This window comes from Methanoregula sp. (assembly GCF_028679125.1).
GTDB lineage: Archaea > Halobacteriota > Methanomicrobia > Methanomicrobiales > Methanospirillaceae > Methanoregula.
Window position 1 is genome coordinate 1 of record NZ_JAJRCG010000010.1, and the last position, 54,968, is coordinate 54,968.

Annotated in this window: 59 protein-coding genes, 3 tRNA genes and 1 pseudogene (1 of these 63 running past the window's edge); 28 read left to right on the forward strand and 35 right to left on the reverse strand. The window is 56.4% G+C overall.

Annotated elements, in window-relative coordinates:
• Nucleotides 1-1,083: pseudogene (locus LUQ43_RS08160) on the forward strand (elongation factor EF-2); the annotation flags it as partial.
• Nucleotides 1,084-1,204: 121 nt separating this feature from the next.
• The gene (locus tag LUQ43_RS08165) at nt 1,205-1,714 is read left to right on the forward strand and encodes a GTP-binding protein (protein WP_299966133.1); all 510 of its coding nucleotides are present in this window, start codon (nt 1,205-1,207) and stop codon (nt 1,712-1,714) included.
• Between the two features lie 49 nt (nt 1,715-1,763).
• Here the strand turns inward: LUQ43_RS08165 and LUQ43_RS08170 are convergent, their stop codons facing one another.
• The 6 genes from LUQ43_RS08170 to LUQ43_RS08195 form a co-directional block, all read right to left on the reverse strand.
• Entirely contained in the window at nt 1,764-2,432 is a 669-nt protein-coding gene (locus LUQ43_RS08170) for a flavodoxin family protein (RefSeq protein ID WP_299966135.1), read from the reverse strand.
• Between the two features lie 121 nt (nt 2,433-2,553).
• Nucleotides 2,554-2,835 carry a hypothetical protein gene (locus LUQ43_RS08175; RefSeq protein WP_299966137.1) on the reverse strand — a complete coding sequence of 94 codons (282 nt, stop codon included), beginning with the start codon at nt 2,833-2,835 and terminating at the stop codon, nt 2,554-2,556.
• 123 nt (nt 2,836-2,958) lie between these two features.
• On the reverse strand, nt 2,959-3,684 hold the full coding sequence (locus LUQ43_RS08180) for a hypothetical protein (RefSeq protein WP_299966139.1): 726 nt from the start codon (nt 3,682-3,684) through the stop codon (nt 2,959-2,961).
• A 375-nt stretch (nt 3,685-4,059) separates the two neighbouring features.
• Nucleotides 4,060-4,392 carry an AN1-type zinc finger protein gene (locus LUQ43_RS08185; protein ID WP_299966141.1) on the reverse strand — a complete coding sequence of 111 codons (333 nt, stop codon included), beginning with the start codon at nt 4,390-4,392 and terminating at the stop codon, nt 4,060-4,062.
• 438 nt (nt 4,393-4,830) lie between these two features.
• Nucleotides 4,831-6,114, reverse strand: coding sequence for a hypothetical protein (locus LUQ43_RS08190; RefSeq protein ID WP_299966143.1), 1,284 nt, complete (start codon nt 6,112-6,114; stop codon nt 4,831-4,833).
• Between the two features lie 58 nt (nt 6,115-6,172).
• Entirely contained in the window at nt 6,173-6,796 is a 624-nt protein-coding gene (locus LUQ43_RS08195; protein WP_299966146.1) for a hypothetical protein, read from the reverse strand.
• A 145-nt stretch (nt 6,797-6,941) separates the two neighbouring features.
• Between LUQ43_RS08195 and LUQ43_RS08200 the strand changes: the two genes are divergently transcribed.
• Nucleotides 6,942-7,790, forward strand: coding sequence for an ArsR family transcriptional regulator (locus LUQ43_RS08200; RefSeq protein ID WP_299966147.1), 849 nt, complete (start codon nt 6,942-6,944; stop codon nt 7,788-7,790).
• On the opposite strand, the gene LUQ43_RS08205 is transcribed toward LUQ43_RS08200, so the two are convergent.
• The 3 genes from LUQ43_RS08205 to LUQ43_RS08215 all read right to left on the reverse strand — a co-directional run bounded on the left by LUQ43_RS08205 (nt 7,755) and on the right by LUQ43_RS08215 (nt 11,376).
• Nucleotides 7,755-8,693: a hypothetical protein gene (locus LUQ43_RS08205; protein ID WP_299966148.1), complete on the reverse strand. Its 939-nt coding sequence runs from the start codon at nt 8,691-8,693 to the stop codon at nt 7,755-7,757. The genes LUQ43_RS08200 and LUQ43_RS08205 overlap by 36 nt on opposite strands.
• Before the next feature lie 285 nt (nt 8,694-8,978).
• Complete coding sequence (locus LUQ43_RS08210) at nt 8,979-10,211, reverse strand: YcdB/YcdC domain-containing protein (protein ID WP_299966150.1); 1,233 nt, start codon at nt 10,209-10,211, stop codon at nt 8,979-8,981.
• An 838-nt stretch (nt 10,212-11,049) separates the two neighbouring features.
• Entirely contained in the window at nt 11,050-11,376 is a 327-nt protein-coding gene (locus LUQ43_RS08215) for an AN1-type zinc finger protein (protein WP_299966153.1), read from the reverse strand.
• Nucleotides 11,377-11,845: 469 nt separating this feature from the next.
• On the opposite strand from LUQ43_RS08215, the gene LUQ43_RS08220 reads away from it, so the two are divergent.
• Both LUQ43_RS08220 and LUQ43_RS08225 read left to right on the forward strand, forming a co-directional pair.
• The gene (locus LUQ43_RS08220; RefSeq protein WP_299966155.1) at nt 11,846-12,145 is read left to right on the forward strand and encodes a type II toxin-antitoxin system PemK/MazF family toxin; all 300 of its coding nucleotides are present in this window, start codon (nt 11,846-11,848) and stop codon (nt 12,143-12,145) included.
• Nucleotides 12,146-12,244: 99 nt separating this feature from the next.
• Nucleotides 12,245-13,780 carry a beta-ribofuranosylaminobenzene 5'-phosphate synthase gene (locus LUQ43_RS08225; RefSeq protein WP_299966157.1) on the forward strand — a complete coding sequence of 512 codons (1,536 nt, stop codon included), beginning with the start codon at nt 12,245-12,247 and terminating at the stop codon, nt 13,778-13,780.
• A gap of 41 nt (nt 13,781-13,821) precedes the next feature.
• On the opposite strand, the gene LUQ43_RS08230 is transcribed toward LUQ43_RS08225, so the two are convergent.
• The 4 genes from LUQ43_RS08230 to LUQ43_RS08245 all read right to left on the reverse strand — a co-directional run bounded on the left by LUQ43_RS08230 (nt 13,822) and on the right by LUQ43_RS08245 (nt 16,928).
• The gene (locus LUQ43_RS08230; protein ID WP_299966160.1) at nt 13,822-14,964 is read right to left on the reverse strand and encodes an ATP-binding protein; all 1,143 of its coding nucleotides are present in this window, start codon (nt 14,962-14,964) and stop codon (nt 13,822-13,824) included.
• Nucleotides 14,961-15,563, reverse strand: a complete 603-nt coding sequence (locus LUQ43_RS08235; RefSeq protein ID WP_299966162.1) for a chemotaxis protein CheC — start codon at nt 15,561-15,563, stop codon at nt 14,961-14,963. Before LUQ43_RS08235 ends, LUQ43_RS08230 begins: the two co-directional genes overlap by 4 nt.
• Nucleotides 15,563-15,931, reverse strand: a complete 369-nt coding sequence (locus tag LUQ43_RS08240; protein WP_299966164.1) for a response regulator — start codon at nt 15,929-15,931, stop codon at nt 15,563-15,565. The genes LUQ43_RS08235 and LUQ43_RS08240 overlap by 1 nt, the downstream gene beginning before the upstream one ends.
• 106 nt (nt 15,932-16,037) lie before the next feature.
• Complete coding sequence (locus LUQ43_RS08245) at nt 16,038-16,928, reverse strand: ABC transporter ATP-binding protein (RefSeq protein ID WP_299966167.1); 891 nt, start codon at nt 16,926-16,928, stop codon at nt 16,038-16,040.
• Between the two features lie 175 nt (nt 16,929-17,103).
• On the opposite strand from LUQ43_RS08245, the gene LUQ43_RS08250 reads away from it, so the two are divergent.
• Nucleotides 17,104-18,918: an ABC transporter permease gene (locus tag LUQ43_RS08250; protein ID WP_363318507.1), complete on the forward strand. Its 1,815-nt coding sequence runs from the start codon at nt 17,104-17,106 to the stop codon at nt 18,916-18,918.
• Complete coding sequence (locus LUQ43_RS08255; RefSeq protein WP_299966169.1) at nt 18,915-19,994, forward strand: ABC transporter permease; 1,080 nt, start codon at nt 18,915-18,917, stop codon at nt 19,992-19,994. Before LUQ43_RS08250 ends, LUQ43_RS08255 begins: the two co-directional genes overlap by 4 nt.
• Before the next feature lie 34 nt (nt 19,995-20,028).
• Here the strand turns inward: LUQ43_RS08255 and LUQ43_RS08260 are convergent, their stop codons facing one another.
• Nucleotides 20,029-20,514 (reverse strand): hypothetical protein, encoded by a 486-nt coding sequence (locus LUQ43_RS08260; RefSeq protein WP_299966172.1) that lies wholly within the window; start codon nt 20,512-20,514, stop codon nt 20,029-20,031.
• Between the two features lie 189 nt (nt 20,515-20,703).
• Between LUQ43_RS08260 and LUQ43_RS08265 the strand changes: the two genes are divergently transcribed.
• A complete protein-coding gene (locus LUQ43_RS08265) occupies nt 20,704-21,312 on the forward strand; it encodes an RDD family protein (protein WP_299966175.1) in 609 nt (202 codons plus the stop codon).
• Nucleotides 21,313-21,404: 92 nt separating this feature from the next.
• On the opposite strand, the gene LUQ43_RS08270 is transcribed toward LUQ43_RS08265, so the two are convergent.
• The 4 genes from LUQ43_RS08270 to LUQ43_RS08285 all read right to left on the reverse strand — a co-directional run bounded on the left by LUQ43_RS08270 (nt 21,405) and on the right by LUQ43_RS08285 (nt 23,271).
• Nucleotides 21,405-21,659 (reverse strand): SemiSWEET transporter, encoded by a 255-nt coding sequence (locus tag LUQ43_RS08270; protein WP_299966177.1) that lies wholly within the window; start codon nt 21,657-21,659, stop codon nt 21,405-21,407.
• A 60-nt stretch (nt 21,660-21,719) separates the two neighbouring features.
• Nucleotides 21,720-22,127 carry a nuclear transport factor 2 family protein gene (locus LUQ43_RS08275; protein WP_299966179.1) on the reverse strand — a complete coding sequence of 136 codons (408 nt, stop codon included), beginning with the start codon at nt 22,125-22,127 and terminating at the stop codon, nt 21,720-21,722.
• Nucleotides 22,128-22,238: 111 nt separating this feature from the next.
• Nucleotides 22,239-23,045 carry a methyltransferase domain-containing protein gene (locus LUQ43_RS08280; protein ID WP_299966182.1) on the reverse strand — a complete coding sequence of 269 codons (807 nt, stop codon included), beginning with the start codon at nt 23,043-23,045 and terminating at the stop codon, nt 22,239-22,241.
• A 152-nt stretch (nt 23,046-23,197) separates the two neighbouring features.
• Nucleotides 23,198-23,271 (reverse strand) — tRNA-His (locus LUQ43_RS08285).
• 266 nt (nt 23,272-23,537) lie between these two features.
• Between LUQ43_RS08285 and infB the strand changes: the two genes are divergently transcribed.
• Entirely contained in the window at nt 23,538-25,316 is a 1,779-nt protein-coding gene (gene infB, locus LUQ43_RS08290) for a translation initiation factor IF-2 (protein ID WP_299966184.1), read from the forward strand.
• A gap of 153 nt (nt 25,317-25,469) precedes the next feature.
• A complete protein-coding gene (locus tag LUQ43_RS08295) occupies nt 25,470-25,910 on the forward strand; it encodes a 30S ribosomal protein S6e (RefSeq protein WP_299966186.1) in 441 nt (146 codons plus the stop codon).
• Between the two features lie 172 nt (nt 25,911-26,082).
• Here LUQ43_RS08295 and LUQ43_RS08300 read toward each other — a convergent pair whose 3' ends face one another.
• The 5 genes from LUQ43_RS08300 to hypB form a co-directional block, all read right to left on the reverse strand.
• Nucleotides 26,083-26,586: a hypothetical protein gene (locus tag LUQ43_RS08300; protein ID WP_299966189.1), complete on the reverse strand. Its 504-nt coding sequence runs from the start codon at nt 26,584-26,586 to the stop codon at nt 26,083-26,085.
• A 106-nt stretch (nt 26,587-26,692) separates the two neighbouring features.
• A complete protein-coding gene (locus tag LUQ43_RS08305) occupies nt 26,693-27,154 on the reverse strand; it encodes a DUF2240 family protein (RefSeq protein ID WP_299966191.1) in 462 nt (153 codons plus the stop codon).
• Nucleotides 27,151-27,573 (reverse strand): hypothetical protein, encoded by a 423-nt coding sequence (locus LUQ43_RS08310; protein WP_299966194.1) that lies wholly within the window; start codon nt 27,571-27,573, stop codon nt 27,151-27,153. Before LUQ43_RS08310 ends, LUQ43_RS08305 begins: the two co-directional genes overlap by 4 nt.
• Before the next feature lie 94 nt (nt 27,574-27,667).
• Nucleotides 27,668-28,045, reverse strand: a complete 378-nt coding sequence (locus LUQ43_RS08315) for a 30S ribosomal protein S8e (RefSeq protein ID WP_299966196.1) — start codon at nt 28,043-28,045, stop codon at nt 27,668-27,670.
• 118 nt (nt 28,046-28,163) lie between these two features.
• Nucleotides 28,164-28,811 carry a hydrogenase nickel incorporation protein HypB gene (gene hypB, locus LUQ43_RS08320; RefSeq protein WP_299966198.1) on the reverse strand — a complete coding sequence of 216 codons (648 nt, stop codon included), beginning with the start codon at nt 28,809-28,811 and terminating at the stop codon, nt 28,164-28,166.
• A gap of 54 nt (nt 28,812-28,865) precedes the next feature.
• Between hypB and LUQ43_RS08325 the strand changes: the two genes are divergently transcribed.
• The 5 genes from LUQ43_RS08325 to LUQ43_RS08345 all read left to right on the forward strand — a co-directional run bounded on the left by LUQ43_RS08325 (nt 28,866) and on the right by LUQ43_RS08345 (nt 31,330).
• Nucleotides 28,866-29,141: a signal recognition particle subunit SRP19/SEC65 family protein gene (locus tag LUQ43_RS08325; RefSeq protein ID WP_299966200.1), complete on the forward strand. Its 276-nt coding sequence runs from the start codon at nt 28,866-28,868 to the stop codon at nt 29,139-29,141.
• Nucleotides 29,138-29,791 (forward strand): histidinol phosphate phosphatase domain-containing protein, encoded by a 654-nt coding sequence (locus LUQ43_RS08330; RefSeq protein ID WP_299966201.1) that lies wholly within the window; start codon nt 29,138-29,140, stop codon nt 29,789-29,791. Before LUQ43_RS08325 ends, LUQ43_RS08330 begins: the two co-directional genes overlap by 4 nt.
• A 101-nt stretch (nt 29,792-29,892) precedes the next feature.
• Nucleotides 29,893-30,117, forward strand: a complete 225-nt coding sequence (locus tag LUQ43_RS08335) for a Gar1/Naf1 family protein (protein ID WP_299966202.1) — start codon at nt 29,893-29,895, stop codon at nt 30,115-30,117.
• Nucleotides 30,118-30,181: 64 nt separating this feature from the next.
• Nucleotides 30,182-31,186: a transcription initiation factor IIB gene (locus LUQ43_RS08340; RefSeq protein ID WP_299966204.1), complete on the forward strand. Its 1,005-nt coding sequence runs from the start codon at nt 30,182-30,184 to the stop codon at nt 31,184-31,186.
• 72 nt (nt 31,187-31,258) lie between these two features.
• Nucleotides 31,259-31,330 (forward strand) — tRNA-Ala (locus LUQ43_RS08345).
• 31 nt (nt 31,331-31,361) lie between these two features.
• On the opposite strand, the gene LUQ43_RS08350 is transcribed toward LUQ43_RS08345, so the two are convergent.
• Nucleotides 31,362-31,547 (reverse strand): hypothetical protein, encoded by a 186-nt coding sequence (locus LUQ43_RS08350; protein WP_299966206.1) that lies wholly within the window; start codon nt 31,545-31,547, stop codon nt 31,362-31,364.
• A 198-nt stretch (nt 31,548-31,745) separates the two neighbouring features.
• Here LUQ43_RS08350 and LUQ43_RS08355 point away from each other — a divergent pair.
• Nucleotides 31,746-31,817, forward strand: a tRNA-Ala gene (locus LUQ43_RS08355).
• Nucleotides 31,818-32,218: 401 nt separating this feature from the next.
• Nucleotides 32,219-32,524: a hypothetical protein gene (locus LUQ43_RS08360; protein WP_299966209.1), complete on the forward strand. Its 306-nt coding sequence runs from the start codon at nt 32,219-32,221 to the stop codon at nt 32,522-32,524.
• Nucleotides 32,525-32,630: 106 nt separating this feature from the next.
• Here LUQ43_RS08360 and LUQ43_RS08365 read toward each other — a convergent pair whose 3' ends face one another.
• The 4 genes from LUQ43_RS08365 to LUQ43_RS08380 form a co-directional block, all read right to left on the reverse strand.
• Nucleotides 32,631-33,074 carry a hypothetical protein gene (locus LUQ43_RS08365; protein WP_299966211.1) on the reverse strand — a complete coding sequence of 148 codons (444 nt, stop codon included), beginning with the start codon at nt 33,072-33,074 and terminating at the stop codon, nt 32,631-32,633.
• 80 nt (nt 33,075-33,154) lie between these two features.
• Entirely contained in the window at nt 33,155-34,018 is an 864-nt protein-coding gene (gene thiL / locus LUQ43_RS08370) for a thiamine-phosphate kinase (RefSeq protein ID WP_299966214.1), read from the reverse strand.
• Complete coding sequence (locus LUQ43_RS08375; protein ID WP_299966216.1) at nt 34,011-35,975, reverse strand: DUF460 domain-containing protein; 1,965 nt, start codon at nt 35,973-35,975, stop codon at nt 34,011-34,013. The genes thiL and LUQ43_RS08375 overlap by 8 nt, the downstream gene beginning before the upstream one ends.
• The gene (locus LUQ43_RS08380) at nt 35,960-36,814 is read right to left on the reverse strand and encodes an RIO1 family regulatory kinase/ATPase (RefSeq protein ID WP_299966219.1); all 855 of its coding nucleotides are present in this window, start codon (nt 36,812-36,814) and stop codon (nt 35,960-35,962) included. Before LUQ43_RS08380 ends, LUQ43_RS08375 begins: the two co-directional genes overlap by 16 nt.
• Before the next feature lie 99 nt (nt 36,815-36,913).
• On the opposite strand from LUQ43_RS08380, the gene LUQ43_RS08385 reads away from it, so the two are divergent.
• The gene (locus LUQ43_RS08385) at nt 36,914-37,561 is read left to right on the forward strand and encodes a hypothetical protein (RefSeq protein WP_299966222.1); all 648 of its coding nucleotides are present in this window, start codon (nt 36,914-36,916) and stop codon (nt 37,559-37,561) included.
• Nucleotides 37,562-37,648: 87 nt separating this feature from the next.
• The gene (locus LUQ43_RS08390; RefSeq protein WP_299966225.1) at nt 37,649-38,407 is read left to right on the forward strand and encodes an NAD+ synthase; all 759 of its coding nucleotides are present in this window, start codon (nt 37,649-37,651) and stop codon (nt 38,405-38,407) included.
• On the opposite strand, the gene LUQ43_RS08395 is transcribed toward LUQ43_RS08390, so the two are convergent.
• Nucleotides 38,379-39,086, reverse strand: a complete 708-nt coding sequence (locus tag LUQ43_RS08395; RefSeq protein ID WP_299966227.1) for a glucose-6-phosphate isomerase family protein — start codon at nt 39,084-39,086, stop codon at nt 38,379-38,381. The two genes, LUQ43_RS08390 and LUQ43_RS08395, sit on opposite strands and share 29 nt — an antisense overlap.
• A gap of 171 nt (nt 39,087-39,257) precedes the next feature.
• A complete protein-coding gene (locus tag LUQ43_RS08400) occupies nt 39,258-40,004 on the reverse strand; it encodes a DUF128 domain-containing protein (protein WP_299966320.1) in 747 nt (248 codons plus the stop codon).
• A gap of 59 nt (nt 40,005-40,063) precedes the next feature.
• Here LUQ43_RS08400 and LUQ43_RS08405 point away from each other — a divergent pair, with 59 nt between their 5' ends.
• From LUQ43_RS08405 to lysS, 3 genes are all read left to right on the forward strand, one after another.
• A complete protein-coding gene (locus tag LUQ43_RS08405) occupies nt 40,064-41,017 on the forward strand; it encodes a hypothetical protein (RefSeq protein WP_299966230.1) in 954 nt (317 codons plus the stop codon).
• A gap of 127 nt (nt 41,018-41,144) precedes the next feature.
• Nucleotides 41,145-42,479, forward strand: a complete 1,335-nt coding sequence (locus LUQ43_RS08410; protein ID WP_299966233.1) for an NAD(P)/FAD-dependent oxidoreductase — start codon at nt 41,145-41,147, stop codon at nt 42,477-42,479.
• A 97-nt stretch (nt 42,480-42,576) separates the two neighbouring features.
• Nucleotides 42,577-44,118: a lysine--tRNA ligase gene (gene lysS, locus LUQ43_RS08415; protein WP_299966236.1), complete on the forward strand. Its 1,542-nt coding sequence runs from the start codon at nt 42,577-42,579 to the stop codon at nt 44,116-44,118.
• Between the two features lie 120 nt (nt 44,119-44,238).
• Here the strand turns inward: lysS and LUQ43_RS08420 are convergent, their stop codons facing one another.
• The 5 genes from LUQ43_RS08420 to LUQ43_RS08440 all read right to left on the reverse strand — a co-directional run bounded on the left by LUQ43_RS08420 (nt 44,239) and on the right by LUQ43_RS08440 (nt 49,080).
• The gene (locus tag LUQ43_RS08420; protein ID WP_299966239.1) at nt 44,239-44,712 is read right to left on the reverse strand and encodes a peptidylprolyl isomerase; all 474 of its coding nucleotides are present in this window, start codon (nt 44,710-44,712) and stop codon (nt 44,239-44,241) included.
• Between the two features lie 61 nt (nt 44,713-44,773).
• A complete protein-coding gene (locus LUQ43_RS08425) occupies nt 44,774-45,421 on the reverse strand; it encodes a peptidylprolyl isomerase (protein ID WP_363318508.1) in 648 nt (215 codons plus the stop codon).
• A 64-nt stretch (nt 45,422-45,485) separates the two neighbouring features.
• Nucleotides 45,486-46,166 carry a hypothetical protein gene (locus tag LUQ43_RS08430; protein WP_299966241.1) on the reverse strand — a complete coding sequence of 227 codons (681 nt, stop codon included), beginning with the start codon at nt 46,164-46,166 and terminating at the stop codon, nt 45,486-45,488.
• Nucleotide 46,167: 1 nt separating this feature from the next.
• On the reverse strand, nt 46,168-47,832 hold the full coding sequence (locus tag LUQ43_RS08435; RefSeq protein WP_299966243.1) for a PEGA domain-containing protein: 1,665 nt from the start codon (nt 47,830-47,832) through the stop codon (nt 46,168-46,170).
• A 69-nt stretch (nt 47,833-47,901) separates the two neighbouring features.
• Nucleotides 47,902-49,080, reverse strand: a complete 1,179-nt coding sequence (locus LUQ43_RS08440) for a PLP-dependent aminotransferase family protein (protein ID WP_299966324.1) — start codon at nt 49,078-49,080, stop codon at nt 47,902-47,904.
• Between the two features lie 117 nt (nt 49,081-49,197).
• Here LUQ43_RS08440 and LUQ43_RS08445 point away from each other — a divergent pair, with 117 nt between their 5' ends.
• From LUQ43_RS08445 to LUQ43_RS08470, 6 genes are all read left to right on the forward strand, one after another.
• Nucleotides 49,198-49,638 (forward strand): C-GCAxxG-C-C family protein, encoded by a 441-nt coding sequence (locus LUQ43_RS08445; protein ID WP_299966246.1) that lies wholly within the window; start codon nt 49,198-49,200, stop codon nt 49,636-49,638.
• A gap of 424 nt (nt 49,639-50,062) precedes the next feature.
• A complete protein-coding gene (locus tag LUQ43_RS08450; protein WP_299966249.1) occupies nt 50,063-51,304 on the forward strand; it encodes an aldo/keto reductase in 1,242 nt (413 codons plus the stop codon).
• Nucleotides 51,297-51,872, forward strand: a complete 576-nt coding sequence (locus LUQ43_RS08455; protein WP_299966252.1) for a TetR/AcrR family transcriptional regulator — start codon at nt 51,297-51,299, stop codon at nt 51,870-51,872. The genes LUQ43_RS08450 and LUQ43_RS08455 overlap by 8 nt, the downstream gene beginning before the upstream one ends.
• A complete protein-coding gene (locus tag LUQ43_RS08460; protein ID WP_299966255.1) occupies nt 51,869-52,594 on the forward strand; it encodes an ABC transporter ATP-binding protein in 726 nt (241 codons plus the stop codon). Before LUQ43_RS08455 ends, LUQ43_RS08460 begins: the two co-directional genes overlap by 4 nt.
• On the forward strand, nt 52,587-53,993 hold the full coding sequence (locus tag LUQ43_RS08465; protein ID WP_299966257.1) for a hypothetical protein: 1,407 nt from the start codon (nt 52,587-52,589) through the stop codon (nt 53,991-53,993). Before LUQ43_RS08460 ends, LUQ43_RS08465 begins: the two co-directional genes overlap by 8 nt.
• Before the next feature lie 414 nt (nt 53,994-54,407).
• Nucleotides 54,408-54,968 carry the 5' portion of a class I SAM-dependent methyltransferase gene (locus LUQ43_RS08470; RefSeq protein ID WP_299966260.1) on the forward strand. The gene runs 186 nt beyond the window's last position, so 561 of the gene's 747 nt are visible here — the first part of the coding sequence; the start codon lies at nt 54,408-54,410; its stop codon lies off the right edge, out of view.

The window sequence follows — 54,968 nt, forward strand, 5'->3', positions numbered from 1 at the left end:
ACCGTCACCTCGCTCCTGGAGATGGAAGGGTTCGAGTCACTCAAGCACTACTCTGAACCGGTCATGACCGTTGCGGTCGAAGCCAAGAACATGAAGGACCTGCCCAAGCTCGTTGAAGTGCTCCGGCAGGTGGCAAAGGAAGACCCGACGCTGATCATCACCATCAACGAGGAGACCGGCGAGCACCTCATCTCCGGTATGGGAGAACTGCACCTCGAGATCGTCACCGGCCGTATCAAGCGCGACAAGGGTGTCGAGATCGTCACCTCCGAACCGATCGTGGTATACCGTGAGACCGTCACCGGCAGAGTGGAAAATGTTGAAGGAAAGTCCCCGAACCGGCACAACCGCTTCTACTTTACCCTCGAACCCCTGCCTGATGCCATCGTCGATTTGATCAAGAAGGGCGATGTCTCGATGAACCAGCAGCAGATCGAGCGCCGTGATGTCCTGGTCGCGGCAGGCATGGACAAGGACGATGCCAAGAGTGTCAAGGACATCAAGGGCACCTGTATGCTCTTCGACCGGACGAAGGGTATCCAGTACCTCAACGAGACCATGGAACTGATCATCGAAGGTATCCACGAGGCACTCGCGGGCGGTCCGCTCGCGGACGAGCCGGTCCAGAACCTCAAGATGACCCTCACCGATGTCAAGCTCCACGAGGATGCAATCCACCGTGGTCCCGCACAGGTCATCCCCGCAGTCCGTGGCGCCATCAAGGGTGGCATGCTGATTGCAGGCGACTCGCTCCTGGAGCCGGTCCAGAAGATCCAGATCACGGTCCCGATGGACCAGATGGGGGCCGCAACCTCCCAGATCCAGGGCCGGCGCGGCCAGGTCTTCGACATGGCAAGCGAGGGAGATACCATCACCGTTGTCGGCAAGGCACCGGTTGCAGAACTCTTCGGGTTTGCCGGAGACATCCGCTCGGCAACGGAAGGCCGTGCCATGTGGAACACCGAGTTCGCCGGGTTCGAGCTTGTGCCGAACAACATGGTCAAGGAAGTTGTCGTTGCCATCCGCAAGCGCAAGGGCTTAAAAGAACAGATGCCCACCCCGGCCGATTATCTCTCGGTATAATTACCCCAACACCCCATTACCCAGTCCCTTTTTTTATACATTTTTCCTACGGACCCGGTTGGTTTTCTGGTTCATCCCCGGACCGAAACGGTAAACTCCCTATCGTTCCAGATTATAGCCAATGGCAGATGATACCAAGCTGAAAATTGTTGTATTTGGTGCATTCGGGGCGGGAAAGACCACGATGATCCAGACCCTGGATCCCGGATCAAAACACATCGAGGCGAACTGTGCCGGGGGAACCACGACCGTGGCACTCGATTTCGGGCGGATCCAGAATAATGGCTGTAACATCCACATCTATGGAACGCCCGGGCAGGAACGTTTCGAGTTTGCCCGGGAGATCATTGCCCGGGGAATGGACGGGGCGGTTCTTCTGGTAGACGTCACGGCTCCTCCCGATGAGTTCACCAGTCACCTCTCCGACAGTCTCCATGCGGCACAGGTACCGTTCGTGGTATTCCTGAACCGGTGCGATGGAACCGGAGCGGATCCCGATGCATTTGTCGGTCGGTTTGGGGCCTCGGAAACCTGGAGCGTCTCCGCAAAAGACCGGAAGCAGTGCATGGATGCCTTCCTGAAGTTTGCCGGTACGCTGTCGCCCCGACCGTGCGGGCATACTTCCCCGTGATCACGTACTCCCGATATACTCCCGGGTCGTCATCTGCATCCCTCTGTTCCTATGGTATCCAGCCCATCCGCACCCACCGCTCGTAATCTTCGGTGCGGAAATCCTTATTCTCGATGACAAGATCCCGGAAAAATTCCCGGTTGCTGGTAATTTCCTCTTCCTGTTTCGGGTCAGAGAACCCGCCTTTAATTGCATCCGCGAGTTTTTTCCCGAGCGCCCGGGCATCCGCCTCGCGGGCATCAACGGCTCCTGAGTCCCCTCCCGTTGCAACGCTGATCCCGCCCACCGCAATCACGCCAAGGTAGTTGAGCACATGGTTCTGGTACGCGACAATCCCGTCGCCTCCGGAGGTGTGGGTGCTCGCAACCGAGCAGCCGTATTTCCCGGAGAGAACCTGGTAGTGGATTATGTCCGCGAGCCGGTCGAAGAAGATCTTCATCTGGCCGGAGACATTGTCGATGTACACGGGCGAGGCGAAGATGATCCCGTCAGCATCCTTCATCCGCTGCACAAGGGTCGGGACATCGTCATCGTACACGCAGACTCCGTTGAACGAACAGCCCTCGCACGCGGTGCAGGGAGTGACCCGGAGATCGCAGAGATCGATCAGGTCCGTATCAGCGCCGGCTTCTGCGGCCCCGGCCAGCACCGATTGGGTGAGTTGTCGCGTTGTGCTCCGGATCGTCCGAGGGCTCCCGTGGATAGCAAGGATCTTCATGGTATAATCTTCCTGATCAGATAGTAGGCGGCGGGGAATATTATAATGAAGGGAGGAGGAAGGTTTTCCGGGCACTCCCATGAAAAATGCAGGCGGGGTTATCCCGCGCAATCCGGTTCAATTATTTTTTCAGGAGGGTTTCGAGTTTGTCACCGATGAACGCACCGACAATGAAGATGAGCACATAGAGGATGATCATAACGATAATACTGAATACTCCAAAGAGACCGGCAACGGTGCTGACAGTTGCGGGAAGCAGGAACATCGACACGAGGGTGAAGGCAATGCTCGCGACAATGCCGATGATGGCGCTGTTCTTGAGGAGCCCCCGGTAATCTTCCTGGCCCTTATGAAAAAATCCGAATGCGATACCGATAATCAGATCAAGCAGTTCGAGTAACATACGAATATCCCAACGATACCAATCTATCGTACGTGGACCGAGAAATACGTTCCTGACCGGTGATGGATACCGCCTCCCACCCGGGTGGATACAGGAAAAATGGATTGCCTGCCGGGGGCGCTCTCACGCTGTGTTTTTCGGGACACAGACCCCGAGCAGCCCGAGAACGATCAGGGAAAAACCGATGACGACAAAGGTTCCGATAACCGGGAGGATCGTGTTCGTGATCAGGAACAGTTCGCGAAGGGGATAGATCATGAACGTGAGCGCGAAGATCGCCACGCCCCAAAGGACCATCGGGGCCTCTTTTGGCACGTAGTTCAGCGCGGTGGTAAGCAGGACCCCGGAAGCGGCAAAGTAGATGAGGGTGACGAGCGTTGCGGGGCTCAGGCCGGCGATACCGATGACCGTTACGGCGATGATGATCGCGGCTGCAATGATGCAGAGGGAGAGATACCGCGCCACCGGTTTCGTGGCAAATCCCCTGCGGAGCGCGAACACCAGGATGAGGATCGAAGCGATGATCCCCGCATCGATGATGCTGGGGAAGACCACATCTCTCATCCCCAGGAGGATCATGACGTACCATCCGATGTTTGCGATCCCCCAGAGTAAAAGCCCGGCACCGGCCCAGAGATGGACCTGCCGATCACCGGACCGATGCCAGAGACCGATCAGGACAAGAGCGCCGGCAAGTGCGGTGATGATCTGGAGATAGTTGCTGATTGCAAGGAAGACCGTGCCGGGAAGGACAATGATGGCGAGGGCGAGAACGACTGCCACCAGGAGGATTGCGGAGAAAATACCGGCAATCCATGTTCTGGCAGGTATATCCGGAGTATCTGTCATAAAGAAATTTTTTTTACAAACCTGAAAAGGATTGTGCAGTTCTTACGATTTTATTCTCATATTCCCTGGGTCAGGAAGTGAGATGACCCGAATGGACCAATGCGACACGGAGATTTGGATCCGGCCTGCTGAAAAAAAATAAAAAAAATTAACCTTGTTGTTTCCGGTCCAGAAACCAATAGCCGGTGTGAGTGAAACAGCTCATGGCAGGTCTGCCCGGAAAAGCCGGCAATCTTCGTCATGGCCAGAACGGCGGGTTTTACCTGAGGATGTGTAGCAAAAATTTTTGAAGTCTCCGAAAAAAATGGCGGGGAGTATGCGGTGCCTGTTTTTCGTTCCCCTCTGACAAGGCTCACACGTTACAATGGGACCCACTCATCCTATCCGGAACCCGGCAAGCATGAGTCCCGCAAGTCCAAGCAGGATCAGGATAATGACAGCGATCATGATCTTCAGGTACGGGATCCCGTCGGCCGCTTTCTTTGCCGGCCCGCGTCGGGTATCCGTTGCAATCCCACCGGTTGCGCTCACGCCGCCGCCCCGACTGTAACTCATACCTACGGACGGCCGGGGTTTGCTGTTCCAGCTCACAATGCCCGTGCAGTTGTGATTGGGCGGGAGCCGACAGTCGGCGCAGAACTTTCCCCCGCAGTGCTGGCAGGTGAACGGGAGCGTGGTCTCGCTGCCACAGTTGTCACAACGCGTCATCGATCTTCACGTTGTCTTTTTTGTATTAAGAACTCTTCCCGCTGGGGGATTTACCGTCGTAAACCCGTGACCCCCCCTCCAAAACGGTCATAGCGGCCGCCGGAGGGCGGTTATTTTTACGCGTTCCAAAGTCTGTGTAAATTCAGGGGCTGCCGGACGCCCGCTATTTTGCAGGTTGAACTGGGGTTAAAATCGCTTTGTTTTCAAAATAAACCCCATTTCGTCCGATTTTCCATGGGCGTGGACACTGCATCCACTCCGGCCGGAAGTGACCAGGCTCCGTTTGGCAATTCGGGCATTTTACGGGGTTTTTGGAGAGACTCTCTCCCCAGCCCCCAGCGGAGGGGGCTGGCCGGGGGTTGATCCGGAAAAGGAGGTCAGGGTCCGGGGGGCCGGAGCCGATCATCCCTATGCGGTTCAAGGATCGCGCCAGATGGATCATCCTCGTCTGTATTGGCACCACATTCCGGTGAACAACAGGAGAGAGCCAACAGCGAGCGGGACTGCAGGCCCGGGTGAGGAGTGCGTGGGTGTCGGGGATGCAGTTTTTTCTGGTGTAAGGGTATGATTTCTGAATCCATCTGACTGAGGCGTGAGCTCTGGAACGGGATCCAGATTCGGAGTGTTAATTACAAACAAATGGATGTAGCCATCTTTTTTGAGTTTGTCCTTAGGATCCTCTCCATAGGAGGCCCAGAGGATCCGGTTCCCATCTATATCGAACAGTCGGGGAAACTCTGTGCTGATGGGTAGAACTTCGCGGGCACCAGAGGAAATAGAATAGACAATAATTGAACCCGACGGCTCATCGCGCGTGTCAAAGATAGAATTTTCCTTCCACGCAATCAGATCTCCGGATATCTGTTGTGCATATGCATTGAAAAAGTCCCTGCTGATCCGGTACTCTGTCCCTGAAGTCAGATTATAGAGATACGTTGCAGGATTTCCGTCACGGAAATCTCGCCAGACAACATAGTCTCCCGAGATTTCAGGACAATACTGGGAATGCCGCGCTGTGCTAAGGGGGATCTCCTCATTTAGATCCAAATCGAACAGATAAATATCACCGCTGCCCGGTTCGTTGCGATCATCAGACCAGACAATCCGGGAACCGTCCATGGAAAGGGTACTGATTTTCCCGGGCCCGGTGTGAATAACCCGGCGGGCTTGGCTTGTCAGGTTAAAGAGGGCAATTTCGTACATCGTGATCGGGTAAATCTGAACCCGTATCCAAGCGACATGGTCACCAGAAATGACCGGATACTGGTTATCGCGCATGAGGCTGGGATCCTCAACACTTATTTCATCGGGGGTGAGGGCAGATGTTTCCCCGGTTGCCTGGTTGTACAGGAAAATCGTGGAATTCTCACTCCACACGACATGCTCGCCCGCCAGACCAAAGGGGGTGTCGACCCTATACGAGTGATCGGGAGAATGTGTGGTGGCAAGGATTCGCGTCTCCCCATCGGACATGTTCATCATCCAGATGGTACTGGAAATATACTTTGTAGGTGATGGTGTCAGTCGGGCCGTCTGCCAGACAATCCGGTCGCGGTCAAGGTTAAAAGGCTCCGAATAGGTTAAATATGGGTTGCCGGATTCATCTTCTGTGATATGGGGGGAATAGAAGGGGATGTCTGTACCGGAGAGGAGCGCGGCCACGGGAGTAGTCACCAGGAGAATGAAGAGGAAAATTCCACACATCTGTAATAGAGGTTTCATGAAACTCAATTCCAAGGTCTGTGAATCATCGTGACTAAGCAGTAAAAAGAGAAAAAGATTATGGGATTGTTATTGAATCCGATTCGCCGGACGCCTCACGATAGGGATGGCTAATGTATCCGAAGGTATGAACATCGTAGTTTCCAGCCTCTGGCCACATATACAACTTGTCTTGAGTACTAATCGTATATATCCCATCGGTGGATGAGGCAGAGGTTGAATCTACTTGTGTAGCTTCATCCATCATTAAAAAAGCCTCAATATAAATATAGCCGGGGGGGTCGCTCATACCCGTTACAGTTGATGTTCCCCCATATCGGATTCGGGTACTACTGACTTTAGTTATCCACCCACTTACGTGCATGGTTATCGTTCTTGACAGCTCAGAAAATCTATCCTGGTTATTTCCGTCGGGCCAGATCATCTTATGCTCGTGCAGATCCTTTTTCACCTCATCCGAAACGCCCACAAGGTGCTCAGGATGGACTTTCTCCATGTACTCTCCGACAGTAATGTCAGAACCCCAGAGTTTGTTGATTAACACGATCTGCTCCGGGCTTGCAGAAGATGTCCGAACTGAACCCCCATTTGCATCTGCCGCGCTTACAGCCGGCAGGGCGCCGATACAGAGTATGCTTATAACGATAAGCAATGCTAGTTGCCGATATAGTCCTTTTACCATTTTTTCACCTGAACGCACGCTTTTTTACGCTTCACTGCAAGTGAATCGTGCATCCAATCTGGTGATACGATAAAAATTGCCTTAAAATTTCTGTGACAAAATTTTACCAAATGTATTAAATATTATGTTTTAAAAAGATGGGATAATGGTGCAGGTCAGAAGAATATTCAGGATCCTGCGGCAGGCTGCATGGTACGGGATCCTCCTTCTCATTGCTATCATCTGTATCTACGCGTCCCTGAATACTATCACCCTCTTCCTGTGGGGAGATCCATCGATCCATGGCCAGCCCCGTATGTTCCACCCCCCGGAGATCATGGTGCTCCATTACGTGGGGATGATCTCTCCCGAACTGGCCCGGATTGTTGTGGGTGTTCTCTTTGGGAGTTTGGGTTTCTTTCTCTGGTTCAGGTTCCGCGGGACAAGTAGGAAGACATTGCTCGATCATCCCCTGCGGGAACGGATAGCGGAATTTATCCGCTCCCATCCCGGGTGCCATTTCAGTTCCCTTGCACGAGAACTTGGAATAAACCGCGGCACGCTCTCCTATCACCTCGGCCAGCTCACCTTCTTCAACATTGTGCAGGAAACAAAAGAGGGGGGTCTGACCCGGTACTATATGCATAAGGCCGGGATTACAGAACTCGAACAGAAGATCATGGCACACCGGGACAACCCCCAGCGCAGCCAAATCCTCTCAATGCTGGAGAATGGAGATGCCACGCAGAGAATAGAACTCAAAAAGAACCTGAACATTTCAGGACCCGCGCTCTGGTATCACATGCATATCCTGATGGAAGACGGGATCGTACTTGCCGAACAGAACTGCGAGAAGACCGGCAGGCCTGTGCAGTACTCACTCACCGGAGAGGCCAGTAAAATTATTAAAAATAGTACTGGGGATGTCTCTGCCGTGGCAGGTTTCCCGGTACCTTCAGTGCAGGATTGGGGGACCGGCTCACAGTCCGGAAAAGATTCCGTGTTTCAGAAGTGAGAACTGGTTTGGCCCGGCTGTGAGCCTGGCTGTTGTCTCCGCATCCGGGACAACAAAGAGTGCCGAATCGGTACCGCACCATGGTTCCCTATCCCAGCCGACCGTAATGACATATTCTCCGGGCATAAGCCGTGCCGTATCCAGACTGTAATACCATGTGTTCCAGTTGGTATGCCCTCCCGGTTCTGTCCCGCCAGCGGGTGTGATAGTTGGAAGGGTATCTCGGAGGATCTCTTTTCCTGATGTGGCATTGTAAATCCGAGCGCTCAGGCAATCCTTCGGCGCCATGTTGGTGATCCCGGAAAACACTATACTGTGAGGATTGTTGCGGTCCAGAATCAACTGGCCGGTCATCGGATCGCTTTTCTGGTTGAACCGGAGTGCGGGCAACTCGACAAAGAAATACTCTGCCTGAATGATATCATCGACACCCTTTCGTTCCGATATCGCAAAGAGGGCTGCAACCTCCGGCTGGACGCTAGCACGGAGATCAGATACGGAACCCAGATCTGCTCCTGTAATGCCACGATCAGTGACCGTGATGTTCCCGGATCCGGAGATACGGGTGTTGATCTCGTACTGCTTATTTGCGCCCGGATCCAGTATCACGAACGCATACTGACCGGCAGAAAAATTCCGGGTCACTTCCGGTCCAAGGGTAAGAGAGAAGTTCCCCCGGGTATCAGGGGATGCTTTGAGAGTATGGAAATAGTGCCGGCCAAGTACCATGAGAGTAATAGATCCGTTTGTTGCACCGGTCCCGTGGACCGTGAACGCATCCCCTTCCGCAATCGTCTTCGGACAGCTGGATTCAAATGTCAGGTCGGCCGCAGCCGGTGCGGCCATGAAAATAGTGAGCACGAGGATATTCACAGCAAGAATTATTCCAGAATTTGTCATCATTAACTCCCGATTGTTTCTGAACCAGTATCAGAACAGGTAGTTAAGTGATTTCTGTGTCATTTTTTTACGTATCCTGTAAGGACTTCAGGAGTAGTGCAGACATCTTAAGGATCTGTCGATCCCCGGATATCCCGGTACTTGAGAATCCGTTAAATTCGCAGCGGAAGAAACCGCTTGTCTTTCAGGTTGGAACCAGTGACAATGTTAACGGAGGAGCGCACCCGTCTCCTGAAAATAACATCCCTGATGCCCTTCGGCATCCGGTTATGAAAAAAAGGGATTTGATCAGTGCTCGTGCCGGTAATAGATATCCAGCAGGCTCCCGTTCCTTGCATCCACCCACCCGGTTGCCGGGATCGGATATTGCCAGCCCCTGATTGACTCGTCATCGAACTCAACCCTCCAGGCAAGCGGAACGCTACCCGCAGCGGGCACAACCTTGTCCGGGTTGTGGAAATCCTTCCACCGAAGATCCGTGGAGACAATATGGAAGCTGGCAGCGGAAGCCGGGTAGATCTTCTCTGCTTCCTTCTGCACGGTTGCTATCGCCGTGTCCTTTGATACAGAAGGTTCTGCTGGCAACGCGACGGCATTCTCCGGAAGACTCCACGATTTGCGGTATTCGACAACATTTCCTTTAACGGAATCGACCGTGATGGTGAAACCGTCGCTGTCGCAGGGAACGCCGCGGATGATCCGGTTGTAAACAAAGACATATTGCCCGGCAATCTTCTCACCGGGCATCCCAAGCGGGTCCAGCCGGGCATCGACCAAGACGATCGATATATCGCCGTTGCGTTCCCGGATCTCCCGATCCGCCGTCTGTTGTGCAGCATCCATCGTGACAGATGGCGTCTCGGGCCGGTCCAGACGCGTGATGCCAATGAAGTACGAGCTCAGTTCGCCCGTGTCTGCATCAAGACCGCCCTCGACAAGTTTCTCCTCACCCTTCATCAGCTCGAAAGCCCAGCTCCGCATGTACTGCGATCCGTCATTAAACCGGATCCTGACCCGGTCAGTTGAAAGTTCCGGGAATGCACCGCGGGCCTTTGCCTTTGCCTGTTCGATTGTGATCCCTGCCTTATCCTGGAGGGGATTGTAGGGATCGCCGGTCTCCGCATCGATGAAGAGTGTTGCATTCGTCTCGCGGATGGAGGTGTTATCCGGTACTAAGGAGAATTCGTACAGGATTTTCCCGGGATACCGGTCGGTCAGGGAGACACCGGCAACGAAATAGCCATGGATTACCCCTTCATCCATTTCCCATTCATCCAGAAGGGCCTGTGCCTGCTGCCGCGAGATCGTTACATCCGGTGTTTTTGTCATTGTGCCGGTGGCAACCGCCGTTGTTGAAACGGAAATTGCTGTAACGGGGAGCGCCGGGATACTGGTGCCGTCAGTGCCAGGAGTCTCCCGGGAAGACTCCGCAACCGAAAACTGCTCTGCAAGAATTATCGAGATGCCGATCATCACGATGATGACGGCAAGAACAAGAACTACATTTTTTCTCTGTTTCATACTACACCTCCGGCTGCTGAGCCGGATCGATCCGTTCAGGTGCCAGACTGAATGAGGTGTACTCGCATGCCCGGACTTAAACGAATTCTGTGATAAAATTTTACCAATTGCGGCCTGAAAAAAGGGATTCCTTTCACGCAGCCTTTTTTGGTCCACAACACGGAACCAATCCCAAAACGATGAGCGAGAAGCCGGCACCAGTACTTCACTAAATTTGAGCCCGAACAAAAGGTGTCTCTTTCATGAAATTTTCTGGCCCGGGTTCTCCGTGGTCTCAAGAACGATTTACGAAGATTTGTTTCAGTTCTTTGAAGATACTGGGGGATGGGATGGGATACGAGTTGCTGACTATCCACGATTCACGGAGGAAACTTCAGAGACGTAGTGGATTCATACAATTTGTCTGGATTAAGGTATTCTCCAGAGCATTTTTTTCAAGCAGACTCTGCTGAAAAATTTTCAACCGAGATCATGAGGTGTCAGTTGATGAGGCGATAATCGGATAATTATCCGGCAATATGTATGTACATGCTACAAAAATTTTGATTTGCCGACGTGAGATGGTTTCCCAATCAACCAGACCCTGCATGAAAAAATTTGAGCAGGGGGTGAGGGGGTGGTTGAAATTTTTTTGCCGGAGATCGATTGTGATGCTCATAATGGTGGAACTATTCACAGGTTTTTGGCAGGTAGTGTACACTTCCAGGATTCGCGGAGGAATAATTCGTGAAGTACTGGGCACAGACAAACGGATCGGATGCCGGGACGGCCACCGGATTCCCACGGGGATTCCGGGCGGGTTGAGGTTTTCAATTCGCCTGATGGAGATCTCCCGTCTTCAAAGGCGGAACCCTGCAAGCATGAGTCCCGCAAGCCCGAGAATGACCAGGCCGATGATCGCAAGCATGATCCAGAGATAGGGAATCGCGGTCTCTTTCTTCCGGGATTTCTGCCGCAATTCCCCGGCCGCACCGCCTGTCACTGAAACTCCGCCGCCCCGGCTGTAACTCATGCCGACCGCGGGCCGGGGTTTCTGGTTCCAGCTCACAATGCCCGTGCAGTTGTGATTGGGCGGGAGCCGGCAGTCGGCGCAGAACATTCCCCCGCAGTGCTGGCAGGTGAACGGGAGCGTGGTCTCGCTGCCGCAGTTGTCGCAACGCGTCATCGATCTTCACGTTGTCTTTTTTGTATTAAGAATCCTTCCCGCAGCGGGGTTTACCGTCGTAAATCCGTGACCCCCTCTAAAACGGTCATAGCGGCCGCCGGAGGGCGGATATTTTTACGCGTCCCAAAGTCTGTGGAAAAACAGGGGCTGCCGGACGCCCGCTATTTTGCAGGTTGAAGTGGGGTTAAAATCGCTTTGTTTTCAAAATAAACCCCATTTCGTCCGATTTTCCATGGGCGTGGACACTGCATCCACTCCAGCCGGAAATGCGAATCGTCTATTTGGCAAACGGAGCCCGTTACGGGCTTATTTGAGTACTGGTCCCCGGAAGGATCGGTCCGGGGCGATCCAATCCCTTATGCCGTTTTGCGCCGGATACTACCGGCATGGGGCAGTATGTGGCAGGCGATGTCCTGCTGGCCACGGTGGCGCTCGATGACCGGACGGCCGCGAAGACCCGCCGGTGGTCGTGATCCGTACGGAAGAGCCGGGCACGATCCGGGTCTGCCCGGTGAGCAGCAAGGCGCCGAACGATGCACCGTGCCTGCCGCTCACGATCGATGATTTTGAAACCGGCGGTCTCGATCTCTTCAGCGAAAGTTACGTGATGACGGGCCGTGTTCTCGCACTCCGGCCCGCGGATGTGATAGGGAAGAAGGGCCGGCTGACCGGAGAATCGCTTGCGGAGATTACCGGACACGTGCCGGCCGGTGGGCCGAAAGGAAACGAACCGGCAAAATATTCCGGCCGCTCGCGGACCCGCCGCTGATCGTCCGGATTTTTTTAAATTTTATTTTTTAATTTTTTAATTCTTTCCGGACGCGGTGCATCAGCATCCTTATCTTATCCTTGAGATAACGATGGTAGGATGGACATCGCAGAGGCAATCCGGGAGATGGAGGCGCAGGTTGGCCGGATCTCGCCGGTCCAGAAATTCCTGCTGGGCACGGACGGGTCGGTTACGCAGATCCTCGAATCGATCACCGGGAAAAAAGTTGTCATCAGGACGCTCGTACAGGAGATCGTACCTGCTGACCGTACCGCGGCCGGTAACCTGAGTATTGCCGAAGGAGACCCGGTCAACTTCCGCATCGTGGAGATCAAGACCGAGGGCAGCGGCGAGGTGCTGATCTACGCGGTCTCGCACACACCCGTCAACAGACTCTCCCCGGAATTCAGAGACGATCTGTTGCGGGCTGATATCCCCATCGGGAAGATCATCAAACAGCACCACATCGAGGCCCGGCGGGAGATCCTGAACGCCCGTGTCCTTCCGGCAACAGAAGAGGCCGGCAGATTATTTTCCATCTGCAAGAACGAGCCGCTCCTCGCCCGGCAGTACCAGATCATCCATGGTGGCAAACCGCTCATCTTCATCGAGGAGCAGTTCCCTTACAACCGCTTCCTCGACACCCGGCGTGTCATCGTGGACACGCCCTCGCGGCTCCATGTCTCCCTGATCGATATGCACGGCGGGTCGGGCCGGGTGGACGGCGGCATCGGCATCACGCTGGACGAGCCCGGCATCCTGATAGAGGCCGAACTATCCCCGGTCCTTGCCGTGCACGGCTGCGACCCGGCAACGCAGCAACGGATCGTGCAGGTGGCAACAAGCGTGCTGAAGGATCTTGGTCTTGGCGGAAGCGTTGCGATCACGGTAAGGAAATCCTTCCCGTCCCACATCGGTCTCGGAAGCGGGTCGCAGATTGCGCTTGCGGTGGCAAAAGCAATCGCGGAGCTCCACGACCGGCACATGCCCGCACGCGAGCTTGCCCGGCTCGTGGGCCGGGGCGGGACGTCCGGTATCGGCACTGCGGCGTTCGATAACGGCGGGTTCATCATCGACGGGGGCCACCGGTTCGGTGCGGGCGGGGAGAAGGCGGACTTCCGCCCGTCATCCGCATCACGGGGTGTCAGCCCCGCACCGGTGATTGTCCGGCACGAGTTCCCGCAGGACTGGAAAATTCTGCTCGCGGTCCCGGACCTTCCGGCCGGGGCGAACGGCAGCCATGAAGCGGATATCTTCCGGACCCGGTGCCCGGTGCCGCTCGATGAGGTACGGGCGCTGAGTCATGAGGTGCTGATGCGGATGCTGCCGGGTCTTGTGGAGCGCGATCTCGATCTCTTCGGCTCCGCGATCAATACTGTGCAGAGCCTCGGGTTCAAGAAAGTCGAGCTCAGTCTCCAGCCACCGGTTGTTCACGGGCTCTTGTCCACGCTCCGGAACGCCGGCGCAGCCGGGGCGGGCATGAGTTCGTTCGGTCCGGCCGTCTTTGCGCTGGGAGACACCAATGTACCGGATCTTGAGCGGGCTGCCCGGTCCTTCATGCAGGAACATGCCTGTGGCGGGACGACCCTCATCACCATGGCCCGGAACCGCGGGGCAGCGGTCAGGATAGTATAACGATTTACCGTGTCCGGTGAATGCCCGAAAACGTCGCAGGTCTACCGGGCACGAACCCGGAACATGGCCTGGGGGATCAGGATCTCGAACCGGGCGCCAGTCCCCGGTGTGCCCGTCTCCCGGATCTCAAGGCCGGTTATAGAGAGGATCTCCTGCGACAGGTAGAGCCCGAGTCCGGTCCGGGAACCAACTCCTTTCAAAAAGATCCGTGTCTTCTCGGACGCCGGAATGCCGACCCCATTATCCTCAAGCGTGAGGATGCCCTGGTCCTTATCGCTGGAGAACCCGACCCGGATGGTGGTCACCGTTTTCCCATGGTATTTCGCGTTCTCGAAAATATTGAAGATCACCTTCCCGAACATCGGGTCGGCGTACACTTCGAGCGCCGGTAACGCGTTCTCGATCCCGATACTGCCGGCGAACACGTCCTGTGCTGAATGCTCCACGATCGATCGCACATCACACCAGTCCGGCGCGGATATCCCCAGTTGTTCGTATTCCCGGGTAATTTCCAGCAGGTGGGTGATCACCTCGACCTGGTGGGAGATCTTCTGCACATATTCGTTCTGTTGCGACCCGGGTTCAAGACCGTTCTCCAGCAGGTAGAGGTAACTGGTGATCCCCGTCACCTGGTTGAGGATATCGTGCCGGGTAAGACTGGAGAGCAGGTTCAGCTTCGCGTTTGCCGCGTGCAGTGCCTCCTGTGCCTTTTTCCGCTCCTCAATCTCAAGGTTCGCGAGCTGTCGCGTTGCCCGGTACATCCTGACCTGGCTGACCAGATCGTTGATGTCTTCGATTACGATCATTCCCAGGCGCATTCCATTATGGTCGAACGGGATGACCGAGGCATGCTCGGCCAGCAGATCGCCGTTCTGGAGCAGTGCCGGGATGAAATGGGGGTGGAACTGCGAGGAGAATACTGCTGCAGGACCCCCTTCGAAGACCTGGTCGATCCGTGACGTATAGACCCGGCTTGCAAGATGCGCAAACTGCGTGCGGAGATCGCAGCCCACCATCGCGTCCCGGGAAATACCGGTCCACCGGGCAATGCACTGGTTCCAGAAGAGGACCGTATAATCCCGGTCGATGAGAATGATCCCGACCGGCAGGGGATCGAACATCTCCCAGTTCCGGTCTGTCACCACCCGGCCCGGACCATGCAGGGGTTCCGTGCCGACCTTCATGGACTCATTTCCTGGATGGCGTTAAGCAATGATTCAAGGGATCCCACTTCGAGGATCAACAGGATGCTGCCCTCGATCTCCCGGTCTTCGATGGTAAAATGTGTGTCGGCAAGGATCACGCGTTCATCAGGACTCCGGGGATTGGCAGTGCGTGCAAGCGTGAGAACATTGATCTCCAGGTATCGTGGCAGCGAGTAGGAGAGGTGCTGTTCAAGGATGTTGGCGATCGATCCCATGACGCTGTTGAGGATGATGTTGCCGACCTCTTTCAGGGTCTCGATACGGAGTGCATCGAGTTCCGGGCTCTCTGCCGGTTCACCCGAGAGCAGCATGACCAGCGCGGCCGCGCTCCCGGGGGGGAAGGCAAGGGCAGACAGGCCGCAGAACGGGCCCTCGAACGTGAGGGTGACCGTGGCAAGGGTATCTCCGGCATGGATTCCTTCTGCCCCGGCAAGTTCGTCAATAGTCACAATCCGGACAGTCGGGACGCGGAGACGAATCGTGCAACCGGTCATCTCGTTGAGCATGCCGGCCGCCCGGCCAACACCGATATTGATCAGCTCCCTTATTGCGTCGAGAGCCTCGTCATCGATCTCCATTAAGCCTTCCCGCTATCCAGTGCCTGTCTGACCGTTTCTGCAAGCCCTTCTTTTTTGACCGGCTTGTGCATGACCCTGGTAGCGCCAAGGGCAAGGCACCGGTCCCGCGTGGCAGTCTGGATATCTGAAGTTACGATAATGATCGGCATGCAGAGGCCCGCTTCTTTGGCTTTTTTAAGGAACGCAAGACCATCGAGGTCGGGCATGAGCAGGTCTGTTATGATCAGGTCGGGTCTCTCCCGCAGGGCCGCATCCAGACCCTCGTTGCCGTTGGCAGCCACAAGAATTGTATACCCCATCTCTTCGAGCAGGGAGGAGAGGATCCTGCGCTGAAATGATGAATCATCGATGATGAGGATGCGTACCATACCTGGTTCCTGAAAGGTACCGTTGACCCGGTCCTTTCTGTGTGCTTGTACACTTCGGGAGACCGGCCAATAAAAGTTGTGATTTATCGATCTGCCGATCCCGGACCTATTTCCCGATCTTCAGGAGCATCTCTTCCAGTGACGGGTACCGCGACTCGATCTTCTCGACGCGGCCACCGGCTTCCGTGATAGCGGCCGTGCACTCGTTGAGATCCGTCATCTCCTCTGCATCACAGACAAAGAATCCCTCCTCCTGCCGGTAGGTCTTCGAATGCCCGAGGAGTTTTGCCGGATCATCGATGGAGAAGAAGATCGTGTAGGTGAGCGAACCGAACTGTTCGCGGAGCTCCTTCATGGAACCGAACGCTACCACCTTTCCCCTCCGGAGGATCATCACCCTGTCACAGATCGCCTCGACCTGGTACAGGTTATGGGCAGAGAGGACGATGGTCTTGCCCTCCTGCCGGAGCCGGCGCAGGTAATCGGCAATGAACCGCGAGGTCATCGGGTCGAGGCCGCTCGTGGGCTCATCGTATACGAGGAAGCCCGGGTCGTGGATCAGCGAGCGGGCAATCGCGGCCTTGCGTTTCATCCCCTTGGAGAATTCCCCGATCTTCTTGCCGTCCGGCTCAAGCGAGAGTGCGGCGAAGAGCTGGTTCGTCCGGATCCGGATCTCCTGCGGAGAGATCCCATAGATCTCTCCGAAGAACGCGAGGTAGTTCTCCGCGGTCATAGTCTCGTAGAGCCGTGACTCCTCGGGAAGGTACCCGAGATTCTCCTTGAGGGCCATCGGGTTCCTGATCACATCGATATCATTGATGCAGAGTTCGCCGGAAGTGGGGGCGATGAGGCCGGACATGATCTTCAGGAGCGTGGTCTTGCCCGCCCCGTTGTGGCCGATGATCCCGAAGATCTCGCCATCCTCAAAACTGAAACTGACGTCATCGAGTGCCAGGAAGCCGTCGAAATCTTTTCGGAGGTTGCGGGCGGTGATCATGGTGGTTGCCTTATCGATCAGACTTGTGTTGTGTTCCAGATATAGGTTCGGATGCGGGATCCGTCCCGTACTCTGCAGAGAACGATGGGTATTTGACAGATACCCGGTATTATTCTGTACTCATGACTGACCCTGCTGTGGCAGGGCCGGTTGGAATCCGGAGAAAGGAGCGGACATGCACATGGGAGCACTTGCCGATATTGTCACCATCGCGAAGTGGGAGGTAAAAAAATCTCTCACCATGATGAGCCGTGACATGCTGCCGCTCGCCATCATCCTCTTTGTCCTCTTAGTGGCCGTGACCGGTTTCTCCGCCCAGAGCGGTCTCCACCTCCAGGACGGGATGTACAATGTCGCGACCAACGACCAGGCCATCGCCTCGCTCCTTGCCTCCGACAACCGTTTCTCGGTCACCCTGCTCGACAACAATCCCCTCTGGGCCACCCGGGGATCATACGACCTGATCGTGATGGGCGGGCAGGTGATCCCGAGCGACACCGACAAGGGCCGGTCTGCGGTAAAGACCCTTGAGCGCGACTATGCCAAGTACATCAACAGCGTCTATACGAGGCAGGACGATCTCTTTGCCGCTTACCCGCTCTGGATCGATACGCAGAGCATCACGAGCGAACTCAGTTTCACGGCAACGCAGAGCGGCCAGCGCATCAGTGCCGCCCCGCCCCGGGGTCCCCCGGTGCCGGAGGGCACGATCGAGGAGATCGCGACCCCGTCCCCGACCCTCTCCATAACAGAAGAGGAACTCCGCGGACAGCTGGTCAAGTCCACGTCAAAAGACACCCAGATCTCGCGGTACACCGACGCCCTCTCGTCCGGCAGTTCCACGATGGGCACCTTCAAGACCCCGTCCCAGCTCTCCCCGCCCCTGCCGTTCGACTCGATCATCCTGGTCTTCGTCTTCATCTTCCCCCTCTACTTCACGAGCCAGTTCTTCATGATGAGCATCATGAACGAGCGGATCGAGCGAAAGGGCGAGATCCTGCTCTCGACACCGGTTGCGGCCTCGTCCATCATCATCGGCAAGATGCTCCCGTACTTCCTCGGGATGCTCGCGATCTGTACCGCCCTCACGCTCTGGATCAAAGCGCCATGGCTGATCCTCCTCCCCCTGATCCCGGTGATCTTCTTCTTCCTTGCAAACGCGCTCATCATCGGGATGCTCGCCCGGAGCTTCAAGGAGCTCTCGTTTGTCTCGATCTTCTTCTCGACCGTTGCCACCTCGTACCTTTTCTTCCCGAGCATCTTTGCCAACGTCCACGTGATAAGTCTCATCTCGCCCCTGACCCTGATCGTCCTTACCATGCAGGGCTCCGCGTGGACGGCCGCCGATTACCTGTACTCAACCTCGCTCTTCTGGCTCACCGGGGCCGTGCTCTTCTACATCGCGGCGCGGAACTTCAAGGAGGAACGGCTCTTCTCTGAAAAGGGCCTCGTCACCCGCATGCGGGAGTTCCTCTCCGAGATCCTCTCGCGGAAGCACCCGTTCATCGCACTCTTCCTGATCTCGGGATTCACCATCCCGTTCGTCTTCATGGTGCAGATGATGTGCCTCGTGCTCTTCTTCAACCTGCCCATGCCGCTCTCGCTCGTCTGCCTTCTCCTCTTTGCGGCGCTGGTGGAGGAGATTGCAAAAGGCATCGGGATCTACACGCTCTATGCACGGGACCCGGGATTCTTCACGGCAAAGAACATCCTCATTGCCTGCGGGGCGACCGCGCTCGGCTTCCTTATTGGCGAGAAGCTCCTGCTCTTTGTCACGCTCGCGGAGATCTCGGACTCGGTCTTTGGCAGCATCCTCTTCCTTTCGCTGGGCTCGCTCTGGCTCCCGCTCCTCCTCCACTTTGTCTGTGTGCTGATCGTGGCCTGCTGCTTAAAGAAGTGGGGGGCACGCGGATTTGCTCCCGGTCTCGGCATCGCCATGGTCGTGCACTGTTGCTATAACCTCTACTTCATCCTGGGGTGGCTTGGATGAAATCGCGGCATCTCTCGATCATTGCAAAGAAGGAGTTCCGGGGGCTCCTCTCCGAGCGGACGATCCTGCTCGCGGTCCTGCTCCAGCTCTTTGTTGCGCTCTTCTCATCCTTCCTGATGGTAGGCCTGACCTCGATGTACGACCTGGCATCGCTCTCGAAGTACTCCCATTTCAGGTACAATGTCGGGTACGCGGGGAACGATTCCCAGGTACTCTCTTACCTGTACGCAAGCCCGGACTTCCGGGTATACCGGATGGATCTCTCCACCGGTGTTGCAGCATTGAAGGAGCGGAAACTCGCAGCGATGATATGGGTGCCGGATACCAGTCCCGATGCGCAGGAACCGGTCAAGATCACGTTGTATACGCTCCAGAACGATCTCCAGAGCGCGATCGTGGATGTGAAGCTCAAGGACATATTCCTGAGGTACGAGAAAGACCTCCGGCAGGTTCGTGCAGATCGGCTCAGCGAGCAGCCGATGCCGCTTGAGATTCCCCCTTCGCGCGGTGCAGGTGAGTTCTTCGAGTTCGTGTACGGCCTCCTGATCCCGCTGCTCGTCTTCATGCCGGCGATCATCGCCTCGGCCCTGATCATCGACCTGATCACGGAGGAATACCAGCACGACACGCTGGAGACGCTCGTCTCGACCCCGGTCACGTTCTCCGAGATGGTCTGGGGTAAGATCCTGGCCTGCGAGGTGCTCGTGCCCGTGCAGGCGGGGATCTGGCTGTTACTTCTTATGGTGAACGGTATCGCGATCCAGAACGCCGGGCTGATCCTCCTGCATGTCACGGTGAGTTCGATGGTGCTGATCCTGCTGGGGGCGCTCACCGCGCTCCATTACCGCGAGCGGACAGCGGCACAGTTCATCTTCTCAACCGCGCTCGTGGTCGTGATCCTCTTCTCGCTCGCGCTGCCGTCCAACCCGATGAACCTCCTGACCCGTCTTTCAGTGGGCATGGCCGGCACGGAACAATGGCTCGTGCTCGCAGTTGTTGCCGGTGTGGTGGTCCTCCTCGCGTATGCAACCCAGCGTTATGCGGAACGGATCAGCAGGATCAATCACACGGGATAAACCGGAATTAAAAAGGGAACGGGATTATGCCGGTTCAGTACGTGAGGGTAAGGAGTGGCTGGTCGAGCGTCTTGTAGGTCCTGCCCGCGCTCGTTACGAAGACTTCAACCCGGTCGCTGCCGCTGCCCCGCGTTCCCTGGACGATGAGTTCATCCCCGCGTCGGGGTCTCCTCTCGTTGTCGTTCAGGTATTTTTCGATGACCTCCCCGTTGGCAAGGGTCACTTTCAACAGGATATTCTGGACAAACGCCTCCCCCTTGCCACCATTGTAGAGAAGATGAATGGTAAAGTCGGGACGCTCCTTGCTCACCTGGAGGTCCACGTACTGCTCGGCCGGCAGCGTCTCTACCTGGACCGGGGTTGCGACAACTGCTGAAATAGTTGCGGTGGAAGAGACGGTGGTCTGGGGCAGGGAGGTTTCTACGGGATTGATCTCTGCCTGTGTCGGGCTCGTGCAGCCGGCAGCAAGCGCACAGAGCACGAGTCCTGCCAGGACTGCAGGAATCAGGGCATAGTTCATGCAGATTCCTTGCATGTACTCGTATTACAGATTTGTGCTCCACTGCGTACGCATATCTCCGCGCCGATATCTCTCCCTGAAACCCATAATAAAAACGATGCCTGAAGGAAAAACGCGTAAAATATCAGGAAAGAACAGTTAAATTAAAAAGGACACCCGGTTTAACTTTACGTATCAGGAGTACATTGAATGTTCTGTCCTAAATGTGGAAAAGAGACTGATGCCTCCGGCAAATTCTGCCAGTGGTGCGGGGCCGACATAGAGTCTGTCCAGTCGAGACCCGTGGCCGTTCCGGAAGAAGACGAGGGGCCTGAGGTCGGGGTTTATGCAGGTCTGGGCAGGAGGCTTATTGCATTCATTGTTGATATCATCCTCATTGTGCTGTTCGATCTGGTGCTTGCAGGAACCCTCGGTCTCTTCCGGGGATTCCAGAACCTGTATTTCTACGCGTTCCAGCATGTGCCGGCCTCTGAACTGACAACCGAGGGAACAACGGCTGCACTGATGAGTTCGATTGTTGCAGCGTATGGCCTCACACTCATCGTTGTCCCGTGGGTTTACTACGCGGGCTTTGAATCTTCCCGCAGCCAGGCAACTCCCGGCAAGGTTCTCATGAAACTCGTAGTCACGGATCTCGAAGGGAATAAAGCAACCTTTGCCCGGACCTCTCTCCGCTTTTTCTGGAAATACGTATCAACCCTGATCATCTTCATCGGCTTCATCATGATCGGGTTCACGAAGAAGCACCAGGGGCTTCACGACAAGCTCTCGGGATGCTATGTACTCCTTCAGGACTGAATAATCCAATCTTTTTTTCCGCTCGTCTTCCTTCAACTCTCTCCTGCAGATTACCTGCTCTGTCGCTGCACTTCGCTGTTATTCCCTCCTCATTACTTGTACCGGAACTTCAGGAACAGGAGGACGAGGATCAGGAGAAACGTGATCATGTTGGCGGCGATAACGGGCAGGGAGCTGACCCAGAATCCATAGACTGTCCAGAGCAGGACACCCACAGCAAAGAGCACGAGCATGGCAAGCGAGAGGTCCCGGGTCTCTTTCATCTTCCATGCCCTGGCCACCTGCGGTATGAACGAAATGGTGGTGAGGGTACCTGCGATATAGCCGACAATGAGGATGGTATCCATGATTGCTCTCCTTACCGGTTCTCTTTACGACCCATTATACTGGTTGCATCTCTCTCGTGTTCATACCGGAAACGGCTCGGGCGAGAACTGGTCTGCTGCAACAAGCCATTTCCGCCCTTCCTTCACCAGGAAGAACATATCCCTGCCGTGCATCACCTGTTTTTCAGCGCCCATGGCAAACGTGATCGAGAAGAGGTACGTAACCACGGCACATTTTCCGCCGGCATAGATCTGCACCGTGTGATCGGTCTCCTTCCATTCGTGGATAACGGTTGCTTCTGCAAAACTCCTCCAGCCGGCAACGTACGCCTCCCGTCCAAGAAGCCGGCCGGGGGTTGTCGGCACGATTGCCACCACATCCGGATGCAGATACGTCCGGAACTGTTCTTCATGCCACCCTGAGGTCCAGCACGCGTTCATCTCACGGATCATGGTCTCGATTTCGTGTTTCTTTACTGTATCGTCCATCATACTCTCCGGATCAACAGACACGGTGCGCAGGTAAAAAAGGACCGGGGCGCACAGTGCGAAAGTGTGAATAAAAAAAGGGAGCAGAACATCACGCAGGATGTTTCACGCTCACTTCCGGGCGGTTGCCTTGAAGAAGGTGTAACAGAAGACGCCGTCATCTCCGGCAGTGCGGTTGAGTGCGGCAATTCCCCGCTCCCATGCATCCCGGCTCATCAGTCCCTGCTCCAGAACTGCCGGCCCCACGCCTTCGACCATGGCCGTGAACGTCATTTTCGTAAACCCTTCTACCAGCGTCGGCCGGGATGCGTCCACGTACACCATCCGGGGCGATACACGGACATCCAGGTACCCGGCACTGCACAACAGCGGGTAGAGTTCGCGGCCGATGAGGGCATTGCCGCCCATCTTTTGCTGGAGTGTCACGAGGCATTGCACCGCCCGGCGTGCGTCTTCGTTCTCCGGGTGGAAGAATGCTGAACCGTGATCTCCCTCGATTACGGTGATGGTGCCTCCGTCTTTCAGGAGGGGTCGGAGCTGTTCGAGTGCCCGCTCTGGTTCTGCGAGATGTTCCAGCACGAAACAGAGGAAGATATGATCGAAACCGGCAGGTTCAAACGGAAGATGAAAGATATCCGCCTGCTGGAAGGTCACCGTCGTGATCCCATCATTTCGGATTGTTTCTTCTGCCTGTTTCAGGGAATCGGCCGAGATGTCGATTGATGTGAAGAGAGCATGCGGGCTGTTCTTTGCAAGGATCGCGGTCTGGGCGCCGATACCGCAGCCCACCTCCAGAACCCGCGAACCTGCCGGGTACCGGATGTCATCGTGAAGGAGATTCGTGAGGGTCTGCGCCTGGTCAGCTAACCGTTCAGACTCGCGGGGCGAGTAGCCGTGGACATACGTGTTTTCTGACATGGAATTGTGAGTGCTCCGTAACCGGGGATGCAGGGGAATCCTGCCCCGAGGTGCTGTACAAAGTTGAACTTAAATGTTCAAAAATGTACGCTATACAATGTGCAGAACCTGATTGAGAGTAAAAAGAGTAATGAATAATTCGTGCAAAACAAGGCCAGGGCCGAGATTTGAACCCGGGTCGAGGGATCCACAGCCCCTTAGGATAACCAGACTACCCTACCCTGGCAGATGTTCTTTTTACATTTGCACCGGACTCTCATTAATCTTCCGCGTACACCTGGCACCGGGACCGTATGTGCGGCGTGAAACGAACGGTGTTTTCGGTTGTGTCCATGAGGTGATTATTAATAGTGTCAGGCGTCCATTACATATCAGGTGGCTCTGAACTTTCTTTCCTGACGATGAGGCGCGCCGGCATGGGGGCGCGGGCACACAGGAGCAGGGGATTTTTACCCGGAACCAGAGCTTTGACGATACGGGGGTGGCAGGATTATGGCAGAGAACCCGAAGATCAGGACGCCGATTGTCTGCGTTATGGGGCATGTGGATCATGGCAAGACCTCCCTCCTCGACCGGATACGGGGTTCATCGGTCGTGAGTTCCGAGGCCGGCGCCATCACCCAGCACATCGGTGCAACCATCGTCCCTATCGAAGCGATACGGAAACTGAGCGGCTCGATGGAGAAAGTGCCGATCAATATCCCCGGCCTCCTTTTTATCGATACACCGGGTCACCATGCATTCACCACCCTCCGGGCCCGCGGCGGAGCGCTCGCGGACATGGCAATCCTCGTGGTTGACATCAACCAGGGATTCCAGCCCCAGACCATTGAGGCGCTCCAGATCCTCCGGAACTGCAAGACGCCGTTTGTGATTGCCGCGACCAAGATCGACCGCATCCACGGCTGGCGCGTCAACGAGAACGAATCTTTCCTCTCCTCGTTTGCGAAACAGAACGAACGCGTGCAGGGCGATGTCGAGAACAAGACCTACGAGATCGTGGGCAAACTCTCCGAGCTGGATTTCTCCGCGGACCGTTTCGACCGGGTAGCCGACTTCCAGCGCAACCTCGCCATCGTACCGGTGAGTGCCCATACCGGCGAGGGGATACCGGATCTCCTTCTCGTTATGATCGGTCTCGCCCAGCGGTACATGGGTGATGCGCTCAAACTCGCAGTGGAGGGGCCGGGCGCCGGGACGGTTCTCGAGGTCAAGGAAGAGCGGGGACTCGGGACCACGCTTGATGTGATCCTGTACGACGGCACGCTCGCGATTGGCGACGAGATTGCCGTGGCAACGCAAGGCGATGTCATCGTGACCAAAGTGCGGTCACTCTTAAAACCCCGGCCCATGAAGGAGATCCTTGTGGAAGACCGGTTCGAACGGGTGAAATCCGTTGCCGCTGCCGCGGGAATCAAGGTAACCGCTCCGAATCTCGAAGGTGTGATCGCCGGTTCCCCGTTCTTTGTGATCCGGGGAAACCGGGATGAGGTCGAGGCAAAGATCAAGAAAGAGATGACCGAGATCCACGTGAACCTTGCCGATGAAGGGATCGTGATCAAGGCCGATACGATCGGAGCCCTTGAAGCCCTCTGCAAGGAGCTTGAGTCAAAAGAGATCGGGGTGATGCGGGCGGAAGTCGGCCCGGTAAGCCGGCTCGATCTCGTGGAGACTGAGACTATCAAGAACCCGACGCACCGCGTGCTGCTCTCGTTCAACACGCCCATCCTCCCGGATGCCGCGGAGATGATCAAAGACCCCCTCTATACACTGGTCAAGGTCTTTGACGGGAAGGTCATTTACCAACTGATCGACCAGTATGTTGAATACCGGGACGAGCAGAAACGCCTGCAGGAGAAGCAGCGGTTCGAGCATGTCGTGATGCCGGCAAAGATCCGGCTCCTGCCGGACTGTGTCTTCCGCCAGAGCAACCCGGCTGTGGTCGGGGTGCGGGTGCTGGGCGGCAAGCTGCGCAGCGATGTGAACCTGATCAAACTGGACGGCAAGAAGGTTGGCCATCTCAAGGCTATGCAGCTCCGGCAGGAAACGATCCGCGAGGCTGACGCAGGGCTCGAGATTGCCATATCCATTGAAGGGGCAACCGTTGGCAGGCAGATCAGCGTCGGGGACGACCTGTACGTGGACATCCCTGAGCGCCATGTCAAGGTCCTGGAAAAAGAGATGATCAAGACCCTGAATGTCAGCACCCAGGAGATCCTTGCGGAGTACACCGCGATGCGGCGCAAAGGCGATCCCTTCTGGGGCAAGTAACCGTTTCCGGCCTGAAGGTGACGCGAGGGTTTAATAGCGTACCAGTAGAATAAAATGGGTACTTCTCGTGGGCAGGCGAATCTGCCAGCAGCCGGAGACGTGAAAAGCCCGGATCCCGGGTTTTTTAGGATAAAACAATAGGAAGAATCAGGTATGGTTGAGTTTAAAGTCGTTGTATCAGACCCCAAGACCGGTCGCGCCTATAATGTTGATGCCAGTGGCGGCGCCGCAGGTGCAATCGTGGGCAAGAGTATCGGTGACGAATTTGAAGCAGGCTCACTCGGGCTCGCGGGTTATAAGATCCAGATCACCGGCGCATCCGACCAGACCGGGATCACGGCAAAGAAAGGCCTTCCCGGTGCAGGGCGCAAGAAACTGCTCCTTGCCGGCGGGATTGGGTTCCACCCGACCATGGAGGGGGAGCGCCGCAGGAAGACGATCCGCGCAAGCGAGATCACCCAGGATTTCGTGCAGATCAATACCCGTGTCACGGTATACGGAGAGAAATCCTTAGATGAACTCTTCCCGAAAGTCGAGGGAGCCAAGAAGGAAGAGAAGAAGTCCGCACCCAAGGCACGGGTCGGCAAGAAATAACATAATCTCTTTTTCGCTTATTTCATTGCGCCTGCATACGTGTGCGGTTTTTCACCGTGGCTGTAACGGTGAAGATGCAGTCATTGCGACATCGTCCATCACATTACTTGGATAATGTATAGTGTTTTTATCCGGATAATCTGGAAAACACCGGAAAAACAGTAAAAAAGGATCACGGATATTTGATATTGACAATACCATAGGCTGAACGGTTACTGGCGAACTTGACCGCTTTCCCGTCCTGCCATATCTGGACGGTCAGGTCATGGCTCTTGGAACTGTCCCCTTTCTGGAACTTTGCAGAGATCGTACCGGTTGCATTTTCAACGGTGTAGAGCCGGTTCCCGGAATTCTGCACTTTTTCCAGTACGCCATTGGCCCCGTATGTCCCGGTGAAACTGCCCAGGTAATCCACCTCAACATAGGTCCCGGAGGCAGGAACCGATACCGTGGGTGTCACTTTCACGGTAATTGATGCAACACCCGTGTTTTTCAGCAGGGTTGTCTTCGGGGCAACACTGCTGCTGCCAGGGGATGCGGACCCGGATGAATCTCCCAATCCCCCGCCCAGGAAAAATACCGCTGCGATAATCACTACTGCAATAACCCCGATGACTGCCGCAATGGTGACCCATGGCATATCACTGAAATCCCGTCGTCTTCTCCCGTGTCTCATAGTATCTCTCCTGATCTGCGTTATGGTACATAATGAATAATTTAAGGAAATACCTTTGGTATGGCTTCCCTCTAAAACCCGTGTGCAGTACCTGTACTATGGTATTTTACGCCTTCTTCAGCGCCTGCCGGAGCGAATCGCGCAGATCCGCGAATGGAACCTGGTATTTTTTTGCAAGGATCACCAGTGCTGCTGCAGGAAGGAGGTTTGTGTCAAACGCTTCTTTTATGACCTTGTTCATGTCCGCGACAATCTCGGTCTCATCAGCGTTCCGGGCCTTCGCGATACGGGTGATGAGCTCCTGCGTTGGATCGTTTCGCTCAAAGATCGCGGATGTCGGTTTGAACCCGAGGGGGATGGTCACTCCCTCCATATCAAAAAGGGGGGCGTATATGCCGTTCTCCTGCCGTATCAGGCCATCGTCCTCTGCCCTCTTCAGGATCTGGTTTGCCTGCTCGGTGCTCATCCATTTCCGGTCGAGCGCGTAATAGTAGACCAGCTCGTTCTTCCGCATGCCGGTCTTCCGGGTATGCTTGAATGGGGCGGCGATGGTTGTACGGAGTGTCACTTCGGGGCACCAAGCAGGATGTTTTTCATGTCAAGTGCATCCAGCCCTTCCCCGCGGCCTTCCTTGGCAATATCGATATCCGTGCGTGAGACCTGGTCGCTTAAGCGGAGGTAAAAAATATCATTGGCGATCGGGACCTTCCCACCGCCCCGCAGCGCAAGCGCAAGCACGGAGACCCTGAGGTCGACGGCTTCCGTGATGACACCCGGCCGGAGGGCGTCCGGCGTGATCTCACCGAACGTGGCGCGGTCAACCGCAATCTCCACTTTGGTCTTGACCTTGACCAGTTCCTTGCCGGTGGTTTTTGTTGATTCCTCGCTGTCCAGGTCTGCAATATATTTCAGGGTCTCGTTGAATGGCATCCCCATGGCAAACGAGAGATCCACCCGCTGGGGGAAACGATAATAGATCCTTCGCATGAGTACAGCATTGAACATCTGAAAGAAAAAAGATTGCTGAAGACGGTACCGTAAGACCGTCGCAATGATAAGAAAAGAAGATATGGGATATTGGTTATTCGAGTAACAGCGCGTTGATGACGCCGTCCTGGCCGGGGCGGCTGGTGATCCGTGCGGATCCCAGTTCGGTCTTGATGACTGCACCCTTGTTGAGCAGGTTCCGCCGGACATAGTTCGGGTTTGCCGTGTTCTTCTCAACGGTCTCGATCTTGACCCTCTTGGTCTCGCCGTTCTTCGGGTTGGTCACATTGGCCAGGTTTGCACGCAGCGCAATGACGATATGATTGCCCCCGTATGTCCGGGCGACCCGCGTCCTGTTCTCACCGAGATGGGTCTCTGCGGGTGCACCGCCGATGTCTGCTCTCCTCTTCATCGCTGCCGGGCGGCGCCTGCCACCGGTTACCTTCCGAACTGATTCTTTCTGCCACTGCATGGTGTCACTCTCTGGTATTCTACTCCGGGAATCCTGCCCAAAGATGGTGCTCTATATATTCCTTTCAGAGATATTTATAGTACTTCTTTGGCCCTGAACGGCCGGTTGCCTGGCCGATTCAGGCAAGGATGGATTCGAGGAGCGCTGCCACGCCGTCACCCGTCTTCAGGTTGGTCCGGAAGACCGGCATGCCCGGGTTGTAGCGCCTGATATCTGCCTGCATCCGGTCCAGGTTCGCGCCAACGAACGGGGCAAGGTCAACCTTGTTGATGACCCCGATCGTACAGTCGCGGAACATCATCGGGTGCTTGTTCACCACATCGTCCCCTTCCGTTGAACTGATGACGACAATCCGCTTCTCTGCCCCGAGTTTGAAATCCGTGGGACAGACCATATTGCCGACGTTCTCAATGAAGAGGATATCGATCTTGTCAAGCGGGAGGTGATCGATCGCGTGTTCTACCAGGTGGGCATCGAGATGGCATTCCTTGCCCGTGTTGGCATTGTAGGCCGGGATTCCGGTGGCCACGATCCGCTTGAAATCATCGTCACCGTACACGTCGCCTGCAATTGCACCGGCCTTGAGCCCTTTCTTCTCGAGCAGGGGTACGAGCCGCTCGATCAGGGCGGTCTTTCCCGAGCCGATCGCCCCCAGCAGGTCGAACGCCCGCACCCCGTGGGCCTTCAGGTGCTGTGCATTGTGGTTGGCGAGGGAGTTGTTGGCGTCGTAGACATCCTTCTCCAGCCTGACGTCGATATGATGCATGGTAAATGGTGGGAGCGTGCAGTGTTTATACCTTGACCCACAAACGATCAGACAATGGCAGCTGGTGAGTGCATTATATACCCCTGCTACTTCAATGTCGCATATTCGCGTGCAGAAGGGCGGCGGGTCCCGCGCAGTCTCGGGGTGAAAGGGCCGGTACTGACGGATCTCGAACGTGCCCTGAAGCGTTCGGGCATCGCGTACCGCGTGGAAGATCACCACCACCCGGCCCACTGGACCCGGCGCGAAGGCCGTATTATTGCCGAATGGACAGAGAGCAAGGAGATCCTGATCAGGAAGATTGCCCAGAAACTGGAGGTCCGTAAATGAGCGGGATGTACGATCTTCACACCCACACGATCCTCTCGGACGGCGAGATGCTCCCCATCGAGCTCATCCGGAGGATGGCAGTGACCGGGTATACCACCGTGGCGATCACCGATCACGTGGATCTCTCCAATGCAGAGTCCGTGCTCGCCACGCTGGATCTGGTCCGGGATTCCGCAGCACTCTTTGGCGTACGCCTGCTCTGTGGTGTGGAGATCACCCACGTGCCCCCGACCCAGATCGCATCACTCGCAAAAGCGTCAAAAGCTGCAGGTGCGGATATCGTTGTCGTCCATGGAGAGACACCGGTCGAGCCGGTGGCCGAAGGCACCAATCATGCCGCGTGCACATGCAAATACGTGAATGTTCTCGGCCACCCGGGGCTCATCACCTTAAAGGATGCAAAGGCTGCGGCAAAGAACGGCATTGCCCTTGAGCTCACCTCCCGGGGGGGGCATAACCGGACCAACGGCCATGTTGCACAGGTTGCGCAGGAAGCCGGGTGCCAGCTGGTCGTTGACTCTGATGCGCATGCACCTCACGATATCCTTGACGAACGGGCGAAATTTATCATTGCCAAAGGGGCCGGACTGACCGATGCGGAGTGCAAACGGGTGCTATCTTTAAATATCGACCAATTCCTGGGTTTCTGAATTTTCATATTTATACTTTCATGCAATGTTTAAATAGCGTGCCGTCACACATATATAGATTACTAAAAAATTCCAGAATTATTGTATCCTTGAGGTTACTCGTGAAAGTTGTTGGTCGAGCGATGAGCACCGTTGGCAGCCGGATGCTCATTATCCAGTGCGATGCCGCCCAGCTCCCGCCTCTCTACAGCGAGGTTTCCGATCGCCATATGAAACCGGTCGGGAAGATACTGGATCTCTTCGGGAACGTGAAGGCTCCGTATGCCGCCGTTCTCTGCCGGGATAAGTGCACTGTCCAGCCCAATGAAAAACTCTTCACAAAGTAACATCCCACAGATGCAGGCCCCGTAATCAGAAAGCAAAATCCAATCTCAGAACAGGTGAATGTGGATGCAGGAAATTGAAAAATTAAAGGTTCTCCAGTCTGAGCGTGAAGCGCTCAAGTCCCGCACGAAGCAGAAAGAGCAGGAGAAAAAAGCCGAGAACCATACCGAAACCGTCTGCCCGGAGTGTGGCGGCAGGCAGTTAGTCCATGACTACGAGCGGGCAGAACTGGTCTGCCAGAGCTGTGGTCTCGTCATTGACGATGATTTCATTGACCGCGGCCCGGAGTGGCGTGCGTTTGACCATGACCAGCGGATGAAGCGCTCCCGTGTCGGCGCCCCGATGACCTTCACGATCCACGACAAGGGTCTCTCAACCATGATTGACTGGCGCAACCGGGACTCCTACGGCAGGGCCATCTCCTCCAAGAACCGTGCCCAGCTCTACCGTCTCCGCAAGTGGCAGCGCCGGATCCGTGTCAGCAATGCAACGGAACGCAACCTTGCATTTGCATTATCAGAACTGGACCGGATGGCGTCCGCTCTTGGTCTCCCGCGGAACGTGCGTGAGACTGCAGCGGTCGTGTACCGTGATGCCGTGGACAAGAACCTGATCCGCGGCCGGAGCATTGAAGGTGTTGCAGCAGCAGCGCTCTATGCAGCCTGCCGGCAGTGCAGTGTTCCGCGGACACTGGACGAGATCGCAGAAGTATCCCGTGTGTCTAGGAAAGAGATTGGCAGGACCTACCGGTTCATCTCCCGGGAACTGGGCCTGAAGCTCCTCCCGACATCGCCCATAGACTACGTGCCCCGGTTCTGCTCGGGTCTCACCCTCAAGGGCGAGGTGCAGAGCCGTGCCGTAGAAATTCTCCGGCAGGCTGGAGAGCGCGAACTGACCAGCGGCCGGGGTCCGACCGGTGTTGCAGCCGCCGCCATCTACATCTCCTCCATCCTTGGCGGGGAGCGGCGCACGCAGCGTGAAGTGGCAGAGGTTGCCGGTGTGACTGAAGTCACCATACGGAACCGGTACAAGGAACTGGCGGAGAAACTGGATATCGAAATTATCCTGTAACTTTTTTTGTCCCGTACCCGGGACGCCAACAACTATATTCCACCCGGCTCAAATCATATAGAACACAGCAGCGGGCTCGTAGATCAGGGGTAGATCGCTACGTTCGCAACGTAGAGGCCGCGGGTTCAAATCCCGCCGGGTCCATGCATTTTTTTAAAAAAGAGATTTCTGATGGTTACTTTTTCTGCAGAAGTGTCTGCACTTCGCTCTCCAGCGTTGACTTCATCTTCTCAATAGCCTCGTTGAGATCGTTCGTTGTCGTGATCATGAACGAGTTGTCGCTCTTGGGATCATGGTAGTTGACGATATATTCGATCTGTCCGTCTTTTGCCTTCTTGGGTTCGATGATCAGTTTTGCCATGAAAACTCCCTCCCGGATTGCATATCCCGAGTAGTATTCCGGTATCTCACCCGGCTCACAAAATTGTTTTGCTTTCTGGGTAAATCCTGCCGCGCCCCTGGATGAAACCGGGACCGCGTGACTGGAAATACCCGGAAGGATCAGTAACAACTATATGGAATCCGCAGAAAAATAGTATGCCGCAAGCATAGATGCAGCGGGCTCGTAGATCAGGGGTAGATCGCTACGTTTGCAACGTAGAGGCCACGGGTTCAAATCCCGTCGAGTCCATCTCTTGTTTTCTTGATTTTTTCCAGGACCGTGAGGTCTTTTCAGGATCGAAAAGCGAGTCCATGATTCCTGACATGCATTCTCTCTTACTAAAAAATGTCATACCCTCCATAAATCCGAAAACTATGTCATGGACTGGGGTTATGACTCCGAAAAAATGCACCGGTTTATCCGTGACATTCACAACTCAGATTCGGAGCCGATCTGAAATTACAGACATTCCCGATCCAGAAGACGGAAATCTCTTGCAGGATCATTCTCGCTGACTTTGACAGGGTTATACAATTTGTTTGAAGTAAGGTTTTCTTTCGAGTAACATTTTTCAATCAAGGTCCGGCAAAAAAATTTCAACCAGGGTTTGATAGATCCGGAAACGGTTTTCGATCGCGATCGGGATCGCGATGAAAATTTTCAAATCAAAGCTTGATGAAAAAAATTTCATCAGGGTCTGCCTGAAATTTTTAATCAAGGTCTGGTTGCAAAAAGTTAAACAGATCTGTCTCAATCCGGGCAGGGTATCTACGACGGCAATCAGATCGAGACGGCAGTTTTTCAATCAAGGTCCGGTTGAAATTTTTTCAGCAGGGTCTGCAAAAAATATTTTCATCAAGGTCTGGTTGAAAAATAAAAATCAAACCCTGATGGATCTGCGAATGGTTTTCAATCGCGATCGGGATCGCGATGAAAATTTTCAAATCAGGGTTTGATGGAAGATGTATACCAGCAGTATGACTGCCCGGGGATCAACCGGGCCCAGGACGGTGGCGATCAAATCTGCAGAATCGGGTTTTCAGCAGAGCAATTGTTTTAAAATCAGTCAACCCAGTCAAGCAGGTGACTGCTCTTGTCCTGCTCTTCGTGCTGGATCAGTTTCCGCTTGACTTTCTTCACCGCTTCCGTTGCCGGTGACGGCGGTGTATCATACTGCCCAAGGTCCATGTAATCATGGGTCAGCCAGTCGTCCCCGCTGCTGATCTCATGCACCAGTTTCGGTTCCGTGTTCTCCCGTGCAGGAGTGGGTTCGGATTCGTCATGGAGCGGGTATGCAGGGACAGGTTGTTCCAGAGAAACGGGAGCCTGCGGCACGAACTCTGAGGGTGATGGGACGGCCGCAAGCACCGGGGGAACCGGGGCGACCGGCCGCGACGGGGCCGGCTGGCTGTCCGAACGGAAGATGAGGAAATCCACAAAATCCTCCACCTCCCGGCGCTGCTCTGGAGTGAGCCGGTCCAGCTTGTTCGGTAGTAAATCCATCATTCGAACCTCCCGGTCAATCAGTAACTACCATATCTTTTCCCGATTGTATTTAAGAGAAATGCGAAGGAGAAAATAAAAAATTATTCCCATTTGTGCTGGTAGCCCCGCTTCTCCAGGGGCTTGCCATCCACGGTAGCCGTACGCTGCGGGACAACGGTGCCGATGACCGTTGCATCCACACCGGCAACCGGGAACCGGTCGGGTGCGATCGTGAAGATCAGTTCGTAATCCCCGCCGCCATACAGCGCAAGTTCGAGTGCCTGCTTTGCGGGAATACCGGCGGGAAGGGGAAGTTTTGACGAATCGATCGCAAACCCGCAGTCGTTTGCGCTCATCAGGTCATAGAGCGAGAGTGCAATCCCGTCGCTGTCGTCCATCATCGCGCTCACACCGGCCCTGCCAAGGAGTTGTCCCTCCGTAACCCGGGGCTGCGGCTCGAACAGGAACTTCTCGAACTGGTGGTAGCCGTCCAGCCATGCCTGCGCCTGTCCCGGAATGCCGGTAATACAGACCAGGTCACCCGGCCAGGTGCCGGCTCTCCGGGCAATATCCCTCCGGTCAACGAGGCCCAGGCCGGTCGTCACGACCGTAAGTTCGTTATGGTGGTCGATGTCGCCGCCAATGATCTCCGTCCCGTACTTCGTGCAGCAGTCCTTTGCGCCCTGCATCACGTCCTTAAGGCTCTTCCAGTCATCGAGCCCGACCGCGATGAGCAGGAATTTCGGCGACGCTCCCATGCTCGCGATATCCGAGAGCGTGACCGCCGCGCTCATCCATCCGGCCTGCCAGTCGGTCATACCCTCGACAAAGTCCGTTGACCGGTGGAGCATGTCGGTCGTTGCCACCATCACCTGTCCGCCGCAGGCAAATTCAGCACAGTCATCGAGGCACCTGTCCTTTCCGACAATGCCCATCACCACGTTCAGGAGTTCCCGGTCATCCACCTTTCTTCACTTCCTTACCGCGTTCGCTCTTGTACTCCTTGAATATGTGCTCGATCATTGCAGTCTTCTTCTCCCGCTCGTGCAGATCCTGCGTCTCCCGCCAGCGGTGCAGAGCCGCGTCGAGCGCATCCTTGCCGCACAGCCCCTGCTTGCCCCTGATCTGGGTGCTCGTCTCCCGGTCGGAAAGGAGCGGGATCGCGGCTTCCCGGAACGACGGGAGCAGCTGGGGATCGCTCCCGGCAAGCGTCTTTTCGCCCATAATGATCGCACCGGCTTTGAGTTCCGCGAGATCCTTGAGCACGCTCCTCCCCCAGCCATCGGTCCGGTTCACGTACACGATATCGCCCTCATCAACCCCGACATCCTCCACGAGCCGGCGCAGCCCCTCTCGGGTCAGGGTCTCCATCACCTTGACCGGCACAACGTCCCCGTCCATTGAGAGTTCGGCAAATTTTTTGATCCGGGCAAGGCGTTTTACCAGGTTCCGGTTGTGCCGCTCTTCCTTGTGCAGGCGCTTTTTGAGACTCTGGATGACCGCGTCGCGCTTCACCACCTCGCTGTCCTTTGCCAGTTCCGCGTCCCGCACGGTGTGGACTTTTTTCAGCCGGGCTGATAGCCTGTGGATCTCGTAGTCCTTTCCCTTCACCTCTTCCTGGAGTTCGGCAACAAAGGTCTTCAGGCGCTTCACCATCCCGTCCAGCACCCGGACCCGCTCATCGTGCTTCTCATCAACGGCCACCGGGGGTGCCTGCACTACCGCAGGTTTTGCCACCGCGTTCATATCGCCAATCACCTGGTCGAGCGACTGCCCCCGGATCACCCGGGCCCGCACCTCATCCAGATCGTGGCCCGGGGGAATGCGTTTCATCAGGCTCTGGAACCGCTGGCGGTAATGGCGGTAAGCATCGAGTGCCGCTGAGAGGGCATCCCGTTCGTGGTCGTTCGCGTACTCGAACGGTTCGGTCAGATCCATCTTGGTCTCCACGCTCGTGTCCTGCTTTGGCGTGAATGCAACCGCTGCAAACGCCCTGCGAATCTTCTCGACCGTGAAGGGCATCGGCTCGACATCGGAGGCGATGACCAGCGGCTTTCCCACCTTGTAGAGCGATTCTATCACATCCGACATGTTCATCTGCCGGGAACTGGCGAGATGGAGGATGTTGCCGTCAAGGTCGAGTGCGGCAATACCTGTGGTGGTGCCGGGATCGATCCCGACAATCAGGTATCGCGGTTTTGCAAAGAGCGGACGGAACCGGATCCGCTCGAGCCGCTTGCCGCTGATCCTGACCTGCACGTCCGATCCGCGGTACATGGAGACCGGAACCTGGTCCCGGGTGGCAAAGACCCGGAACGCGACCCGGCTGCACCCCCCGAATGCCTTTGTCTCCTTCTTCTCGTACCGCAGGCCGGCAGCTACGAGCGCCTGCTCGATCTCGCGGCCCTTGAACTGGACGGCCCCGTGCATCTTCCGGACGTACCGGTTCTGGCTCCACCCGCCCTTGCCCGGCGAGCGGTGCCGGCTGACCACGATCTCGCTCTCGTTCTCGAAGGCGATCACCTCCGCGCCGGCGCCCAGCGTGGCAACCTGCGCCGTTGTCCGGGCTTCCGCAAAGGGATCGAACTTGTTGAAGCTGATATTGTACCGGCCGGCAACCTTCTGGAGCGTCTCCTTGCGCTCGCCCCCGGTTACCTGCACGAGCCGGGTCTGCGGGGGCAGGCCCTGTAAAAAGAAGAAGAGTTCGTGCTGGTCGGCCGCGATTTCCTGAAGACTGTCGACTGCGAGGATGTCCGGCTGCTCTGCGGAGAGCATACGGAAGAGGCGGAAGAGCGAGACTTCCGACTCGCTTTCGATCCGGGATCCATCCATCCGCACAAGGGCATACATCGGCCGACGGGATCGCGACCGGACAGAGCCTTTGATGATGTCGATACCAAAGACCTTCAGCCGGTCACCCATTGCAACGCAACCTCCCGGTCGCGCTTCAGCTTGTATTTCCTCTTGAAGAATGCCAGGATGTTGTCGATGTCCCGCCCGGCTATCGCTTCCGCGTTCGGGTGGTCGGTTCCGACCCACTGGGGCCAGTCGATGAGGATGCATTTCCCGTCCTCGACAAGGATATTGTATTCCGAGAGATCGGAATGGATGATGCCGGCCTGGTACGCTATACGGACATTTTCCAGGATCTCGTCGAGGAATTCGTCGGGAGACGCGACGTTGCAGCGGTTGAGAATGGGGCCGTTGATGAGGGACATCACGACCGTGTGCCGGTTCTGGGCAATGGGGAGCGGGACGCTCACCTTCGGGTGAAGGGCCTTGAGCGCCTGGTACTCGCGCTCTGCCGATTTTCGCGAGGCGATGAGCCACGGGCAGTGCCCATCCTCCATGTACTCGCGGTTGAGCCGTGCTGATGAGAAGGAACGCCCGCCCACCCGGTGGAACTTGATCGCAACGGGCCCGAGGCCAAGGGCTTCGTACACCACGGACTCCTTGCCCTCGCCGAGCAGCGTGCCCAGAGCCGAGATCGTACCCTTCTGCGTGAGGGTGGCGAGCGCAAGCGTGTCGTATCCCCCGAAGACGAGGGCATACCCGTCGTACGGGACCGGGTTGAACCGGACCATCCCCCATTCCATGAGCCGGGAGAGCCGGTAATTGATCTCCGATTCGGAGAGTTTTGTGGCGGTCTTCAGGTATTCGAGCGGCACCCACGCGTACCGCTTCATCCCGCGTTCGAGCGCGAGCAGGATGGATTTCTCATATTTGTTCAGGGTGCGGATATGCTCCGCTGCAACGCCCATAATCGTTAGAGTGGTTATGTGCGAGAGTATAAAATCGCATCTTTGGTTCCCTGCATACCTTAAACATCTTTTATTATCCAGCATTGATCGGATCGGATGATGCAGTGCAGCAAGTGTAAGCGCGAGGCAGTGATCTTCCAGCCCTATTCCGGGCAGTATCTCTGTCCGGCTCACCTGACCCTTGATATCGGGACAAAGGTCAGGCGGATGATCCGCCAGCAGCAGTGGATGCGGCCGGGCGATCACATCGGCGTAGCCCTGACCGGCACTGCGGCGGATAATGCCCTTCTCTTCTTTTTCCAGGATCTTACCGGTAAACGCATGGATATACGGGTGTCGGGAATTCCGGCGGAGGGGGGGATTTCAGGGGTCATGGCTGCGGCAGGCACGAGGGGGATCACCCGGATCGCTCTTTCCACAACGCTTGAACAGGCATCGGCCTCACTCCTGGCGGACATCCTCCGGGGCGATGTTGAGCAATGCACGGGTACCGACCCGGATCTTCCCTCTACGCCGGTACTCATACTCCCATTCAGTCACATCCCGGCGGATGAGATCGCGGCATATGCCCGTATCCATGGTATTGAGGGGGACACGCCTGCCCGGCAGCAGGATACCGATCCGTTGTTGATGGATGTGCAGGCCCTGCTCGCCGAATATTCCCGGCGCCACCCTGCAGCGCCTCACGCAATCCTGAACCTGTGCGAAACGCTCCAATCCCCCGTGCGTCAGGATTCCGGTAGATAATCGAAAACGGGGTGGGAGGACTGCCCTGTACTGAGGTTACCGAACAGTTGAAAAAGATCTTCCATTAACACTTACTGGAGTACGAACATGGACGTGGATAACGGGCTCGGATGCAGGATGGGCAGGGTGGAACAGATGATCCGGTATGCATACTGGAATACCGGATCAAGGGGGATCGTCATCGGCCTGAGCGGGGGGATAGACTCGGCAGTTGCGGCGGCATTCTGCTGTCGGGCCGTCGGGCCGGCCCATGTCCTCGGGCTCTCACTGCCGACGTCTGTCAGTAACCCGGACGATATCCGGGATGCAGGGAAATTATGTGATCTCCTGAAGATGTCCCATGAGGTCATCAGCATCGATCCCCTGCTCGATGCGTACCGTTCCCTGCCGGGATTTCTGGAGACGCCGTACCTTCTTGGGAACCTGATGGCCCGCATCCGCATGGCCACCCTGTACTACCACGCGAACCGGGACAACCGGATCGTCTGCGGCACCTCAAACCGGAGCGAGTACCTGGTGGGCTACTGCACCAAATACGGCGACAATGCCGCTGACATCCAGCCCCTCCTCCACCTCTACAAAACAGACGTGTATGTCGTTGCCCGGGAACTGGGTATACCGGAGCCCATCATGAAGAAGGTCCCCTCTGCCGGCTTATGGGAAGGGCAGAGCGATGAGAAGGAGATCGGCCTCACCTATGCCGAGATCGATACCTCGTTAAAATCTCTTGAGAAGCAGCAGTGGCTGGCGCGGACACCGACAGAAGAGAAAGTGCTCGCGCTCGTAAAAAAGAGCGAACACAAGCGGCAGCCGGCACCTAATCTTTTAGCAGTATGTCCAGAATAGCTGCGTAGTCTTCTGGTCTGTTCAGGAAGTCCAGCGCTTTCTCATTTCCTATCAGGCTGTACAATGGCCCGCTGACGATCCGGTGCGCCTCGTGTCCGGACCTTGCCCTCACAAACCTGACCGGGGGAACAGCAGGATACCGTGGATTCTTTCGGAGTTCCCCGGTACACAAATCGAAATATGCAGCCCCGTGGTGCGACTCGTACTCCCCGTACTCGCTCTCAAAGGTGGTGGAGACGATATTTGCCATGGCAAGCGTTTTATCCGGAGATGGATTGATGGAGACGTGCCCATATCCCGGTGGTATAATGACAACCTCTCCCGTACCTGCACGGATCATAACGATATCGCGAAGATCGCGCGACTGGAGGAGATAGTGTGCCTGCCCCTCAAGAACCTCGTAGATCTCCGGGTAGCCCATACCCGCGGGAGTCTTCGGGTGGTAATGGCCCTTGGTCTTCACCCGTTCCCCGCAGAGATCGCGGGGCGGAATAACGGTAAGGTCATACCTCAGGTGATGGGAATGCAGCCACCGCCAGTCCGCGTCCGACTTTGCCAGATCGCGGTACATGGAGTAAAGCGGCCCCTCACCGGAACACGACGAATCGGCAAGGACCGGGCGCATCTCCTCTATTGTCCGGACTGTAGGGGAAGGCAGTTCCCCGTCCCATCCTAGCATCACCAATTCTTTTTCATTCAAGGTAATAATACCCGGCGCTCGCCCGGGCCCGGGAATGTATCCTTCTTACTGCCTGTTCTGTGATCTGTCTTCAGGTGAATAGACAAAATCGCGCGCATCGCAGAGAGGTATGCCCGGCACAGGGTATCTGGTAGTAACCAGGTTTTCCGTTCAGAAATCCCGGATATCTACCATCTCTGAAATATCCATCAGGCCTTTCATTGCCTGGATCTGCACCCATCGCCCCCCCTCACGGATCGCGGCGAGCGGATTGGTCCCTCCGATTGCGGCGATACCGATGAACTGGGGATTGACCGGGACACCGAGCAGGGGCACGTTGGGAATGCCCACCTCAAGGATGCCTGAATAACTGCTGTCTGCAAGTTCATCCAGCACCTGTCCGACAAGGGGCTCTGCCTCCATGTGGAACTCCCGTATATTGGCGAGGATGTTGCCGCTGCCCTTGTGCATCACGTTTGTTACGGACGTGGTCTTCTGCGAGATAAGCACCTGGAGCGGATCGATGGTAGTATGTTCGTAGAGAATGATATGCGTGAACCGTACCGGGGTCATGTTCTCGATCTCGACAACGCCACCGCCGATCGGGTTGACCGGTATGCCGCGCCGGATCAGGAGCCCGTCGAACGTGATGCTGCACAGGGTACAGATCCCCGTGGAACCGGCCGGGATGACAAAACCTGAAACTTTCTCTCCCGATGCAAGGAACCTGACGAGCCCGCTGACACTGACACCGGTCCTGTTTGCATCTTTCAAGATAGATATGGCAAAGTCAAGATCTTCATTTTTGATCAGGGAAAGGTTGTAGACAACCTTTCCCTCCCCGGTTGTGGGATCAAACGTGACCTGGATGGCATAGTCCTCGATAATATGGTTGACAAACTTCAAGGGTACCATCATTGCAGTAATCTCGGGCATTTCAATAGAAAAATTGTTCTATAAGTCCATGAAAAGTATTCATGATGGAACACGATATGCGGGAAAAAGCCAAGAATGCGATGCGGCTCATTCTTGAAGCGGCTCGTTTTGAGGTGGAGGAGGTTGACGAACCCCTCGACCTTTCAGCAGTCCGTGACAGCACATGCCTTCTTGTGCTCTGTTCAAACGACCGCCCTATGATTGCACAGTTCGACAAGACCAATTACAGTCTCATGATCGATGACCAGGAGATGACCTGCAAGAAGCTGCTCTTCACGCTCGAAAAAGATCCCGGTACCGAGAACTGTATCCAGTGGGGTGTTGACGAGTTCGTGCGGTATACCGGTGAAGCGGTACTTGCAGATATCGTTGGCCGCGAACTGGCACTCGATCTCACGCCCTCAAAGGCAAAGAAAGCGGCGGTTGCAGCGGCGGCCGAGAAAGAGGAGGAACCCTCTGGGATCACCCTCCTCCACTTCCCGATCAAGCTCACCGAGCAGGCTGCAATCCGGGCCGGGGGGATCCAGGGAACCGCAAAGCTCAGGTTCATCCCCTATTTCCTCTTCCACTATACGAGCACGGGAGAGCAGGTATACAAGGACCGCCGCATACCGTTCGACGCTGACGGGTGGGGTGCGATCAATGCGATCAACGGGATCAAGATCGATCTCGATGGTAAACTCGTGGAGGAGAAGGAGATCCCCGGAGGTGCCGAAGTCTGCGATCCCCATATCCGGAAAGATGAGGCATCAGAGCGGATCGTGAGCGAACTGATCGATCGGCTCACCCAGAAGGTCCGCATCAAGCAGGAAAAGGGAGATGCGATCTTCTACGAGGAGAAGGTCCTCAAGCCCGACCGCAAGAATATCACGGTCGATGCAAAGCAGGTCTATATTCCCGTATGGCAGATCCGGGGCAAGAAGATCGTGGAAGTGAATGCATTCACGGGCGAACTGCTCTCGGAACCGATGGATGAAGGCGTCGAAGTCTTCTAAAGAGAATGAACCCCCATCTCCTTTTTTTCCGTAAACGTTCCCGGCCATTACAGTCGATTCTCTTTTCCTGCGTTCCTGATGTTCCCGATGATGAGTGCCAACCCGCCCGCGGCGGGGCGGGATACCCATGATCGTTATCCTTGGCGGGGGGCCGGCAGGACGGCTGGCATCGATCCGCCTTGCAACGGCCGGAAAAGAGGTCACTCTCATAGAGAAAGGGGGAATCGGCGGGCAGTGCCTTCATTTCGGCTGCATGCCGGTCTGTGCCCTGAACGATGTTGCGCGCCATCTCCAGGCTGCCGGCACATTCCGGGATCTCGGGATTACCGATTCGGTCCCGAAGGTAAATTTCCCGGAACTCCTTAAGGAAATGCAGAAGATCCAGGCTACGATCACCGCCGTCCTCGACAAGGAGACACGGGATGCCGGTGTGGAGATCCGCTATGGGAAGGAAGGGCGGTTCGATGGGAAACAGGTCGTTCTCGGCGATGAAAAACTGGATGCCGATGCAGTCATCCTCGCGACCGGCTCCCGCCCCATGATCCCGGCTATTCCGGGAATTTCGGCTCCCGGTATCTATACCCCGCATTCGCTTCGCAGTATGGACCACCTGCCGGAACATCTCGCGATCATCGGCGGGGGGATCATGGCGGCGGAGTTCGCGTATATCTTCTCCCGTTTCGGGAGTAGGGTGACGATCCTCTCCCGGAGCACATTCCTCAAAAGCCTCGATGAGCAGCTCCGGAAACGGGCGTACCGTGAGCTTGCCGGTGTGGCGATCCGTGAAAAGACCGATGTACTCTCTGTCGGGGGCGGGCCGGGGAACCTGCTGCTGGATCTGAAAAGCGCGTCAGGTCATGACGTGCTTGATTGCGATGCCATTCTCATCGCTGCCGGCCTCACCCCCAATTCGGAACTGCTCGACGGGGTTGCCAAACGACCGAACGGCGAGGTGATCACGGACGAGTACATGCGGACGAATGTCCCCGGTGTTTATGCCGGCGGGGACGTGACCGGGCCGCCGTTCCTGACCCCGGTTGCCCGGCAGCAGGGGATCGTTGCCGCGGACAACATCCTTGGGAACCACCGGAAGATGGAGTACAACCACATTCCGCAGGCGCTCAATCTCGGGTACGAACTGGCCTTCTGTTCGGATGGCAACCCGAAAGCAAAGCCTCTCGTTGTACCGGGGCCGGCCGGTCCCGGCACCTTCTGGTCGGTCCCGGCATCCGATACCGGGTTTGCGAAGATCCAGATCGCACCGGACGGTTCGATCAGCGGCATGTGTTCTGCGTCCCCCGGGGGTGGATTGATCGCCGGCTACATGGCGCTCCTGATGAGGCACCACTTCTCCGTACACGATTTCGATGATTTCATCGAGGTCCACCCGTCCACCGACGGGGTTTATGGCCTTGCAAAATATGCATCCGAGGTTCTTCGCAGGCGCCGTGACCGCGAATAACCCGGCGTTCATTTTCCGTCGCAGGTGCTGAAGGTATTATTACTTTTGGCATCGCATTATTACGATACATATCTCCCCATACCCCGGGTGTTTTTCCATGACCAGTCCCACTGAAAATACTGTATTCGACCAGACGCGGCTTGACAAGATTGTCGCCCTCCGCGAGAAAGGGCTCGCGATGTTCCCTCCCACGTTCGACCGCAAGAACACCGTCCTTGAGATCAAGACGAAGTTCGCGGAGATCACCCATGAGAAGAGTGCGGAGAGCGTCTCGACGGCAGGGAGAATCTACATCGTGCGGAACCATGGCAAGACCATCTTTGCCGATCTCGGCGACGAGAGCGGTAAGATCCAGCTCTATATCCGCAAGAACGATCTCGGGGAGGATCAATTCGAACTCTTCAACCAGTATGTCGAGCGGGGCGACATTGTCGGGGTTGAAGGCCACGTCTTCCGGACAAAACTGGGCGAGATCACCATCTGGGTGGATTCCGTTACCCTCCTGTGCAAAGCGGTCTGTTCCCTGCCGGAGAAGTTCCACGGGTTAACTGATGTGGAGAAGCGCTACCGTCAGCGGTACGTGGACCTGATCGTCAACGATGAGAACCGGCAGACCTTCAGGAGCCGGAGCCGGATCATCTCGCTCCTCCGCCGGTACCTTGACGACCACGGCTTCTTGGAGTTCGAGACCCCCATCCTCCAGCCGGTCTATGGCGGGGCAAATGCGCAACCCTTCACCACCTACCACAACTCCCTCGACCAGAAACTCTTCCTCAGGATCGCCCCCGAGTTGTACCTGAAACGGCTTGTTGTCGGGGGATTCGAGCAGGTCTTTGAGATCTCGCGGAACTTCCGGAACGAGAGCATAGACAGCGATCACAACCCTGAATTCACGATGGTTGAGATCTACTGGGCGTACCGGGACTTCAGGGACATGATGGGACTCACCGAAGACATCGTCACGTCCATCATGCAGCAGGTCCACGGAAAGACCGAGATTCCCTTTGGAGAGATCACGCTCAATTTCACCAAGCCGTGGAAGAAGATCTCCATGGCCGATGCCGTGAAGGAGATCGGCGGTATCGATATCTTCGCGCACACGGTTGAGGAACTCCGGAAGCTCGCCCATGAGCACAAGATCGAGGACCCGGACAAGCCGCAGAGCCAGCGCGAATACCTCATTGCCTTCTTTGAGGGGCTCGTTGAGGAGAACCTGATCCAGCCGACCTTCATCTACGATTACCCGGTAGAGAACTCGCCGCTGGCAAAGCGCCACCGCGAGAAGGAGGGCTTCACCGAGCGGTTCGAGCTCTTCATTGCCGGCATGGAGGTGGGCAACGGGTTCTCGGAACTCAATGACCCGGTCGACCAGAAGGAGCGGTTTGAGGCACAGGACGAGAAGCGCCGTCTCGGCGATGTCGAGGCCCAGATGATCGATTACGACTTCATCAACGCGATCGGGTACGGCATGCCCCCGACCGGCGGGGTCGGTATCGGTATCGACCGGCTCGTGATGCTCCTCACGAACAACAACTCCATCAAGGAAGTGATCCTCTTCCCTTCGATGAAGACCCATAAGCCGGGCGACGATGAGGAAGCGTCTGAAGAGAAGCCGGAAGCAGCGGTAAAAGAAGGATAGTCCTTTCCGCTGCCCGATCGATCATTCTTTTTTTGGATCAGCTGATCCCACGCTGTGATCTTTTCACGTCCTGTGCAGGATAAAAAAAGGATTACGCTTTGATACGCGCAATTGACTGGTTTATTCGATGGTCACTTTTACCATCGTGACATCGTTCTTCGGCCGGTCTTCCCGGAGGGTCTTGGTCTTGCCGATTTTATCGACAACATCCATACCTTCAATGACCTTCCCGAAAGCCGGGTGTTTGCCATCAAGGAAGTTGTTGTCAGCGAGATTGATGAAGAACTGTGATCCCCCGGTGTTGGGGCCGGCGTTTGCCATCGAGATGGTGCCCCGGTCGTTCCGGTTGCCGGGCGGGAACTCGTCCTTGATAGCGTAACCCGGGCCTCCTGTGCCGTTCCCTTTTGGATCGCCGCCCTGGATCATGAAACCGTTGATAACGCGGTGGAAGATAATCCCGTTGTAGAACCCTTCGTTAACAAGTTTTTCGAAGTTGCCAGCGGTAATTGGCATGTCGGGTGCAAGCGCGATCCGGATCGTGCCCATATTCGTCTCGATCCGTGCAATTTTTCCTGGTTGTTCTGGTGCTGTCATAGTATCCTTAACAGTATGGGGATTACGGTTATATCAAAATGCTATGGGAAAAAAGGATGGTTCAGACCATTGTCGCACGGATGATTGTGACATTCTGGAGCGGGCGGTTGACCTTGCCTCCTGAGGTCTGGACTTTCCCGATGGCGTCCACGACATCCATTCCTTCGACAACCGTGCCGAAGACCGGGTGCTTTGTGTCGAGTCCGTTGTTGTCCACGAGGTTGATGAAGAACTGGGAGCCGCCGGTATTGGTACCCGAGTTTGCCATGGCAACGGTGCCGCGGCTGTTGCTGTTGGTACTCGTGAATTCATCCGGGATGACATATCCCGGGCCTCCCCTGCCGGTACCGGTGGGGTCCCCACCCTGTATCATGAACCCGTCGATGACGCGGTGGAATATGACCCCGTTGTAGTAGCCTTTCTGGACCAGCATCTCAAAATTACCGGCCGTGATGGGCATGGCGGGATCGAGCTTGATGGTGATGTTTCCCATCGAGGTCTCCAGCAGGACATTCTTTCCCGAAAGTGCAGGGATGGTGTGGTATACGGATGCCGATGCTACAGGTGCAGCAGTGACCGCGGGAGCGGTAACGGCAGCGGAGGCAGAAGACTCCGTTTTGACGGCGGGAGTTGACTGGGTGCATCCCGCACAGATCACCAGTGCTGTGACAATGATGGTGACAAGTACGACTGATTTGGGAAATTCCATACCCGGTACTGTGGGTGCGGTGGTAAAATAGAGATTTTGGGGAATATGATCCCCCGTCATTCACTTAATCTGCTTTTTTCTCTTCTTCCCTGCGGGCGCCGAAAACATAGATGGCACCGATTGCCAGGATGATCGATACAAGACCGGTAAGGAGGATAAGCCCGCCCTTTGTGGTGGCATCATTGTAATCCTTTGCAGACATGTCGATGGCAAGAACCGCGGCCGTGTTGCCGCTGGAATCGCCAAGCGAATCATCGATAGGGGCATAGGCGCTCATGAACGACCCGTACTGGGTGGTGTACGGTTCACGTGATGTGGTCGGCCCGGAGAGGGCAGCGAAGATCTCCATCTTGTCGGGAGCTGTGGAGACCTCGCCGGTCTTTGCCGATCCCGCCGGGTCATCCGGGTAGAGGTCATCAACGAGGAAGATCGCGGTCTTGTTGGGGTAGACCTTCAGGATATAGGCATTGAGGATATGGTCATCCATGCTGCGCATGGTCTGGAGGTTCGTTGCCACGGTAAGATATTCCGGTGAGGTCTCGCTTCCCGTGGTGATATTGGCGAGATCGCCCGCATGGACCTGGGTCGCCATGACCGAGACCGTGGATTTCATCCCCGCCTGGGTTACGCTCTTCAGCGCGTTTTGTTCACTGGTATAGGCAAATACCGTGAGGGCCCCGATGATAATAATCACAAGGAGCGAGGCCGCCCATAGTCTGGTTGATTTGGAACATGAACAGGTCATTTCAGGATCGCCTCCTGAGCACAGCACCGATACCCGCTGCCGCTACCAGCCCCGCGATGAGAATCGCAAGGGAGGGCGCGGATGCGGGAGTCGGCGTGGGTGCGGGCTGCATACTGATAGCAAGGGGCGTAGTCTGCCCGGAGTTCACCGTGGCGGTCTGCGAGTAATCGACATACCCGGTATACTTGAGCAGGACCTGGTGATCTCCGGGGGCAATGCCGGTAAGCGTTGACGGGGTATACCCCTTGAACAGGTTGTCGACATAGATCTCGGCACCGGCGGGTGTGGACACGACATCAAGCGCCCCGGTAGCCGGGACCGGTGTGGGGTTCACGCCGATAGGCGTCAGGGCCGCGTTGATCTGCGTGACAACATTCGGCTGGATGTAAATGGTGTTGAGCCAGTCATTGTACCCGGAGGCCGTGACCTTGAAGAGGCGGTTGCCGCTTACCACGTTATGGAGGGTGAGGGTCCCGGACGAGGGGATCTTTCCCTGTGATGCGCTGTCCATATAGACGTTCGCCCCGGGCATGGAGGTGATCGCGGCCGTGCCGTAGATTGCGGTGGTCATGACCGCGTTGAGGTTCTGGTTGGTGTTGCCATTCACGTATAGGGTTGTAGTATAATCAGAATACCCGGTGAGGGAAAGCCTGAACGTGTGGCTTCCGGGGTACAGGGTGACCGTCAGCGGCGCTTTTCCCTGGTAGTTCTCATCAACGTACACGAGCGCATTGGTGGGATTTGAGGTCACGTAGACCGTACCGGTACTATGGGGTGACGGAGGAGATGCCTGGAGGACCGGATAATAGGAGGAGGTCTGTCCGGCATAGACGGTGACAATCTGCGTGTTCGGGCTGTACCCGTTCAGGGATGCCTTCATGGTATAACTTCCCGGCGCAAGGTTCGGGATCGTGACCGGTGAATACCCGTAGGAGTTACCGTTCAGGTAGATCAGCGCACCAACGGGGCTTGACTGGGCATAGATCGTGCCGGTCTGGATCGGGGTTGGTGTTATTGTTATCGTGGGCGCCGTTGTCGGGGCGGTTGTGACCGGGTTCAGGGTCGCGTAGACCGCGACGTGCTGCCCGTTCTCCGGCATACTTCCCAGGGGTCCGGACCACGGGATATACCCGGTTTTTGTAACCGAGACGGTCCTGATTGGCGTTCCTGTCGGGGAGACCCCGACGGTACAGACTCCCTGCGCGATCGTGCACTGGTAACTGCCGTCAAATGATACGGATGCACCATCTACATTGCAGTAGGTGTCGATGTAACCCTTGCCGCCCCCGACTTCCGTGGGTTCGATGGTTACTATCGTGATGGTCGGTTCCGTTGTTACAACCGGGGGCACGGTTGCCGTTGTTTTCTGGGTAACTACGGTAGGCACGGTAACGGTTGTCTCATGGGTGACCACGGTCGGGACCGTTACCGTTGTTTCGGGGGTAACAAGTGTGGCAACGGTAACCGTCGGTTCCCGAGTGGGTTCTGTTGTAGGCACCGTGGTACGTTCAGTTGTCGGCTCTGCGGTTGGCGGGGCGGTTACCGGAGGTTCGGTCGTAACGGCCCCCACGGGGGTGTCGCCATCTGCGGCAACCGGCGCGGCAACAGCTATGCTGAGTGCACATACGACGAGTATTACGATCAGGATTGCACAAGATTTTCGCACAGTATCATCATCTTCCTGTACAGGTTATTCGGATAATCTCGCTATTTATGTGATCCGGTATTTATCGGTTTATGCCGAGAGCGATGCAATGACCCGTGCCAGCCGGTGCATACCTTCCGTGATCTGGTCTTTGGATGCCGATGAGAAATTCAGTCGGATCGTGTCCGTACCGCCCCCGTCCACGTAAAAGGGAAGGCCCGGCAGCACCGCGACCTTGTTTTTGACTCCTTCGTCAAACACCCTGCGGGACGAAAAGCCCGGAGGGAGGGTGGCCATCAGGAACATGCCGCCTTCCGGCCGGGTGTGCGGGACCTGCGGCATGAGGTCGTCGAAGAGATCGCACATCAGCCGGCACTTCCGGCCATACACCGCCACGATCTTCCGGATACTGGAATCGAGATCGCTGGTGGTGAGGTACCGGTGCAGGATCTTCTGGCAGAGGAAGTTGGAGTGGAGGTCGGCTGCCTGCTTGACGACATTGAACTTTGCGAGGATCCCTTCAGGCGCGTACATCCACCCGATCCGCATCCCCGGTGCCACGATCTTGGAGAACGAGCCGGAGATCACGGCCTGGTCGGGGACCCACCGTTTCACCGGGAGCCTTGGACAGGCATCGAAGAAGAGTTCCCCAAAAGCGTCATCTTCGTAGAAGACCGTGCTGCTCCCGTCAAGGATCTCCGCAACAGCTTTCCGCTTTTCCTGCGAGTAGGTCAGCCCGGATGGGTTCTGGGAGTTGGGGATGCCATAAAAGAATTTCACCTGCGTATCCCTTACCAGCCGTTCGAATGCATCAAGATCCGGGCCGTCCTCTTCGAGCGGCACGGTATCGATCACCGGCTCGTAGAGCGAGAAGGCCTCGATTGCCCCGAGGTAGCCAGGCCGCTCCATGCCCACGTGATCACCGGTGTTGAGGAAGAGCTTGGCAAAGAGGTCAAGGCACTGTTGCGAGCCGTTGACGATCTGGATCTCGTCAGCGGTTGCCGGGATGCCGAGCCGCTTGCGGTACCGGTCTGCGATGAACTCCCGGAGCGGGAGGTAGCCATCTGTCGTTGTATACTGGAGGGCGACCTGCGGCTCTTCGTCCATGACCTCGCGGGCCGCCCGTGCTATGCCTTCGGTATCGATGAGGGAAGAAGAGGGGAGCCCCCCGGCAAAGGAGATGATTGAGGGATCGGAAGAGACCCGGAAGAGTTCTTCGAGAAAGGACTCCGGTGCCCGTGCCACCCTGTCTGCAAACCGGTACTGCATGGTAAGACCTGCGCTATTTGAGAATACTGTCTTCACGTGCATTGGACTGCGGGAGAAAAAAAGGTATGGAGCCCCGCGGGCAACAACCCTTTTTATTCCCGGGATAACCGGTATAGCATGGCACCTACCAAGGGTGACGATGCAGCAGCACTGTTCGCGGGGGGCTGGTCCTGCTCGCAGGCGGTCTGCTGTGCGTTTGCACGAGACTTCGGTATTGACGAGAAGACTGCCCTCATGCTCTCCTGCGGTCTTGGCGGCGGGATGGGGCATACGGGGAACGCCTGCGGCGCGGTCTCGGGCGCCCTGATGGTGATCGGGATGAAGTACGGGCGTACGGAGCTGGGCGACCTTGCGTCAAAGGAGAAGACGTACGAGAAGGCGCAGGAGTTCATCGCAGAGTTCCGGCGCCGGAACGAATCATTGAGCTGTACGAAACTGCTCGGGTACGATCTCTCGGATCCGAAACAGCTTGCGGCGGCCCGGGAAGCGGGTGCGTTCAAGACAAAATGCCCGAAGTTCGTCCGGGATGCCGGGGAGATCCTGGAGACGCTGCTCTGAGTAGGGGCTTGGGGGGCACTCCTGTTTTCTGGGGTGTTTTGACTTACTCTCCCCCCGAAAAATAAGTGCCCGCAAAACGCTCTGTTTTCCAATCGGAGCCTGATTTGAAAAACGGGTTTTCTGATAGTCGCGTTTTTTGGCGAATTATAGAGTAATGTTTTGAAATATGGGTTTATTGAAGGTATTTTTGCGTTTTATGCCTCAGATGCGCTCGAAAAAACGTCTAATTGTTGCCTTTTGGTTGATCCGGGAGGGGGGTTTCGGTGCTTTTCCCTGGCCGGGGAAATGGCGGGAGGCTGGATCCGGGGACCGGAAAGCTGGGGCCAGGTATTTCACAACGGGGGACTCGTCGAGGGGGTGATCCATAAATTAATAAATAACACCATCCTATTGACTGACCAGTCAATTTACGTTGGTGTTCCTGATGTTATACCGGACCGTTCCCAAGACCGGCGACAAACTCTCGATTCTCGGCTTCGGCTGTATGCGCCTCCCGTCCACCCGGGCCGGGGGCGTGGATGAGGAGCGTGCGATCCGCCAGATCCGTCACGCGATCGACAATGGTGTCAACTATCTTGATACCGCGCCGGTCTACCATTTCGGGAAGAGCGAGCAGGTGCTGGGCCGGGCGCTGGCAGACGGCTACCGGGAGAAGGTGCGGATCGCGACCAAACTTCCCCACTGGGAAGTCTTCGAGCGGGAGGACATGGACCGGATCTTAAACGGCCAGCTTGCGATCCTCAAAACAGATCATATCGATTACTACCTTCTCCACAGCCTTGCCGGTAAGAGCTTTACGATTATGCGGGACCTGGGTGTCCTTGAGTTCCTCGATTCCGCAAAAAAAGATGGCCGGATCGTGAATGCCGGGTTCTCCTTCCATGGCCGGCTGGAGGAGTTCAGGGAGATCGTGGACGCGTACGACTGGCAGTTCTGCCAGATCCAGTACAATTACCTTGACGAGAAGAACCAGGCCGGGACGGAAGGCCTGAAGTATGCGGCGTCGAAGGGGCTCGCAGTCATGATCATGGAGCCGCTCCGGGGCGGCAACCTTGCCGGCCGGATGCCGGAGACGATCCGGAAGATGTGGGACGAGGCGCCGGTGAAGCGCTCGCCCGCTGAATGGGGCCTGCGCTGGGTCTGGGATCACCCGGAAGTGACGGTCGTCCTCTCCGGCATGAACGACGAAGTCCACATCGATGAGAACCTGCGGGCAGCGGGTTCGGCGCTGCCGGGTTCACTCACAGAGGATGAGCGGGCGCTGATCGGCCGGGTGCGGGACGAGTATCACCGGCTGATGAAGGTCGGGTGCACTGGCTGCGGGTACTGCATGCCCTGCCCGGCCGGTGTCGATATTCCCGGCTGTTTTGCAAATTATAATGCGCACGCCCTCTTCCCCCACGACCGTGCGGGAAAGTTCCAGTACATTGGCCGGCACGGCGGGCTTATGGGTGAGAAGTCCTATGCCGGGCTTTGCCGGCAGTGCGGGAAGTGCGCGAAAGCCTGCCCCCAGCATCTCCCTATCCCCTCGCTGATGAAGGAGGTCTCAAAGGAGATGGAGGGGATGATGGGCATCGCAGTCCCCGTCATGAAAGGCGGGCTCTGGTGCATCAACAAGGCCAGGCGGATCGGCCGCTTCTTCACCCGGGAGAAGTCCCATGCGTGAACCGGGCCCGGATAAACAGGAAGCGATCCTTGCAACCGCGCTCACCCTCTTCACCGAGCGCGGGTTTTTCGGCACCCCGACCTCGCTGATCTCGAAGGAGGCCGGCGTTGCCACCGGCACGCTCTTCTTCTACTTTAAAACCAAGGAAGACCTGATCGATACGCTCTACCGCCAGGTGAAGAGCGAAGCGGCATTGGCCATGTGCCGGGGCATTGAGAAGGAGAAGACCGCGCAGGCAAAGCTCCAGCGTCTCGGTCACAATGCGGTTGCGTGGGGGATCCAGAACCCGGCAAAGATGAAGTTCATGGAACAGTTCGCCCATTCCCCGTTTGTCTCAACGAGCGCCCACGAGGAGGGGATGTCTCATTTCCTCTTTCTCAAGGACCTGGTGCAGGACGGGATTAAGAAGGGCGAGATCCGCACTGTTGAACCGATGCTCCTCTTCTGTATGATGGCATCGGCATTCTCGGGCCTGATCGCCAGCGCCTCCCTTGCGGAGACGGCGGACGAACGCGTGAAGATCATTGACGAGGGACTGGATTTTATCTGGAACGGGATGAAAGCATGACGATTGTACTGGAAGCACGGAACTTATCGAAAACCTATGGCGATGTACAGGCTGTGAACACCGTGAGCCTCTCGGTTGAAGAAGGAGCGCTCTTCGGCCTCCTGGGCCCGAACGGCTCCGGCAAGACCACAATGATCAGGATGCTGACCGGGCAGACCCGGCCCACCGGTGGCACGGCAACCGTGCTCGGGGTTGACGTGACAAAGGACCCGGTCGGTGTCAGGAGCCGGGTGGGGATCATCCCCGAACAGGAGACCCCGCCCAGTTTCCTCACTGCGATGGAGTATCTCCGGTTCGTTGCCGCGGTCCGGAAGATCCCGGACATCGAGACAAAGGCGGACTGGTGGTTCGACTTCCTCGACTTTGCCGACAAGAAGAATGTGCTCTGCAAGGATCTCTCGCGGGGCACCCGGCAGAAACTGATGTTCACGCAGGCGTTCATCCATGAGCCGGCACTTGCTTTGATTGACGAGCCGCTGATCAACTTCGACCCGATCATGCAGGACCTCGTCAAGGAGTACCTCGCGGGCTACGTGAAGAAGGGAAAGACGATCTTCATCTCCACCCACATTCTCGAAGTGGCCGAGGAGATCTGCTCGGGTTTCGCGATCCTCCACAAGGGGACCCTGCTCCACACCGGTCCGGTCGCCGACCTGACCGGCAGGGGCGAGCACCTGCCCGCCTTCTTCCTCTCGCTCGTCCGGAAGGATCACCATGCTTGAACTCTTCCATGCCATGATGAAGGAGGAGTGGCGGATCCATTCCACGATGTTCGGCAGCCTCTCGTTTGCCCTCTTCCCGGTCATGATCTTCGGGATCGCGTTCATGGGCGCGTTTCTCGTCCCGCTGATGCAGACAACGCTCCCCGCAGGCAACCTGACGCTGATCCTCCACGCGAGCTACCTGATGCTCGGGATCATGGTCGGCGGGTTCGGCCTCCTGGGGAACGAGGTGATGAACCGCAGGTTCGGCCAGGCAAGCCTGCTCGCCTATTCTGCCCGGAGCCTCCCGCTCAAAGAATCGTTTATCTTTTCGAACTTCGTTGTCAAGGACACGGTCTACTACTTCTTCCTCTGGGTCCTGCCCTTCGGCCTCGGGTACATCATCGCTTCGCCGTTTATCGGGGTCTCCCTCGCGAGCGCCCTGCTTCTCCTCCTCACGCTCACGCTCGCGTTCCTCTTCGGCCTCTGCGCTGTCTTCTTCCTCTCCACGGTCTATGCCCGATCGCGCCCGGCGCTCTGGCTCATCCTCCTTGCTGTTGTTGCAGGAGGGGCCGGCCTTGCCGTGGTGACCGGTACGAACCCGGCGCTCTTCTTCCCGCCGCTTCTCCTCAACCATGCATTCACGTGGACGAACCTGATCGGTTCCTGCGCCATCCTCGCGATCCTCTTCGGGGTCGCAATTGCGCTCTTCAACCCGGAGTCCGTGGGGTCGGAGAAGAATTACCGGAACGCGTTCTCGCCCCTCATGGCCCGGCTCTCGTTCCTCCCGAACCCCCCGCTCGCTGCCAAGGATGCCATCGACCTGTACCGGAGCGGGAGCCTCATAGGCCAGACGCTCTTCTCGTTCATCCTTCCCCTCGCGGTGATCTGGTTCTTCCTCTCGCTGCTGGGCCCGTACTTCCCGCCGCACGGCTTGCTCTTCATCTTCGCGATCACCACCGGCGTTATCGCGTCCACGATGTACACGTGGGTCACGATGTTCGACAACTTCGGGCCGTACGCCTGCCTGCCCGTTGCGGTCAGCACGCTGATCGCGGGAAAGCTCACCACCTTCACGATACTCCAGCTGCTGCCGGCCATCTTCATCGCGGTCGTTGCGATCCTCTCCGGTGAGATCGCGTTCCTCGTCCCCGCAGTAGTTCTCGGCCTCGCGGTTTCGTTCTATGCCGTTGCGGTCATGGCCTGGCTCTGCGGACTCTCTCCCAACGTGCTGGTCTATGATGTGAAGGTGCTTGCCCTGTATCTCATCCTTGTGGGGATTGTGATCGTGCTCTTTACTGCCGCAGCGTTTGCGAACCCGTATTTCGCTCTTGCCTCGCTGATCCTCGCGGTGCCGGCATGGTGGTTCGTACAGAAGGCGAAGGTCCGGTGGGATGCGGTGGATCCGGCGGGGTTCTGAATCTTTTTTTAGAAACAAAATTTAGTGTACATTCGTACGTGCTGGCGCCGGAAGAAATTGCGACTGAAGATGTCGCATCCCTCGGTCCAGCCCCCACAAGATCCATCCTGTTGTGAACCAAAAAAAAAGGAAATGTGTCTGAAAAAACAGACTTTAATGAGAATGACCATGCGGTACTCTCCTTCTCTCCTGTGGGATATGATCGCGAATACTTTTCCGGGATATTTTCACGGAACGGGGCTGTATTAGATTTGCACATTGGCTCATCGAGTACAGCCCCTTCATTACAGAACACCAAAACAACAACCCGGGAACGTTGAGGATGATGTGTGATAGTTAAAACCCCTGCCAACTACTCCTGTCACGAAGGATATATTCCGGTTATTACATAATTTAGTAAAAGGAGTGTGTGCATTGGACATCCCACGTATCTTCACCATTACCGAAAGTGCTCACCGCATCCATAATCCGTTCACACCGGAAAAGCTCGCTACTCTCGGAGCAGCGTTGCGCCTAGAACCGGGGGCTCGTGTACTCGACCTCGGCAGCGGTTCGGGCGAGATGCTGTGCACCTGGGCACGCGATTACGGAATCACCGGCGTCGGCATCGACATGAGCCCGGTGTTCACCGAACAGGCGAAACTCCGGGCTGAAGAACTTGGAGTCGCCGATCGGGTCGGGTTCATCCACGGCGACGCTGCCGGCTACGTTGCCGACGAAAAAGTCGGGGTGGCAGCCTGTCTCGGTGCCACGTGGATCGGCGGGGGGGTCGCCGGCACTATCGGGCTTCTGGCGAAGAGTCTCTGTCCCGGAGGAATCATCCTCATCGGCGAGCCCTACTGGCGGCAGTTACCCCCGTCGGAAGACGTTGCCAGGGGATGCGGTGCCCATTCTGTCTCCGACTTTCTCATGCTCCCGGAACTTCTCGCGTCTTTTAACGACCTCAACTACGATGTTGTGGAAATGGTTCTGGCT

Excerpts from the sequence above, each read along its gene's own strand:
- LUQ43_RS08165 (WP_299966133.1), top strand. The coding sequence starts at position 1,205 with ATGGCAGATGATACCAAGCTGAAAATTGTTGTATTTGGTGCATTCGGG.
- LUQ43_RS08170 (WP_299966135.1), bottom strand. The coding sequence starts at position 2,432 with ATGAAGATCCTTGCTATCCACGGGAGCCCTCGGACGATCCGGAGCACA.
- LUQ43_RS08175 (WP_299966137.1), bottom strand. The coding sequence starts at position 2,835 with ATGTTACTCGAACTGCTTGATCTGATTATCGGTATCGCATTCGGATTT.
- LUQ43_RS08180 (WP_299966139.1), bottom strand. The coding sequence starts at position 3,684 with ATGACAGATACTCCGGATATACCTGCCAGAACATGGATTGCCGGTATT.
- LUQ43_RS08185 (WP_299966141.1), bottom strand. The coding sequence starts at position 4,392 with ATGACGCGTTGTGACAACTGTGGCAGCGAGACCACGCTCCCGTTCACC.
- LUQ43_RS08190 (WP_299966143.1), bottom strand. The coding sequence starts at position 6,114 with ATGAAACCTCTATTACAGATGTGTGGAATTTTCCTCTTCATTCTCCTG.
- LUQ43_RS08195 (WP_299966146.1), bottom strand. The coding sequence starts at position 6,796 with ATGGTAAAAGGACTATATCGGCAACTAGCATTGCTTATCGTTATAAGC.
- LUQ43_RS08200 (WP_299966147.1), top strand. The coding sequence starts at position 6,942 with ATGGTGCAGGTCAGAAGAATATTCAGGATCCTGCGGCAGGCTGCATGG.
- LUQ43_RS08205 (WP_299966148.1), bottom strand. The coding sequence starts at position 8,693 with ATGATGACAAATTCTGGAATAATTCTTGCTGTGAATATCCTCGTGCTC.
- LUQ43_RS08210 (WP_299966150.1), bottom strand. The coding sequence starts at position 10,211 with ATGAAACAGAGAAAAAATGTAGTTCTTGTTCTTGCCGTCATCATCGTG.
- LUQ43_RS08215 (WP_299966153.1), bottom strand. The coding sequence starts at position 11,376 with ATGACGCGTTGCGACAACTGCGGCAGCGAGACCACGCTCCCGTTCACC.
- LUQ43_RS08225 (WP_299966157.1), top strand. The coding sequence starts at position 12,245 with ATGGACATCGCAGAGGCAATCCGGGAGATGGAGGCGCAGGTTGGCCGG.
- LUQ43_RS08230 (WP_299966160.1), bottom strand. The coding sequence starts at position 14,964 with ATGAAGGTCGGCACGGAACCCCTGCATGGTCCGGGCCGGGTGGTGACA.
- LUQ43_RS08235 (WP_299966162.1), bottom strand. The coding sequence starts at position 15,563 with ATGGAGATCGATGACGAGGCTCTCGACGCAATAAGGGAGCTGATCAAT.
- LUQ43_RS08240 (WP_299966164.1), bottom strand. The coding sequence starts at position 15,931 with ATGGTACGCATCCTCATCATCGATGATTCATCATTTCAGCGCAGGATC.
- LUQ43_RS08245 (WP_299966167.1), bottom strand. The coding sequence starts at position 16,928 with ATGATCACCGCCCGCAACCTCCGAAAAGATTTCGACGGCTTCCTGGCA.
- LUQ43_RS08250 (WP_363318507.1), top strand. The coding sequence starts at position 17,104 with ATGCACATGGGAGCACTTGCCGATATTGTCACCATCGCGAAGTGGGAG.
- LUQ43_RS08255 (WP_299966169.1), top strand. The coding sequence starts at position 18,915 with ATGAAATCGCGGCATCTCTCGATCATTGCAAAGAAGGAGTTCCGGGGG.
- LUQ43_RS08260 (WP_299966172.1), bottom strand. The coding sequence starts at position 20,514 with ATGAACTATGCCCTGATTCCTGCAGTCCTGGCAGGACTCGTGCTCTGT.
- LUQ43_RS08265 (WP_299966175.1), top strand. The coding sequence starts at position 20,704 with ATGTTCTGTCCTAAATGTGGAAAAGAGACTGATGCCTCCGGCAAATTC.
- LUQ43_RS08270 (WP_299966177.1), bottom strand. The coding sequence starts at position 21,659 with ATGGATACCATCCTCATTGTCGGCTATATCGCAGGTACCCTCACCACC.
- LUQ43_RS08275 (WP_299966179.1), bottom strand. The coding sequence starts at position 22,127 with ATGGACGATACAGTAAAGAAACACGAAATCGAGACCATGATCCGTGAG.
- LUQ43_RS08280 (WP_299966182.1), bottom strand. The coding sequence starts at position 23,045 with ATGTCAGAAAACACGTATGTCCACGGCTACTCGCCCCGCGAGTCTGAA.
- infB (WP_299966184.1), top strand. The coding sequence starts at position 23,538 with ATGGCAGAGAACCCGAAGATCAGGACGCCGATTGTCTGCGTTATGGGG.
- LUQ43_RS08295 (WP_299966186.1), top strand. The coding sequence starts at position 25,470 with ATGGTTGAGTTTAAAGTCGTTGTATCAGACCCCAAGACCGGTCGCGCC.
- LUQ43_RS08300 (WP_299966189.1), bottom strand. The coding sequence starts at position 26,586 with ATGAGACACGGGAGAAGACGACGGGATTTCAGTGATATGCCATGGGTC.
- LUQ43_RS08310 (WP_299966194.1), bottom strand. The coding sequence starts at position 27,573 with ATGCGAAGGATCTATTATCGTTTCCCCCAGCGGGTGGATCTCTCGTTT.
- LUQ43_RS08315 (WP_299966196.1), bottom strand. The coding sequence starts at position 28,045 with ATGCAGTGGCAGAAAGAATCAGTTCGGAAGGTAACCGGTGGCAGGCGC.
- hypB (WP_299966198.1), bottom strand. The coding sequence starts at position 28,811 with ATGCATCATATCGACGTCAGGCTGGAGAAGGATGTCTACGACGCCAAC.
- LUQ43_RS08325 (WP_299966200.1), top strand. The coding sequence starts at position 28,866 with ATGGCAGCTGGTGAGTGCATTATATACCCCTGCTACTTCAATGTCGCA.
- LUQ43_RS08330 (WP_299966201.1), top strand. The coding sequence starts at position 29,138 with ATGAGCGGGATGTACGATCTTCACACCCACACGATCCTCTCGGACGGC.
- LUQ43_RS08340 (WP_299966204.1), top strand. The coding sequence starts at position 30,182 with ATGCAGGAAATTGAAAAATTAAAGGTTCTCCAGTCTGAGCGTGAAGCG.
- LUQ43_RS08350 (WP_299966206.1), bottom strand. The coding sequence starts at position 31,547 with ATGGCAAAACTGATCATCGAACCCAAGAAGGCAAAAGACGGACAGATC.
- LUQ43_RS08360 (WP_299966209.1), top strand. The coding sequence starts at position 32,219 with ATGAAAATTTTCAAATCAAAGCTTGATGAAAAAAATTTCATCAGGGTC.
- LUQ43_RS08365 (WP_299966211.1), bottom strand. The coding sequence starts at position 33,074 with ATGATGGATTTACTACCGAACAAGCTGGACCGGCTCACTCCAGAGCAG.
- LUQ43_RS08375 (WP_299966216.1), bottom strand. The coding sequence starts at position 35,975 with ATGGGTGACCGGCTGAAGGTCTTTGGTATCGACATCATCAAAGGCTCT.
- LUQ43_RS08380 (WP_299966219.1), bottom strand. The coding sequence starts at position 36,814 with ATGGGCGTTGCAGCGGAGCATATCCGCACCCTGAACAAATATGAGAAA.
- LUQ43_RS08385 (WP_299966222.1), top strand. The coding sequence starts at position 36,914 with ATGCAGTGCAGCAAGTGTAAGCGCGAGGCAGTGATCTTCCAGCCCTAT.
- LUQ43_RS08390 (WP_299966225.1), top strand. The coding sequence starts at position 37,649 with ATGGACGTGGATAACGGGCTCGGATGCAGGATGGGCAGGGTGGAACAG.
- LUQ43_RS08395 (WP_299966227.1), bottom strand. The coding sequence starts at position 39,086 with ATGCTAGGATGGGACGGGGAACTGCCTTCCCCTACAGTCCGGACAATA.
- LUQ43_RS08400 (WP_299966320.1), bottom strand. The coding sequence starts at position 40,004 with ATGATGGTACCCTTGAAGTTTGTCAACCATATTATCGAGGACTATGCC.
- LUQ43_RS08405 (WP_299966230.1), top strand. The coding sequence starts at position 40,064 with ATGATGGAACACGATATGCGGGAAAAAGCCAAGAATGCGATGCGGCTC.
- LUQ43_RS08410 (WP_299966233.1), top strand. The coding sequence starts at position 41,145 with ATGATCGTTATCCTTGGCGGGGGGCCGGCAGGACGGCTGGCATCGATC.
- lysS (WP_299966236.1), top strand. The coding sequence starts at position 42,577 with ATGACCAGTCCCACTGAAAATACTGTATTCGACCAGACGCGGCTTGAC.
- LUQ43_RS08420 (WP_299966239.1), bottom strand. The coding sequence starts at position 44,712 with ATGACAGCACCAGAACAACCAGGAAAAATTGCACGGATCGAGACGAAT.
- LUQ43_RS08425 (WP_363318508.1), bottom strand. The coding sequence starts at position 45,421 with ATGGAATTTCCCAAATCAGTCGTACTTGTCACCATCATTGTCACAGCA.
- LUQ43_RS08430 (WP_299966241.1), bottom strand. The coding sequence starts at position 46,166 with ATGACCTGTTCATGTTCCAAATCAACCAGACTATGGGCGGCCTCGCTC.
- LUQ43_RS08440 (WP_299966324.1), bottom strand. The coding sequence starts at position 49,080 with ATGCAGTACCGGTTTGCAGACAGGGTGGCACGGGCACCGGAGTCCTTT.
- LUQ43_RS08445 (WP_299966246.1), top strand. The coding sequence starts at position 49,198 with ATGGCACCTACCAAGGGTGACGATGCAGCAGCACTGTTCGCGGGGGGC.
- LUQ43_RS08450 (WP_299966249.1), top strand. The coding sequence starts at position 50,063 with ATGTTATACCGGACCGTTCCCAAGACCGGCGACAAACTCTCGATTCTC.
- LUQ43_RS08455 (WP_299966252.1), top strand. The coding sequence starts at position 51,297 with ATGCGTGAACCGGGCCCGGATAAACAGGAAGCGATCCTTGCAACCGCG.
- LUQ43_RS08460 (WP_299966255.1), top strand. The coding sequence starts at position 51,869 with ATGACGATTGTACTGGAAGCACGGAACTTATCGAAAACCTATGGCGAT.
- LUQ43_RS08465 (WP_299966257.1), top strand. The coding sequence starts at position 52,587 with ATGCTTGAACTCTTCCATGCCATGATGAAGGAGGAGTGGCGGATCCAT.